At 67.2% G+C, this 48,818-nt stretch carries 41 protein-coding genes and 1 tRNA gene; 27 read left to right on the top strand and 15 right to left on the bottom strand.

Features of this window, described 5'->3' with window-relative positions; genetic code table 11:
- The 6 genes from add to AC04MI_RS05195 form a co-directional block, all read left to right on the top strand.
- On the top strand, nucleotides 1-781 hold a 781-nt coding region (add, locus tag AC04MI_RS05220; RefSeq protein ID WP_476497225.1), incomplete at its 5' end, for an adenosine deaminase.
- Between the two features lie 217 nt (nucleotides 782-998).
- Nucleotides 999-2,573, top strand: a complete 1,575-nt coding sequence (locus AC04MI_RS05215; protein WP_476497224.1) for a methyl-accepting chemotaxis protein — start codon at nucleotides 999-1,001, stop codon at nucleotides 2,571-2,573.
- A 179-nt stretch (nucleotides 2,574-2,752) separates the two neighbouring features.
- The gene (locus AC04MI_RS05210; protein ID WP_476497223.1) at nucleotides 2,753-3,853 is read left to right on the top strand and encodes a BMP family ABC transporter substrate-binding protein; all 1,101 of its coding nucleotides are present in this window, start codon (nucleotides 2,753-2,755) and stop codon (nucleotides 3,851-3,853) included.
- A gap of 112 nt (nucleotides 3,854-3,965) precedes the next feature.
- Nucleotides 3,966-5,264 carry a guanine deaminase gene (guaD, locus tag AC04MI_RS05205; protein WP_288852600.1) on the top strand — a complete coding sequence of 433 codons (1,299 nt, stop codon included), beginning with the start codon at nucleotides 3,966-3,968 and terminating at the stop codon, nucleotides 5,262-5,264.
- An 80-nt stretch (nucleotides 5,265-5,344) separates the two neighbouring features.
- Nucleotides 5,345-5,917: a dCTP deaminase gene (dcd, locus tag AC04MI_RS05200; protein WP_476497222.1), complete on the top strand. Its 573-nt coding sequence runs from the start codon at nucleotides 5,345-5,347 to the stop codon at nucleotides 5,915-5,917.
- 136 nt (nucleotides 5,918-6,053) lie between these two features.
- A complete protein-coding gene (locus AC04MI_RS05195; RefSeq protein ID WP_436078126.1) occupies nucleotides 6,054-6,530 on the top strand; it encodes a hypothetical protein in 477 nt (158 codons plus the stop codon).
- On the opposite strand, the gene AC04MI_RS05190 is transcribed toward AC04MI_RS05195, so the two are convergent.
- From AC04MI_RS05190 to pcp, 3 genes are all read right to left on the bottom strand, one after another.
- A complete protein-coding gene (locus AC04MI_RS05190) occupies nucleotides 6,482-8,182 on the bottom strand; it encodes a diguanylate cyclase (RefSeq protein WP_476497221.1) in 1,701 nt (566 codons plus the stop codon). The genes AC04MI_RS05195 and AC04MI_RS05190 overlap by 49 nt on opposite strands.
- The gene (locus AC04MI_RS05185; protein ID WP_436078124.1) at nucleotides 8,179-9,168 is read right to left on the bottom strand and encodes a delta(1)-pyrroline-2-carboxylate reductase family protein; all 990 of its coding nucleotides are present in this window, start codon (nucleotides 9,166-9,168) and stop codon (nucleotides 8,179-8,181) included. The genes AC04MI_RS05190 and AC04MI_RS05185 overlap by 4 nt, the downstream gene beginning before the upstream one ends.
- Before the next feature lie 121 nt (nucleotides 9,169-9,289).
- The gene (gene pcp, locus AC04MI_RS05180; RefSeq protein ID WP_436078123.1) at nucleotides 9,290-9,964 is read right to left on the bottom strand and encodes a pyroglutamyl-peptidase I; all 675 of its coding nucleotides are present in this window, start codon (nucleotides 9,962-9,964) and stop codon (nucleotides 9,290-9,292) included.
- Between the two features lie 112 nt (nucleotides 9,965-10,076).
- Between pcp and ypfJ the strand changes: the two genes are divergently transcribed.
- From ypfJ to AC04MI_RS05135, 9 genes are all read left to right on the top strand, one after another.
- On the top strand, nucleotides 10,077-10,961 hold the full coding sequence (gene ypfJ / locus AC04MI_RS05175; RefSeq protein ID WP_476497220.1) for a KPN_02809 family neutral zinc metallopeptidase: 885 nt from the start codon (nucleotides 10,077-10,079) through the stop codon (nucleotides 10,959-10,961).
- 34 nt (nucleotides 10,962-10,995) lie between these two features.
- Complete coding sequence (locus tag AC04MI_RS05170; protein WP_476497218.1) at nucleotides 10,996-13,185, top strand: cyclic nucleotide-binding domain-containing protein; 2,190 nt, start codon at nucleotides 10,996-10,998, stop codon at nucleotides 13,183-13,185.
- Nucleotides 13,186-13,309: 124 nt separating this feature from the next.
- Nucleotides 13,310-13,732, top strand: a complete 423-nt coding sequence (locus tag AC04MI_RS05165) for a group II truncated hemoglobin (RefSeq protein ID WP_476497217.1) — start codon at nucleotides 13,310-13,312, stop codon at nucleotides 13,730-13,732.
- A gap of 114 nt (nucleotides 13,733-13,846) precedes the next feature.
- Complete coding sequence (locus AC04MI_RS05160; protein WP_056060837.1) at nucleotides 13,847-14,440, top strand: LemA family protein; 594 nt, start codon at nucleotides 13,847-13,849, stop codon at nucleotides 14,438-14,440.
- Between the two features lie 19 nt (nucleotides 14,441-14,459).
- Complete coding sequence (locus AC04MI_RS05155) at nucleotides 14,460-15,551, top strand: M48 family metalloprotease (protein WP_436078122.1); 1,092 nt, start codon at nucleotides 14,460-14,462, stop codon at nucleotides 15,549-15,551.
- 41 nt (nucleotides 15,552-15,592) lie between these two features.
- Nucleotides 15,593-16,066: a RidA family protein gene (locus AC04MI_RS05150; protein ID WP_436078220.1), complete on the top strand. Its 474-nt coding sequence runs from the start codon at nucleotides 15,593-15,595 to the stop codon at nucleotides 16,064-16,066.
- A complete protein-coding gene (locus AC04MI_RS05145) occupies nucleotides 16,063-16,476 on the top strand; it encodes a GFA family protein (protein ID WP_476497215.1) in 414 nt (137 codons plus the stop codon). The genes AC04MI_RS05150 and AC04MI_RS05145 overlap by 4 nt, the downstream gene beginning before the upstream one ends.
- 11 nt (nucleotides 16,477-16,487) lie before the next feature.
- The gene (locus tag AC04MI_RS05140; RefSeq protein ID WP_436078121.1) at nucleotides 16,488-16,721 is read left to right on the top strand and encodes a DUF7661 family protein; all 234 of its coding nucleotides are present in this window, start codon (nucleotides 16,488-16,490) and stop codon (nucleotides 16,719-16,721) included.
- A gap of 174 nt (nucleotides 16,722-16,895) precedes the next feature.
- Nucleotides 16,896-18,908: a bifunctional 2',3'-cyclic-nucleotide 2'-phosphodiesterase/3'-nucleotidase gene (locus AC04MI_RS05135; RefSeq protein ID WP_436078219.1), complete on the top strand. Its 2,013-nt coding sequence runs from the start codon at nucleotides 16,896-16,898 to the stop codon at nucleotides 18,906-18,908.
- Nucleotides 18,909-19,047: 139 nt separating this feature from the next.
- Here the strand turns inward: AC04MI_RS05135 and AC04MI_RS05130 are convergent, their stop codons facing one another.
- Entirely contained in the window at nucleotides 19,048-19,794 is a 747-nt protein-coding gene (locus tag AC04MI_RS05130; RefSeq protein ID WP_476497227.1) for a Smr/MutS family protein, read from the bottom strand.
- Between the two features lie 185 nt (nucleotides 19,795-19,979).
- The gene (gene radC, locus AC04MI_RS05125) at nucleotides 19,980-20,693 is read right to left on the bottom strand and encodes a RadC family protein (RefSeq protein ID WP_476497213.1); all 714 of its coding nucleotides are present in this window, start codon (nucleotides 20,691-20,693) and stop codon (nucleotides 19,980-19,982) included.
- Between the two features lie 88 nt (nucleotides 20,694-20,781).
- On the opposite strand from radC, the gene AC04MI_RS05120 reads away from it, so the two are divergent.
- Both AC04MI_RS05120 and ispH read left to right on the top strand, forming a co-directional pair.
- Nucleotides 20,782-21,246, top strand: coding sequence for an FKBP-type peptidyl-prolyl cis-trans isomerase (locus AC04MI_RS05120; protein ID WP_056060856.1), 465 nt, complete (start codon nucleotides 20,782-20,784; stop codon nucleotides 21,244-21,246).
- On the top strand, nucleotides 21,246-22,241 hold the full coding sequence (ispH, locus tag AC04MI_RS05115; protein ID WP_056747430.1) for a 4-hydroxy-3-methylbut-2-enyl diphosphate reductase: 996 nt from the start codon (nucleotides 21,246-21,248) through the stop codon (nucleotides 22,239-22,241). The genes AC04MI_RS05120 and ispH overlap by 1 nt, the downstream gene beginning before the upstream one ends.
- 129 nt (nucleotides 22,242-22,370) lie before the next feature.
- On the opposite strand, the gene AC04MI_RS05110 is transcribed toward ispH, so the two are convergent.
- Nucleotides 22,371-23,099: a CBS domain-containing protein gene (locus AC04MI_RS05110; RefSeq protein ID WP_436078119.1), complete on the bottom strand. Its 729-nt coding sequence runs from the start codon at nucleotides 23,097-23,099 to the stop codon at nucleotides 22,371-22,373.
- A gap of 168 nt (nucleotides 23,100-23,267) precedes the next feature.
- On the opposite strand from AC04MI_RS05110, the gene AC04MI_RS05105 reads away from it, so the two are divergent.
- From AC04MI_RS05105 to mnmH, 5 genes are all read left to right on the top strand, one after another.
- On the top strand, nucleotides 23,268-24,206 hold the full coding sequence (locus tag AC04MI_RS05105) for a threonine/serine dehydratase (protein ID WP_436078118.1): 939 nt from the start codon (nucleotides 23,268-23,270) through the stop codon (nucleotides 24,204-24,206).
- Nucleotides 24,207-24,376: 170 nt separating this feature from the next.
- Entirely contained in the window at nucleotides 24,377-25,693 is a 1,317-nt protein-coding gene (gene serS, locus AC04MI_RS05100; protein WP_476497212.1) for a serine--tRNA ligase, read from the top strand.
- A 33-nt stretch (nucleotides 25,694-25,726) separates the two neighbouring features.
- A tRNA-Ser gene (locus AC04MI_RS05095) sits at nucleotides 25,727-25,816 on the top strand.
- A 251-nt stretch (nucleotides 25,817-26,067) separates the two neighbouring features.
- Nucleotides 26,068-27,120, top strand: coding sequence for a selenide, water dikinase SelD (selD, locus tag AC04MI_RS05090; RefSeq protein WP_260666636.1), 1,053 nt, complete (start codon nucleotides 26,068-26,070; stop codon nucleotides 27,118-27,120).
- Nucleotides 27,120-28,226 carry a tRNA 2-selenouridine(34) synthase MnmH gene (gene mnmH, locus AC04MI_RS05085; RefSeq protein WP_436078105.1) on the top strand — a complete coding sequence of 369 codons (1,107 nt, stop codon included), beginning with the start codon at nucleotides 27,120-27,122 and terminating at the stop codon, nucleotides 28,224-28,226. Before selD ends, mnmH begins: the two co-directional genes overlap by 1 nt.
- On the opposite strand, the gene AC04MI_RS05080 is transcribed toward mnmH, so the two are convergent.
- The 5 genes from AC04MI_RS05080 to AC04MI_RS05060 all read right to left on the bottom strand — a co-directional run bounded on the left by AC04MI_RS05080 (nucleotide 28,227) and on the right by AC04MI_RS05060 (nucleotide 34,616).
- Nucleotides 28,227-30,563, bottom strand: a complete 2,337-nt coding sequence (locus AC04MI_RS05080; protein ID WP_436078104.1) for a CHASE2 domain-containing protein — start codon at nucleotides 30,561-30,563, stop codon at nucleotides 28,227-28,229.
- A 103-nt stretch (nucleotides 30,564-30,666) separates the two neighbouring features.
- Nucleotides 30,667-32,406, bottom strand: coding sequence for a FecR domain-containing protein (locus AC04MI_RS05075; protein ID WP_476497226.1), 1,740 nt, complete (start codon nucleotides 32,404-32,406; stop codon nucleotides 30,667-30,669).
- 77 nt (nucleotides 32,407-32,483) lie between these two features.
- Nucleotides 32,484-33,182 (bottom strand): response regulator transcription factor, encoded by a 699-nt coding sequence (locus AC04MI_RS05070; RefSeq protein ID WP_056060880.1) that lies wholly within the window; start codon nucleotides 33,180-33,182, stop codon nucleotides 32,484-32,486.
- Between the two features lie 118 nt (nucleotides 33,183-33,300).
- A complete protein-coding gene (locus AC04MI_RS05065; RefSeq protein WP_436078218.1) occupies nucleotides 33,301-34,308 on the bottom strand; it encodes a formylglycine-generating enzyme family protein in 1,008 nt (335 codons plus the stop codon).
- A 47-nt stretch (nucleotides 34,309-34,355) separates the two neighbouring features.
- Nucleotides 34,356-34,616, bottom strand: coding sequence for a hypothetical protein (locus tag AC04MI_RS05060; protein ID WP_015013035.1), 261 nt, complete (start codon nucleotides 34,614-34,616; stop codon nucleotides 34,356-34,358).
- A gap of 179 nt (nucleotides 34,617-34,795) precedes the next feature.
- Between AC04MI_RS05060 and AC04MI_RS05055 the strand changes: the two genes are divergently transcribed.
- Both AC04MI_RS05055 and AC04MI_RS05050 read left to right on the top strand, forming a co-directional pair.
- The gene (locus tag AC04MI_RS05055) at nucleotides 34,796-36,805 is read left to right on the top strand and encodes a CHASE2 domain-containing protein (RefSeq protein WP_436078103.1); all 2,010 of its coding nucleotides are present in this window, start codon (nucleotides 34,796-34,798) and stop codon (nucleotides 36,803-36,805) included.
- 35 nt (nucleotides 36,806-36,840) lie between these two features.
- A complete protein-coding gene (locus AC04MI_RS05050; protein ID WP_436078102.1) occupies nucleotides 36,841-40,257 on the top strand; it encodes a FecR domain-containing protein in 3,417 nt (1,138 codons plus the stop codon).
- 202 nt (nucleotides 40,258-40,459) lie between these two features.
- Here AC04MI_RS05050 and AC04MI_RS05045 read toward each other — a convergent pair whose 3' ends face one another.
- Nucleotides 40,460-41,761: a tryptophan--tRNA ligase gene (locus AC04MI_RS05045; protein WP_436078101.1), complete on the bottom strand. Its 1,302-nt coding sequence runs from the start codon at nucleotides 41,759-41,761 to the stop codon at nucleotides 40,460-40,462.
- Between the two features lie 63 nt (nucleotides 41,762-41,824).
- Nucleotides 41,825-42,493, bottom strand: a complete 669-nt coding sequence (locus tag AC04MI_RS05040) for a site-2 protease family protein (protein ID WP_056060897.1) — start codon at nucleotides 42,491-42,493, stop codon at nucleotides 41,825-41,827.
- A 255-nt stretch (nucleotides 42,494-42,748) separates the two neighbouring features.
- Here AC04MI_RS05040 and AC04MI_RS05035 point away from each other — a divergent pair, with 255 nt between their 5' ends.
- A complete protein-coding gene (locus AC04MI_RS05035) occupies nucleotides 42,749-43,897 on the top strand; it encodes a methyl-accepting chemotaxis protein (RefSeq protein ID WP_436078100.1) in 1,149 nt (382 codons plus the stop codon).
- Nucleotides 43,898-44,012: 115 nt separating this feature from the next.
- Here AC04MI_RS05035 and AC04MI_RS05030 read toward each other — a convergent pair whose 3' ends face one another.
- Together AC04MI_RS05030 and AC04MI_RS05025 are read right to left on the bottom strand one after the other, a co-directional pair.
- On the bottom strand, nucleotides 44,013-44,648 hold the full coding sequence (locus AC04MI_RS05030; protein WP_056060901.1) for an L-threonylcarbamoyladenylate synthase: 636 nt from the start codon (nucleotides 44,646-44,648) through the stop codon (nucleotides 44,013-44,015).
- Between the two features lie 97 nt (nucleotides 44,649-44,745).
- Nucleotides 44,746-45,603, bottom strand: a complete 858-nt coding sequence (locus tag AC04MI_RS05025; RefSeq protein ID WP_056060904.1) for a 3',5'-nucleoside bisphosphate phosphatase — start codon at nucleotides 45,601-45,603, stop codon at nucleotides 44,746-44,748.
- Nucleotides 45,604-45,786: 183 nt separating this feature from the next.
- Between AC04MI_RS05025 and AC04MI_RS05020 the strand changes: the two genes are divergently transcribed.
- The gene (locus AC04MI_RS05020; protein WP_436078099.1) at nucleotides 45,787-47,571 is read left to right on the top strand and encodes a methyl-accepting chemotaxis protein; all 1,785 of its coding nucleotides are present in this window, start codon (nucleotides 45,787-45,789) and stop codon (nucleotides 47,569-47,571) included.
- 323 nt (nucleotides 47,572-47,894) lie between these two features.
- Nucleotides 47,895-48,818, top strand: a 924-nt coding sequence (locus AC04MI_RS05015) for a methyl-accepting chemotaxis protein (RefSeq protein WP_476497208.1), incomplete at its 3' end; no start/stop codon positions are given.

Genomic DNA, 48,818 nt, shown 5'->3' with positions numbered 1-48,818 from the left:
TTACCTGGGCCGTGCGGCGCGCGACAACGTGCTGCACGCCGAACTCTTCTTCGACCCGCAAACCCACACCGCACGCGGCGTGGCGATGGAGACCGTCATCAACGGTCTGCACCGTGCCTGCCAGGATGCCCGCGCCGAACTCGGAATCAGCGCCACGCTGATCCTGTGCTTCCTGCGCCACCTGAGCGAGGAGTCGGCGTTCGAAACGCTGGAGCAGGCCATGCCGCTGCTCGACAAGATCGTGGGTGTGGGGCTGGACTCCAGCGAGCTGGGCCACCCGCCCGAGAAGTTTGCCCGCGTGTTCGCCCGCTGCCGCGAGCTGGGCCTGCACCTGGTGGCCCATGCGGGGGAGGAGGGGCCTCCCGCCTACATCTGGAGTGCGCTGGATGTGCTCAAGGTCGAGCGCATCGACCATGGCGTGCAGGCGGTACACGACGCTACCCTGATGCAGCGCCTGGCGCAAGACCGCATTGCGCTCACGGTGTGCCCGCTGTCCAACCAGAAGCTGTGCGTCTTCCCCAACCTTGCGGACCACAACCTCGGCAAGCTGCTCGATGCAGGGCTGGCTGCCACCGTGAATTCGGACGACCCTGCCTACTTTGGCGGCTACATCAACGAGAACTTCACCCAGGTGTTTGCGGCCACGGGGCTCACGGCCAAACATGCTTACCAGTTGGCTTTCAACAGTTTTGAAGCCAGCTTTGCAGGCAATGCTGACAAGCGGGTGTGGGAGCACAAGCTCAAGGAAGCGTTCGAGCGGTGCGTGGAGCACGACTACTGAGCTTCGGGTAGCGCGCGCAGTGGGCTTGGGAAATGGCGCCAGAGGGACTGTCGCCAGTGCGGCAGGGGCCTGATCTGGGTAAACCCTTAAAATAGTAAGTATTCGTTCGAATTGCGTCCGGTCCAGGCCCAAGGGGTGATCCACCACCATGGCCCTTACCCTGCGCTCCCTTGCGGAGTGCACGGGTGCCGTGTTGCCCCCTTTTTTGGAGCTTTCCATGTTTCTCAGTCAAATCTCCATTGGCAAGCGCCTGACCCTGGTGCTTGGCCTCATCCTGGCGCTGTTTTTTGCCAGCAGCGTGGTGGCCGTGGTCAAGCTCAGCCAGCTGGGCAGGGAGATCGACGCCATGGTCAACGACAACATCAAGACCGAGCGCGCTGGCTCGGACTGGCTGCGCCACACCACATCGGGCGTGCAGCGCGCGGCAGCCATCGCCAAGAGCAGCGACGCGAGCCTGATCCCCTACTTTGCGCCCGCCACGGCCGCGTCGATCCGCGACACCAACGAGCTGCAGAAATTCATCGAGTCCAAGATGGACACGCCGGAGAAGAAGCAGCTTTTTGCCAAGGTGGGTGACCTACGCAAAGACTACCTGGCGGCCCGCGAGGAAGTGAGCAAGTTCAAGCAGGCGGGCGATGCCGAGAACGCCAACAAGGTTTTCACCGAGCGGTTTGAGCCCACCTCCCGCAGCTATCTGGCGGGTGTGYAGCAGATGGTGGATGGCCAGCGCGCCGAGCTCGATGCGGCCGGCAAGCGCAGCGAAGAGCTGCGTGCCCAGACCACGCTGCTGCTGCAGATCTGCACCGGCGTGTCGCTGCTGCTGGGCGCCTTGCTGGCCTGGCTGCTGACCACCAGCATCACGCGTCCGCTGCGCAAGGCCGAGGCCATTGCAGAGACCATCGCCAACATGGACCTGACGGGTGCCCCCCAGGCGAGCTACGCCAATGACGAAACCGGCCACCTGCTGCGCGCGCTGGATGCCATGCGCAGCGCGCTGCACCGTTCGCTGCAGCAAGTGCGGGGCGTGGTGGACAGCATCTCCACCGCCAGCACCCAGATCGCGATTGGCAACCAGGACCTGAGCGCGCGCACTGAGCAGACAGCCAGCAGCTTGCAGGAGACCGCCAGCTCGATGGAAGAGCTGACCAGCACCGTGCGCCAGAGCGCCGATTCGGCCGTGCAGGCCAACCAGCTGGCCGTGTCGGCGGCGCAGGTGGCCCAGCGCGGTGGCGATGTGGTGGCACAGGTGGTGACCACCATGGACGAGATCAACACCAGCAGCAAGAAGATTGCCGACATCATCGGCACCATCGACGGCATCGCGTTCCAGACCAACATCCTGGCCCTCAACGCCGCCGTGGAAGCCGCCCGTGCGGGCGAGCAGGGCCGTGGCTTTGCCGTGGTGGCCAGCGAAGTGCGCTCGCTGGCCCAGCGTTCGGCCCAGGCGGCCAAGGAAATCAAGACGCTGATCGGCGTGTCGGTGGAGAAGGTTGAGTCGGGTGCTGCCCTGGTGCAGAACGCCGGCACCACCATGGGCGAGATCGTGAGCTCCGTGCGCCGCGTGACCGACATCATTGGCGAGATCAGCGCAGCCGCATCGGAGCAGAGCCAGGGCATTGGCCAGGTGAATGTGGCGGTGACCCAGCTGGACCAGATGACCCAGCAGAATGCTGCCCTGGTGGAAGAGTCCACCGCTGCCGCGGAAAGCCTGAAGGACCAGGCTTCGCGCTTGGCCGAAGTCGTCGGTGCCTTCCGCCTGGGCGCGGGCCCGCAGGCGCTGCGGCTGAATTGAAATTGATGGCGGGGCTCTGTGCGCTGCTGCAGCGCACGCCCACACTTGAATCCTGTTTTTAACCCGGCAGTCTTTGCAACACCGCTCCATGTAGTTTTCGCACAGTCTGACCTTCCAGGTGGCACCGTCGTCCTGCGGTGCTTCCGTTCCATTCCATCAGGGCCATGTAGAGGAACACCATGTACAAAAACCTCGCTGCCACGCTCGTGGCCGCCTGTTTTTTCTCCCCCGTTTTTTCCCAGACCACGTCCGCCAAGGGCAGCGTCGCCGGCCCGGTCAAAGCCGGTTTTGTCTATGTCTCACCCATCACCGAGGCAGGCTGGACGCGCCAGCATGACGAAGGCCGCAAGGCCGTCGAGGCCGCGCTGGGCAATCAGGTGAAGACCACCTTTGTCGAGAACGTGGCCGAAGGTGCCGATGCCGAACGCGTGATCCGCGACCTGGCTGCCACCGGCCACCAGATCATCTTCACCCCCAGCTTYGGCTACATGGAGCCCACACTCAAGGTGGCGCAGGACTATCCGCACGTGAAGTTCGARTCSATCACCGGCTACAAGACCRCSCCCAATGTSGCCACCGCCAATGCGCGCTACTACGARGGSCGYTAYCTCGCGGGCATTGCKGCMGGCCGCATGASSAAGACSRRCRTGGCMGGSTWCGTGGCSGGSTTTCCSATCCCCGAAGTGCTGCAGGGCATCAACGCCTTCACGCTGGGCATGCGCTCGGTCAACCCCAAGGCCACTGTCAAGGTGGTGTGGCTCAACGTATGGTTCGACCCGCCCAAGGAGCGGGATGCCGCCATGGCACTGTTCAACCAGGACGTGGATGTGATTGCTTTCCATACTGGCTCCACTGCCGTGATGGCGGCTGCGCAAGAGCGCGGCAAGATGGCCGTGGCCTATCACTCGGACATGCGCAAGACGGGCCCGGACGCGCAGATCGTGGCCGTGACGCACCAGTGGGGCAGCTACTACACCGAGCGCGTGCGCGCCGTGCAAAACGGCACCTGGAAAAGTGCCAATGTGTGGGGCGACGTGCGCGAGGGCATGATCCGCGTCGGTGACTTTGGCACCCGGGTGCCGGCGGCCGTCCAGCAGGAGGTGCTGAATGCCCAAAAGGCCGTGGGCGCGGGCAAGCTCCAGCCCTTCCGTGCGGGCAAAGTGCCGGTGCGCGACAACGAAGGGCAGGAGCGCATTGCTGCTGGCCAGGCACTGCCGGATGCCCAGATATTGCAGATGAACTGGCTGGTGGAAGGCGTGGTGGGCAAGGTGTCCCGCTGATCCTGCAGGGCATATCGCCCATCGTTTTCACTGGTCGGCGCTCCCCGAACCCCATAGCCACTATGGGGTGCTGCATATACAAACGGCGCCCCCTGCCGCTAAGCTTGGCGCCATGCCTGTTTACCGTTCCGCTCTTTTGCGTTTTGCCGACGATGGCAGCGCCCTCTATGACGAAGATGGCCTGCTGGCCGTTGGCCATGACGCTCAGGGYTGCCAGCGTGTGCTGGCGGCAGGCGCTTGGCAGACTCTCGCGCCGCAATTTGCCGGGGAGCCTGTGGTGCATCTGCCGGGGCGCATCCTGGCGCCGGGGTTTGTGGACATGCACATCCACTTCCCGCAGACGGACGTGATCGGCTCGCCAGCCGATGGCCTGCTGCCCTGGCTGGAGAACTACACCTTTCCCCACGAATCCCGATTTGTAGACCCCGGCTACAGCGCACAGGTGGCCGAATTTTTTGTGGCCGAGCTGCTGCGCAACGGCGTGACCACAGCCCTGGCGTTTTCGACCTCGCACCCCGCGTCGGTGGATGCCCTGTTCACCGAGGCCCAGCGCCAGCGGATGCGCCTCATCACCGGCAAGGTGCTGCAGGACCGCCACTCGCCCGATGGCGTTCGCGACGACACCGAGCAGAGCCTCATCGACACTGAGGCGCTGATCCGGCGCTGGCACGGCGTGGACCGCCTGGGGTATGCCATCACCCCGCGTTTTGCGCCCACCAGCACGCATGAACAATTGCGCGGCGCGGGCGAGCTGGCTGCGCGCTACCCCGATGTGTGGATCCAGTCCCACGTGGCCGAGAACCGCGACGAGATCCGCTGGGCGCGCGAGCTGTTCCCCGCCGCGCGCAGCTACCTGGGCGTGTACGACGACTTTGGCCTGATGCGCGAACGTGCGGTGTATGCGCACTGCATCCACTTCGATGACGACGACCGCGCGCTGATGCGTGACACCGGCGCGGTGGCGGCGGTCAGCCCCACCAGCAACCTCTTTCTGGGCAGCGGGTTTTTCGACTACGCCGGTGCCGACCGCGTGGGGTTTGGTTATGGCCTGGCCAGCGATGTGGGCGGAGGCACCAGCTTCAGCCCGTTCCACACCATGCTGGCCGCGTACTACGTGGGGCGTGAGGGCCAGACCAAGCAGGGCCTGAGTCTGTCACCCCAGCAACTGTGGTGGCAACACACGGCGGGCGCGGCCAGGGCGCTGGGCCTGGCGGGTGTGGTCGGCAATCTGCAGCCGGGCTGCGAGGCCGATTTTGTGGTGCTGAACCCCGAAGCCACGCCGCTTTTGGCGCGCAAGACCCGCCAGGCGCGCAACCTCGATGAGCTTTTGTTTGCGCTGATCGTGCTCGGCGACGACCGTGTGGTGCAGCAAACGGTGATTTCTCAAGCAAAATACGGCTCTAGCGCTTGATATTCATGCGCTACCAGCTACGTATTTAATAGCGCCCGGCAGTCCACCACTGAGCGGGCCACAGCGCAGGGAGTTCTGCTATGAGCATCAAGAGCGACAAATGGATCCGSCGCATGGCGGCCGAGCACGGAATGATCGAGCCCTTTGAGCCTGGCCAGGTTCGCGAGGTCGAAGGCCGCAAGATCATCAGCTAYGGCACCWSSAGCTACGGCTACGACATCCGSTGYGCGCCYGAATTCAAGGTKTTCACCAACATCCACAGCACSGTGGTSGACCCGAAGAACTTCGAYGARAAGAGCTTYGTCGAYWTSSASGGYGACWRCTGCATCATCCCGCCCAACAGCTTCGCGCTGGCSCGCACGGTCGARTACTTCCGCATCCCGCGCAAYGTGCTCACCATCTGCCTGGGCAAGAGCACCTATGCSCGCTGCGGCATCATCGTCAACGTGACGCCSTTCGAGCCCGARTGGGAAGGCTAYGTGACGCTSGARTTCAGCAACACCACGCCGCTGCCAGCGCGCATCTACGCAGGCGAGGGCTGCGCACAAGTGCTGTTCTTCGAGAGCGACAAGGACGACGTGTGCGAGGTCAGCTACCGAGACCGGGGCGGCAAGTACCAGGGCCAGGTGGGCGTGACACTGCCCAAGGCCTGACCACGCGCACATGGCGGGCGGTGGCAGGGGTTGTGTCCTACACGCGCCATGCGCCTTGGCTGAAATGCAAGCATCGGTAAGTTTTCTAGCATCGGTGACACGCCTCCCGGGAGATGGAGGCTGATGGAGTTTCACCATGCTGATGTCCGCTGCCGCCTCAACCTTGTTCTTTGCGCCCATCCGCGCTCTGGCGCCAGCGCTGGCCGATCCCGCTCCAGCCCCTGCGCCTTCTGTCATCCCGCCGCCCCGGCGCCCAGACGCTGCGCCGCATTCCGCCGACGCCGACTGCCAGGCACACCACACCTACTGGCCCTGTGAGTTGCTCAATGCCTTTGTGCTGCGCATGGCAGCTCACGGCCACTGCGTGAACATGTCGATGATGCTGGGCCACCGGCCCTATGCCCTGGAGCGATTGGCGTTGGCGGCTGGCGCTCCGGACGCTGGTCTGCAAGAGCTGTCGGCCCAGCTGCAGCCGTATTTTGAGGCGCCCGTGCTGCAAGCCGAAAGCCCGGAGCCACGGCCCGCAACACCGGGGGACGGCACCACTGTGGGCTCGGGCAGCCCTCACGCCTCCACGCAGACCCTGTTGCGTCCTTGGCCCTTGGCCTCGTAGAGCGCTGCATCGCCCCGACGCAGCATGGCGGCGCCGTTGTCGTCTGCGCTGCGCATGGTTGCGACACCTGCGCTGACGGTGATGGTTCCCACGACCGGGTTCTGTTGCTCTGCCATGGCGGTGACCAGGGCCTGCGCAATGGACTGGGCGCCCCCCAGGTCGGTGTCGGGCAGCAACGCCACGAACTCTTCTCCCCCCAGACGCGCCACCACATCAGAGCCGCGCAGGCGGGACTCCAGCGTGCGTGCCAGGCGCCGCAGGACCTCGTCTCCGGCTTCATGCCCGTAGGTGTCATTCACCCGCTTGAAGTGGTCCACGTCCACGGTGATCAGGCTCAGCGGACGGCTGCTGCGCCGCGCCAGCGCCACCGCAAAGGCCATTTGTGTCTCGAAGCCGCGCCGGTTCAGCAACCCGGTGAGGGCGTCGGTGCGCGCCTGCAGGTCCAGCGCGCGGTTCGCGGCCTCCAGCTCCAGCGTACGCAGGCGCACTTTTTCTTCCATCGCCTCGCGGGCGGCCAGCAGGCGGTGCGTCATGCGGCCCAGAGACTGAGACAGCTGTTGTACTTCGCGGCTGCTTTGCATGGTCGGAATGTCGCTGCCGGGGCGCCCGGCCTCCACCGCGCTGGCCGCGTCGGCCAGTGCATACAGGTCCACGCTCAGGCGCCGGGCGGCCAGCCAGGCCAGGGCGGATGCCAGCAGCGCGGCCGTCAGGCCAATCACCAGTGCCAGTTGCACGGTGTTGTCTGCCTCCGCGAAAGCCAGCTCCACAGGCTGGCGTGCCACGATGCGCCAGCCCAGATCGCTGGCCGCGTTGCGCGGTTGCAGCTGCGTGGCAGCGGTCAGGTAGCGCTTGCCATCCCTCCACCGGACCACGGTGGTCTGCGTGCGGTCGCCATCACGGTTGTTGTTGACACGGATGTCCTCGGGCAGTTGCTGCCCGGCGGACCGCATCACCTCGGTCTGTCCGCCAGGCGCAAAAATCAACTGGCCTTCGCGGTCAAAGATGAACAGTTCCAGCGCGCTTTCATCGGATGACGCAGGGGTCAGACTCTCCAGTACCTCGCGTGTCCACTGCCAGCTGCCGTGGATTCCCAGCACGCCCACCGTGGTGGGACCGATGCGTATGGGCGCTGCAAAGTCCACAAACCGGTGTGGTTCACCAGTGGCGGTGGGGGGCAGCAGGGACTCCAGCAGCTTGGCGGGGTGGACGTCGCCCACATGCACCCCTTCGAGTCCGTGTTGAAACCAGGGCCGCTGGGCCACGCTCTGGCCCACCAGCAGGCCGCGTGTGGCATTGCGCACCACGCCTTGCGCATCGGCCACACCGATCCAGATGTTGGTGGGCTGCATGGCCTGGCTGCGGGCCAGCATGTGCTGGGCCTCGGCGGAGTCGAGCCCCTTGGACCACACCACTTCGGCACTGGCCATCACCTCGGCCTCCAGGCTGCGCTGCATGAGGCCCAGGGCCAGGAGCTTGCCTGCGTTTTCGGCGACCACCTGCAAGGAACTGCCTGCATCGCGCTGAATGCGGTGCTTGAGCAACTCGCCAAACCCCAGCGACAGCAGCACTGACAGGGTCACGACCAGCGTGCCAAACACCAGCGCGATCTGCATGCGCAGGCTGTGGTCTGAAAAACGTGTGATGAGCATCATGCGGAAGGGTCTGCCAAGTGTGCGGTCGCGGCCGGTGCCGGGCTGGCGCGGCGCAGGGCCAGCCGGGCTGCTGCCAAGTCCCAGCCGGCCCAGCCGCAACTCTTGAACAGCACCGGGCCCGAACGCCGCTCAGGGGCTGCGGCACCGAGGCTCCGGACCATCTCACCCAGCGTCGGCAGCGCCGCCACATCCAGGCCTGCCTGCAGCAGGTCACCTGCCTCATGGAGTGCATCGCTGGTGTCCACCACGATGCGTCCGTGCCGCGCCACATGCTGGCAAAGGGCAGGGGCCAGCTCTGCCATGGCGGGCGTGAAAGCGCCCACGGCCGCCAAAAATGCGTCGGGCCGGGGCGGGGCGCTCAGCACCAGCGCGCTGGCCGTGGTGCAGGTCGCTATCAGCGGGCAGTGGGGCACGGCGGCATCGGCATCGGCCACCACCCGCACGTGGACGCCCAGTCCGCGCACCTGCGCTGCCAGGGCCTGGGCGCTGGTGCTGCTGCGCGAGGCAATCCACACCTCGCGCACGCCCAGGCCGTGGATGAATGCCTCGGCATGTGCCAGGCCCTGCACTCCTGCGCCGACGATGAGCAAAGGGCCCTGCGGCACCTGCGCCAGATGCCGGGCGGCCAGCAGAGAGACCGCGGCGGTACGCCGTGCGGTGACAGTGGGCCCGTCCAGCACCAGCCGACGCTCGCCCGTGGCGATGTCAAACACCACCACATCGCCCTGGATCGACGGGCGTCCTGTGCCCGCGTTGCCCGGGGTGAAGGTGATGAGCTTGGTCATGGCCACCGATTGATCCGTGGCGGGCATCACAAACAAGCTGCCGCCTTGCGCCAGCGGCAGCACGGCGCGTTGCGGCACCACGACTGTGGGGTCTTTGAGCAAGGCCGCTATTTCATCAGCCAGATCGGACCAGGGCAACCGCGCAGCGGTGGCTGCTGCATCCAGCACGCCCGAGGGGGCTGAAGAGGGGGCAAAAAGCATAGGCGGACTGTACACAGCATGCCGCTCTCGTGGGAGCGGAGAAGCCCTCACCTGTGCAGTGCCCAAGGTCAGCCAGCGTGTGATGCGCGCGGGATCAGGTTCGCCGTGGCTGCCATGCCCATCAATGCGTGGCTCCTGCCCGCAGCGCGATGTCCTGCGGCGTCAGCACCGCAGCCCACAGGGCGGCATGGATGCCGCGCACCATGTCGCGCAGGGGCAGATGGGGCTCGCCCTGACCACTGAGCCAGGGCACATGCACAAAACCGCCCCGTGCGCCCTCTGGGCCTATGCCTTGTGCCAGCAGATGCATCAGGCCGTACAGCACATGATTGCAGACAAAGGTGCCAGCGGTTTGCGACACCTCGCAGGGCACGCCTGCGCGTTGCACGGCGCGCAGCATGGCCTTGATGGGCAGGCTGGCGAAGTAGGCGGCAGGTCCGCCGGGTTGCACCGGGGTGTCTATGGGCTGTGCGCCACCGTTGTCGGGAATGCGCGCATCGTTGATGTTGATGCCGATGCGCTCGATGGACAGCGCTGCCCGACCGCCTGCCAAGCCCAGGCACAGCGTGAGGGCGGGCCGGTGTTCTTGCAACAGCGACTGCAGCCGCTGCAACGACTGCCCGAACACCGTGGGCAATTGCGCGGCCACCACCTGGTGTCCTGCGATGCGCTGCCCGTGCAGCGCTTGCGCAATGAGCCAGCTGGGGTTGTGCGCGCCACCACCAAACGGATCAAAACCAGTCAGAAGAATGGTGGGCCCGGCATGGGGCGCGCTGTGGTGTGCGGCAGATGTCATGAAAGGCAGGCAAAAGCGGGGTGGAACACATCGTAAATCGTCCGCGCCAGGGCGGCCCCGCGCGTAACATGCAGGCTTGGYCGCCCCATCTGGAGGGCGCTGGAGAGACGCAATGAAATGGGAAGGCAATCGCGAGTCCGACAACGTGGAAGACCGCCGTGACGAGGGCGGCGGTGGTGGGTCGCCGGTGTTTGGTGGGCGCAGCATCGGCATTGGCACCATCGTGATCGCGCTGGTGGGGGGGTGGGTGCTGGGCATCAACCCCTTGACTATCCTGGGGCTGCTCAGCGGCGGCGGCCCAGCGCCCCAGGTGCAGACGCAACCCCATGCTCCGGCCCACCGCCCACCAGCCGATGACACCATGGCACGTTTTGTGTCCACGGTGCTTGCCGACACGGAGGACGTGTGGGGCGAGGTGTTCCGCCAGGGCGGCGGGCGCTACCAGGACCCGCGGCTGGTGTTGTTCCGGGGCGCTACGCCCACCGCATGTGGTACGGGACAGGCAGCCATGGGGCCGTTTTACTGCCCCGSYGACMAGAAGGTCTACATCGACCTGGGTTTCTACGAGACTCTCAAGACCCGGCTGGGTGCCCCGGGCGACTTTGCCCAGGCCTACGTSATTGCCCATGAGGTSGGCCACCACGTGCAGAACCAGCTGGGCATCAGCGCCAAGGTGGACCAGATGCGGGGCCGTGTGAGCAAGGTGGAATACAACGCGCTGTCGGTGCGGCTGGAGCTGCAGGCCGACTGCTTTGCGGGGGTGTGGGCCCACCACGCCCAGAAGTCCCGCCAGATCCTGGAGCAGGGCGACGTGGAAGAAGCCATGAACGCCGCCGCCAAGATTGGTGACGATGCGCTGCAGCGGGCCAATGGCGGCGCGGTGGTGCCCGAGAGCTTCACGCATGGCACSAGCGMSCAGCGGCAGCGCTGGTTCAACAGCGGCCTGCAAAGTGGCAGTGTCAAGACCTGCGACACCTTTGCGGCGCGCAGCCTGTAGGCGCGCAATGCCCAGGGATTATTAGACCTTCTCCATGCCGCCGACCGCACCCGTGACTGCCTCGCTGCATCGCCGTGCCGGGCCTTCGGCGGGGGCTGAGGTTGGGCCCTCGGCGCCGCAGCCCTCGGGCGCAGCGGCGGCGTGGTCTGCGGCAGCGGTCACCGTACCCCACGCCGTGGGGCTGGGGCTGCTGGCATTTGCGCCGCTGGCGGGCGAACATTCGCTGGCCGCGCTGGCTTTGTGGTCGGCTGCATTGCCCGGCCTGCTGCTGACCCTGGCGACACCCCGTGCCGGGGTGGTGTATGCACCGACCACGGTGGTGGCCCTGCTGTTTGCCGCCGTGCTGGCGACTGCCCACGGTGCGGCCCCCAGCCTGGGCCTGAGCGCGCGCCAGGTGCTGGCGGTCAGCGGTGCCACGGTGGCTTTGGCCTTTGTGTTCCAGTGGCTGCTGGGGGTGTTGCGGCTGGCGTCGGTGGCGCGGTTTCTTCCCATATCGGTCACCCACGGGTTTGCAGCCGGTGTGGGCTTGTCGATGGTGGTGGGACAGGTGCGCAATGGCTTTGGTGCGGGTGCCGATGCGCTGTGGGACGCACGCACCGGCTGGCACCTGCTGGCTGCGCTGGCCGTGGTGGGGCTGGCCTGGGGGCTGCGCCGGCGCTGGCCCCGCATGCCAGGGCTGCTGTCGGCCGTGGCCCTGGTGGCACTGGCCGTGGCGCTGGCGGGGGTATGGGGTGTGGGGCTGGGCAGTGTGTTTGTGCCGGCCGTGCGGCCCAGCGTGTTTGCCTGGCCCATGCTGCCCGACTGGACGGGCATTCCCTGGATGGCCCTGGCCCGGCAGCAGGGCTCCGCTCTGGTGGTGCTGGCGGTGCTGATGGCGCTGGTCAACAGCCTGGAGATTCTGGTATTCAACCAGGAGTTGGAGCTGGACCATGGCCTGCGTGGCAATGCCAACCTGGCGCTGCGCCGCGAGAGTTTGCTGGGTGCGCTGTGTGGGCTGATGGGCATGATTCCCRCATCCACCAGCGCATCGCGTTCGCGCATTGTGCTGGCGCAGGCGGGGGCCTCGCGCGATGCCCCGCGCTGGCACGCCGCCATCATGCTGGGGGTGGCGGTCACCGGGGCGTGGTGGCTGCACTGGGTGCCCATGGCCTGTCTTGCCGGGGGGCTGGTGCTGGCGGGGCTGATGCAGGTGCCGGGCCTCATGTGGTCGTTGGGCTATGCCCGCCGGTCCCGGGTGACCTGGGCGCAAAGCTGGCTGGTGGCGCTGGTGTTTGCCGTGATGGGGGGCGTGGGGGCGCTGGTGGCTGGCCTGGTCGTGGCCACGTTTGTGCTGCTGCACGACTCTGCCGCCACGGTGCTGCGCCATGTGCGTCTGGATGGCGAGCTGCGCTCGCGGCGCTTGCGCCGTGCCGGGTCGGACAGCTGGCTGACGCCGCGCATGAACCAGGTGGCGGTGTTTGAACTGCAAGGCGTGATGTCTTTTGGCGTGGCTGCCCACCTGGCCGAGCAGGTGCGCATGCTGCTGCTGCCGCGCCATCGCTGGGTCATTCTGGACGCGGGCCGCGTGCCCGCGTGGGACAGCACGGCAATGGCCCAACTGCGAGCGCTGGTGCGCGATCTGGACCAGCAGGGCATCGCCGCGGCCGTGGCAGCCCTGGACCCCATGGCCGCCGAGCATGCGGGGGAGCATGTGCGCGCCTTTGCCGACCTGGACCGGGCGCTGGAATGGGCCGAGGTGGGCATCCTGTCGCAGCGACCTATCGAGCAACGCCCCGCGCACCCCGAGCGCGATGTGTTGGGCGAGGTGGGCGAGGGCGTGCCCAAGGCCGCCGCCGAGGCCTTGCAGGCGCTGCTGGTGTCCCAGGCTGTCCCGCCCCATGGCGTAGTGTTCCATGCGGGGGATACGGACCATGACCTCCTCGTGGTCAAGTCCGGCCACATCACGCTGGTCACCCAGTGGCCGCCCGACAAAGGCTTGCGCCTGGCCACCGTCGGTCCGGGCATGGCGTTTGGCGAAATGGCCTTCCTCAATGGTGCGGCCCGCAGTGCCTGCGCGGGTGCGGAACGTGGCCCGGCGCATCTGGTGCGTTTGTCGCGCGCACATTTTGATGCCTGGGCAAGGCAGTACCCCGAGGCGGCCCTCACAGTGATGAACAACCTGGCCCAGATTGGCGCCCGGCGCTTGGCGGTGACCACGCGGCAGCTGCGGGCGGTGCTGGAGTAGCAGGGCAGGGCATCGGGTGTCGGAGTGCGGCTGTCCCAAGGTCCCACAAGGCGAATGAAGGGCCCTTGATTTCTATAATCAAAGGCTTCCCGACACCGCCTGGCAACCTCTCCTTGCCAACCCCATGGAATCCACCCCCTCGTCCTCTGCCGCAGATGCCCCCGTGGCCACCACCCCTTTTGAATGGATCGGCGGCGAAGAACGCGTGCGCRCCTTGACCGAGCGCTTCTATGACCTGATGGACCTGGAGCCCGGCTACACCGAGCTGCGTGCCGCCCATGGCAACGACCTCGGCCAGGCGCGGCAAAAGCTGTTCATGTTTTTGTGCGGATGGCTGGGTGGGCCGTCGTACTACACCGACCAGTTTGGCCACCCGCGCCTGCGCGCGCGCCACATGCCGTTTGCCATCGGCATCAAGGAGCGCGACCAATGGGTGGCCTGCATGGACCAGGCCATGGGCGAGACCGGCGTGCCCTCCGACCTGCGCGTGCGGCTGAAGGAAAGCTTCATGGGCACGGCGGACTGGATGCGCAACAAAGGGGTGTAGCCCGCCCGCGAGGTGGTGCCCGTTTGCGCCGTTGAATGGCGCCCTGGTATGTTTCCTGGGAGCCGCCTCCACAGGCTCTAAGATGCTCCCTCCAACAAATACAGGAGGTGGGGTATGTCGGCAACCGCATGGGTCGTGGTCGTTGTGCTGGTCGCGTTGGGCTTGTGGGCGGTGGCGGTCTATAACCGGCTGGTGCAGTTGCGCAACCGCATTGCCAATGCGTTTGGCCAGATCGACGTGCAGCTCAAGCGCCGTTATGACCTGATCCCCAACCTGGTAGAGGTGGCGCGTGGCTATCTGGCGCACGAGGCCGCCACGCTGGAAGCCGTGATCAAGGCCCGCAGCCAGGCGCAGGGCGCGGCTGCAGCGGTGCGTGCCGCACCGCAAAGCGCCAGCGCCATGGGCGCGCTGGCGGCGGCAGAGGGTGTACTCGGCGGCAGCTTGGGCCGCCTGATGGTGGTGGCCGAGAGTTACCCTGAACTCAAGGCCGACGCCTCCATGCAGTCGCTGTCCGAAGAGATCACCAGCACCGAAAACCGCCTGGGGTTTGCACGTCAGGCCTACAACGACCAGGCGCTGGAGTTCAACGACGCGGCGGCGCAGTTCCCGGACCTCATCGTCGCGCGCCTGCTGGGTTTTGCGCCCGCGCCCATGCTGGCATCCACGCAGTCCGATGAAGAGCGCGCCGCGCCCCGGGTGAAGTTCTGACCCTTCCGCTTCCATTCGCATGAAGTTCTGGGATCACCAGCACAACGCGCGCAGCGAGACGCGCCGCCTGCTGCTGGGTTTTGCCTTCGCTGTGGTCGTTCTGGTAGCGGCTGTGCACGCTGCCCTGGCGTTGGCCTGGTGGCTGATGGTGGCGGTGCTGCCCGTGCACTTGCCCTTTCCACAAGGTTTTCTGGCCGCCAATGTGGGTGTCTCGCTGATGCTGGTGCTGGGCGGCTGGTGGGTGGAGACGTCCAACTTGCGCGCAGGCGGTGTCAAGCTGGCGCAGCGTGTGGGCGCGCGCGAGTTGCGCCCGTCGCTGTCGCACGCCGAGCAGCGGCTGTCCAACATCGTGGACGAGCTGTGCATTGCCGCGCACATGCCGCGCCCGCAGATCATGGTCATGCCGCGCACCGATGCCATCAATGCGTTCGCTGCCGGGTGGGACGAGAGCGACGCCGTCATTGCCGTGACGCAGGGTGCCCTGGACTACCTCACCCGCGAAGAGATGCAGGGCATGGTGGCGCACGAGCTGAGCCATCTGCATGAGGGCGACACCCGCCTGAAGATGCGCCTGGCGGGCATGGTGTTCGGGCTGGAGCTGGTCTACAACTTTGGCGACACGATGCGCGAGCGTCGGGGCCTGGCCTGGTGGTTCGGGTCGGCCATCATGGTGGCGGGCTTTGCGGGCTGGCTCACCGGCCGCATGCTCAAGGCCGCCGTATCACGCCAGCGCGAATACCTAGCCGACGCACGCGCGGTGCAATGGACCCGCAGCCGCGATGGCCTGGGTGGCGTACTGCGCAAGGTCATGGCCCAGCGTCGTGACACCCTGGCCGGGTATGCCGAGAACCCCGTCCACACCGGCCTGGCCCACCCGGCCGTGCAACACATGCTGCTGGTGGATGTACCCGGCCGCAGCCGCATGGAGCGCTGGCTGGATACCCACCCCACGCTCGACGACCGCGTGCAGCGCGTGTATGGCCGCCGCATGCAGCCTTTGCCCGCCGTGCCCGTACATGCAGGGCATGAATCGGCGCGGCGTGACGAGGGTGGGGCGCCCGGCACCGTGTCGATCGCCTCGCTGGTAGACCCTTTTGCGCGCTTCATGTAGCCCGCTGCGAAGGCCGCAGTTTTTTCAGGAGACCCATGTCCATGTCACGCGACGCGAGATTTCAGGAACAAGCCCAGGCACTGCGCTACAGCTTTGAGGGCGAGATCAAGATTGGTGGCAACTATGTGCCGCTGGTGCGTGACGGCCACCACATCTACCTGAGCGGGCAGATCCCGCGCGTGGGCGACACGGTGGTGGTCACGGGCGCTGCCGGGGCGGTCGCCACGCTGGCCGATGCGCAAAAAGCAGCGAAGGTGTGTGTGATGCGGGCGCTGGCCCTGCTGCAGCGCTCGCTGGGTTCGCTCGATGCCGTGCAATCCATTTTGCGCATCACCGTGTACGTGCAGTCGGCGCCTGCCTTCACGCAGCAAAGCGAGGTGGCCGACGGTGCCTCCGAGGTGCTGTTTGCCGTGCTGGGCGAGGCTGGTGCCCACACCCGCACCTCGGTGGGTGTGCTACAGCTGCCCAAGAACGCGACGGTGGAGGTGGACTTGATCGCGTCGGTGGCGCCATGACGACGCCTGCTGCTGTGCACCGAGGCAGTTGCCTGTGCGGTGGCGTGCGTTACGAAACCACGGCGCCATTGCAGGGTGCATCGCACTGCCGCTGCTCGATGTGCCGCAAGGCGCATGGTGCGGCGTTTGGCAGCTATGGCAGCGTGTTGCGTGTGCACCATCGCTTCGTGTCTGGTCAAGGGCTGACGCGCACCTACCGGTCTTCGCCCCCGGTCACGCGCACGTTTTGCTCGGTGTGTGGCTCGCCCTTGCTGTGGCACAGCGAAGGCCCCTATAGCGAGTGGGTGGCCGTGCCGCTGGGTACCTTGGACACCGCCTACGAGACCCCGCCCCAAAAGCACATCCATGTGGCCTCCAAAGCCGCATGGGTAGTGATCTGTGATGGTTTTCGGCAAGAGGCCGAAGGATAGATCGGTACCCCATGGCAGCACCGTTGAACGCTCACCCCCGTTTTAATGTTTTCGGTCGCATCGTCGAAGTGCGCCGCGAAGGTGCGCTGTGGCAGGCCTACCGAGTGGGCGCAGATGGCAAGCGCTCGCAGTCGGGCTTTGTGATCCCCGACTTTGTCGAAGAGCATGAGCTGGCACAGTTTCTGGAAGACCTGTTCCACGAAAGCGCCTCGCCGCACAACGGCGACGTGTACCGTATCGATTGAGTCGCTGCAAGGCGCACTGACCGCAGCACGAGACACAAGTGTTGCGGCCACGTTGCCACGTCACACCGCTGTCAAACCTGGCCCAGACACTCGGTCCCTTGTTTCAATTCGGGACTGTTCATGTCTGAACGCACTCTGGGCTTTCTGATTTCTCCTTCGCATGTTTCACGCCGCATGGCTGCATGGGGCATGGTGGCGCTGGCCGCGTCGCTGGCTGCCTGCGGCGGCAGTAGCGACAACGCCAGCAGCAACGCGGGCGCCACGGCCACGCTGGCCGTGCTGGAGACCACCGACCTGCACTTCAACGTGCGCAGCTACGACTACTTCAAGCTGGCCGAAGACAAAAGCTACGGCTTTGAGCGCACGGCCACGCTGGTGCGCGCGGCCCGCAAGGAGTTTGCCAACACGCTGCTGGTGGACAACGGTGACACCATCCAGGGCACCGCACTGGCCGACTACGAGGCCAGCATCAGCCCTATCCCGTGCACGCAGCAGCTGTCCATGTACAAGGCCATGGGCGCGCTGGGCTTTGATGCGGGCACGCTGGGCAACCACGAGTTCAACTACGGCCTGCCCTTCCTGAACCAGGTGCTGGGCGGCGGGCTGGATGTGGACGGCGTGGACCCCTCCAAGAAGTGCGCAGGCTCTGGCTACCCCGCCGTGCTGGCCAACGTGTACAGCAATAAGACCAAGAAGCCGCTGGTGCAGCCCTACACGCTGCTGGAGCGCACGCTGGTGGCCAAGGGTACGGATGGCAAGGAGGTGAAGCTGCCGATCAAGATCGGCGTGATCGGCTTTACCACCCCCGGCATCATGAACTGGGACAAGCGCTACCTGGAAGGCAAGGTCTACACCGAAGGCGCCGTGGAATCCGCCAACAAGTACGTGCCCGAGCTGCGTGCCAAGGGGGCTGACATCGTGGTGGCCTTGTTGCACGGCGGGCTCGACAGTGCCGCCTACTCGGCCACCATGGAGAACCCGGGCCTGTACCTGTCGAAGGTGGCAGGTATCGACGCGATGGTGATGGGCCACCAGCATGGCGTGTTCCCCGACACGGCCGCCACGCCCAGCTTCAACCTGGCCGGCGTGGACCACAAGGCGGGCACCATCAACGGCGTGCCTGCCGTCATGGCCAGCTCCTGGGGCAAGGCCCTGGGTGTGGTGCAGCTGGCGCTGCAATGGGACGGCAGCAAGTGGGTGGTCAACAAGTCCGCCAGCAAGAGCGAGCTGCGCAACATCCAGAACAAGAATGCCGCAGGCGCCACGGTGACCGTGGACGCCGACCCCGCCATCGCCCCGCTGATCGAGACCCAGCACCAGGCCGCGATCCAGTACGTGAAGACGCCTATCGGCCAGACCGACTTCCGCATGAGCACGCTGTTTGCCGACGTGGGCGACCCGGGCGCGATCCAGATCGTGAACCAGGCACAGCAGGCCTACGTGGCGGCTTACATCAAGGCCAGCCTGCCGCAGTATGCGCAGCTGCCGGTGCTGTCCGTGAGTGCGCCGTTCAAGAGCGGCTTCCAGGGCGGGGCCGACTACACCGACGTGGCCGTGGGCCCGCTGGCCATCAACAACGCGGCCGACCTGTACCTGTACCCCAACACCGTCTACGCGGTGAAGGTCAACGGTGGCGACATCAAGAACTGGCTCGAAGCCGCTGCCAAGCGCTTCAACCAGATCGACCCCGCCAAGACCACCGAGCAGCAGCTCATCAGCACCTTCCCTGGGTACAACTTCGACATGTTCACTACGGCCGACATGCAGTACGAGATCGACGTGACCCAGCCCGTGGGCAGCCGCATCAAGAACCTGACGTATCTGGGCAAGCCCATCGATGTGGCGCAGGAGTTCGTGATCGCCACCAACAACTACCGCGCCACCAGCGGCAAGAGCTTCATCGACAAGCTCGACGGCTCGGGCACCATCTGGGCCTCGCCCGACGCCAACCGCGACGTGGTGATCGACTACATCCGCAAGAACCCGGCAGTGACCCGCGCGGCCAACGGCGCTGCCAAGAGCTGGCGCTTTGCCAAGGCCACGGTGGCGGGTCCGGTGGTGTTCAGCTCGGGCGCCAATGCCCTCAGCGTGGCGCAGGCGGCCGGGTTGGGCAACGTGTCGCTGCTGGCGGCCGATGATGGCTCGGGCAAGGGCACGTCAAAGTACGGCGTGGACCTGTCCAAGTAGTCGTCCCCCTCCTGTTACGGAGGCCGTGGCGGTGCATGCGTTCGCAGCGCCGCTACGGAGCAGCCTGCTGTAGGGCGCTGAAATGCTCTGCTTTTGATAGCTGCAAGCGCATATGAATGTAGCGCTTGCAGCTATTTTTTCATGAGTTTTTGCGTAGAACGGGTTGCAGCAGCACCACGAGCGCCCCTGCGCCCCCATCCATGGGCCGCGCCTGTACGAAGGCCAGCACCTCGTTCTTCTGCACCAGCCAGCGTTGCACGCGGCCTTTGAGCACGGGGCTTTTGCCGGGCGAGCCCAACCCCTTGCCATGCACCACGCGCACGCAGCGCAGGCCCGTCTTGTGGGCATGACGGATGAAGTCGCCCAGCGCTTCGCGCGCCTCGTCCACGCGCAGGCCATGCAGGTCCAGCTGGCGCTGGATGCTCCAGTGGCCAGAGCGCAGGCGGCGCGTCACTTCCACACCAATGCCTGGGCGGCGAAAGCTCAACTGGTCGTCGGTGTCGAGCAGGGTGCTCACGTCGAAGTCATCGCTGATGGATTCAAGCAGCACCCGTTCCTCGTCCAGCCAGTGCTGCACCGGCAGCGGCGGCGGCTGGTGGCGGCGCAGACGCGCCACATTCGGGTTGCGCAGTGGGGTGACGGGGCCCACGCTGCGGCTGAAGAGGTGGCGCTCGGCCTCGGCCCGGGCGGCGGCTTCGCGCCGGGCTTTGTCTTCGGCCTCGCGGCGCTCTTGGTCTTCGCGCAGGCGGCGGGCCACGGTGGCCAGGTCCTGCWGTTGGGTGATGCGTTCGCCCGCGCGGCGCGGGGCCGGGGGGGCGCGGCGGCGGGGTGGTGCTGGGTTGTCTGCGGCCGCGGGCGCGGCGGGGGCGTGGCGTAGCGGGCGCATCGCCGCCTTGGCAGCCGCTTTTTTGTCGACCAGCCCTGCGCGCCGGGTGGACCGGGGCGCGGTGGGGGCCGGTGCGGGAGCGGTGGTTTCCATAGGCGCCGCTTTACCTGGAGCAGCGTACGCAGCACGTGCCAGCGCCGCTTGCAGGGCCGTGGGTAGCGGGGGTGGCGCGGGGGCTGGGGCGGTCACATCAGGCCCTTTTCTGCCATCGACAGCGCCTGGCCCGGCGCCACGATCACATGGTCGAGCACGCGCACGTCCACCAGGGCCAGTGTGGTCTTCAGGGTCTGGGTCAGCGCCTCGTCGGCGCGGCTGGGTTGCACGCTGCCGCTSGGRTGGTTGTGSGCCAGCACCACRGCSGCCGCCTGGTGGTGCAGSGCGCGCAKSACCACYTCGCGCGGGTACACACTGGTCTGCGTGAGCGTGCCGCGAAACAGCTCCTCCAGGGCCAACAGGCGGTTTTGCGCATCGACAAACAGCACCGCAAACACCTCGTGTCCCTTGGCGGCCAGGTGCAGTTGCAAATAGTGCTTGACGGTATCGGGCGAGTCGAACACCTCGCGTTCGCGCAACTGCTGGGCCAGGGCGCGGCGGGCCAGCTCCAGCACCGCCACCAGCTCGGCGCGTTTGGCGGGGCCCAGGCCCTTGATGCGTTCCAGGTCGGCCGCGCTGGTGTGCAACAGCCCGGCAATGCCGCCAAAGCCGCCGGTGACGGCGCCCGTCTCTGGGTCGATGCCGGGCGGGTCCAGCAGCTCCTGCGCCATCTGCAGCACGCCCTTGCCCACGATGCCGGTGCGCAGCAGGATGGCCAGCAGCTCGGCATCGGCCAGGGCGGCGGGGCCTCGTGCCAGCAGTTTTTCGCGGGGCTGGGCGTCGGCGGGCAGGTCTTTGATGGCCATGGAAGAGGAGGTGGGACGCGCCAGCAGCGGTGGCTGCGGTAGGGGTTTGCCCGGTTTTCTACAATCGCGGCAGTTTATCGGGACTCTCATGACCTCTATTTCCACCTCCCTTCCCACTGTTCAGCCGGGCTCCTTCCTCACGCTGCACTACCGCCTGGCCGGCCCGGCGGGGGATGTGATCAACACTTTTACCGACAAACCCGCCACCCTGTCGCTGGGCACGGGCGAGCTGTCGCCCGCCATGGAACAGCGCCTGCTAGGCCTGGCCGAGGGCACGCGCACCACCTTCGAGCTGCCTGCGGGTGAGGCCTTTGGCGAGCGCAACCCCGACATGCAACAGTGGGTGGCGCGCAAGCTGATGAACGAACTGGGCGACCCCGACGAGAAATACAACGTGGGCGATGTGGTGCAGTTCCCCACGCCCGACGGCCAGGGTAGCTACGCGGGGGCCGTGATGCAGGTGCGTGACGACGGCGCCGTGCTGTTCGACTTCAACCACCCGCTGGCGGGCCAGCCCGTGACCTTTGAAGTGCAGCTGATCGGGATCCTGTGATGCTGGCGCCGAAAGAAATCCTGCTGGCCGAGCCGCGTGGCTTTTGCGCCGGTGTGGACCGCGCCATCGAGATCGTGGAGCGCGCCATTCAGAAGTTTGGCGCCCCCATCTATGTGCGCCACGAAATCGTGCACAACACTTACGTGGTGAACGACCTCAAGGCCAAGGGCGCGATCTTCATCGAAGAGCTGTCGGACGTGCCCCCGGGGGCCACGCTGGTCTTCAGCGCCCACGGCGTGAGCAAGGCGGTGCAGCAAGAGGCCGAGGCGCGTGGCTTCAGCATTTTTGACGCCACCTGCCCGCTGGTGACCAAGGTACACGTTGAAGTGGCTAAGCTCGCCAAAGAGGGCTACGAGTTCATCATGATCGGCCACAAGGGCCACCCCGAGGTGGAGGGCACCATGGGCCAGCTGGACCACGGCATCCACCTGGTGGAAGACGTGGAAGACGTGGCGCGCGTGCAGCCTGCGCAGACCGAAAAGCTGGCCGTGGTCACACAGACCACGCTCTCGGTGGACGATGCGGCCGAAATCTCTGCCGCCGTTCGCGCGCGCTTCCCCAGTGTGCGCGAGCCCAAACAGCAGGACATCTGCTACGCCACGCAGAACCGGCAGGACGCCGTCAAGGTGCTGAGCCCGCAGGTTGACGTGGTGATCGTGGTGGGCAGCCCCACCAGCTCCAACAGCAACCGCCTGCGCGAGCTGGCCGCCAAGCTGGGCACCACCGCCTACATGGTGGACAGTGCGGACGAGCTGCAGGGCGAGTGGTTCAAGGGCCGTTCGCGCGTGGGGCTCACTGCGGGTGCCTCCGCGCCTGAAATCCTGGTGCAGCAGGTCATCGACCGCATCAAGGCGCTGGGCGCTGTGTCGGTCCGCACCATGGCGGGCATCGAGGAAACCATCAAGTTCCCGCTGCCCAAGGGGCTCAAGATCGACGCGGCCACGGGGCTGGAGATTCGTGAGCGCACGCCAGAGACAGGTCCATCGGCCCACTGACGGTGGCGTGAAGGGCCGCCGGTGATCGTGCAAGGGCGCCAACAGGCGCCCTTTTTATTCACTCCTGAATTGATAGCGGCTGGCGCATATTCTTCTAGCGCCAGCGGCCATTTTTATTCAAATATTTCCTTACAAGGGCACGGCGGGCCCGCTCCACAGGTCCAGTGGTGGGTCGGCTGCCACGGCGCGCAGGATGTCGGTGCGCGAGATAAAGCCCGACAGCACGCCCGCCTCGTCCGTCACCGGCAGGCCGGGCAGGCCCGTGTCCAGCAGCACGGCAGCCACGCGGCGCAGCTCGGTGTCAGGGGACACCGTGGGCACGGGGCTCACCATCACCTCGGCCACCGGGCGGCGGGCCAGGTCGATGGCCTGCTTGACGGCGCCGGGCTCGGGCAGCAGGTCCAGTGGCGCCATGTCGGCCCTCAGCAGCAGTCCGATCACACGGCCCAGCACATCGACGACGGGCGCCTGCGCCACTTTGTGCTCGGCCAGGGTCTGCCAGGCATCGTTCACACGCACGTCCGGCGCCACACTCACGCCGCCGGTGGTCATCACATCGCCCACCTTGGTCAACGGCTGGCGGGTGCTGGCCTGGGGGCCTTGCTCGGTCTGTGCGTAGGCGCTCACCGCGTCGTGCATGCGCAGGTTGACGATGGCCGCAGGCGCAGCAGCGTTGGTGTCGGCCGCAGTGGGGCGGGGCGGGGCCGTGAAGACGGGCCCTGGCTGGCCATCTTGTGCGTCCATGGCCCGCGTGCGCAGGGCCTGCGGGCGCTGCACGCTGCGCACCGCAGAAATACGTGCCAGGTTTTCGGGGCCGCCCCGGTACATCTGGCCTGACGGGCCGAACACAAAGAACATGGTTTTTCTCCTGCGCGCAGGCCGGCCAGCGCGGTGGGGTGGGGATTGCTCTGCCCATGTTATCGGCAGTTGCGCGGCGCGCGTGCAGTCAGCGTTGTGTCTGCATGTTGCGGGCAGCCCCTACACTGCCCCCTTCTTTTGACACCATCTGCCATTCGGAGCCCCTGCATGATCGACCGCGCCGCCATTGCCGCTGCCCGCCGCCAACTGGCCACCCAGCCCGACTTTCTGCGCACCACGCCGCTGATGCGCCTGTCCGGCAAGTCCTTGGGCGTGGACTGTGCAGAGGTCTGGCTCAAGCTGGAGCATTTGCAGGTGGGCGGCAGCTTCAAGGCGCGGGGCATGTTGTACCGCCTGCTGGCCAACCCGGTGCCCGAGAGCGGCGTGATCATTGCCTCCGGCGGCAACGCCGGCATTGCCGTGGCGGCGGCCGCCCAGGCCCTGGGGGTGCGCTGCGAGGTCTTTGTGCCCGAGGTCTCGCCCGAGGCCAAACGTGCCCGCCTGCGCGCGCTGGGGGCCGAGGTGGTCGTCACTGGCGCCGCATATTCCGAAGCCTTTGAAGCCTGCGTGGCCCGTCAGAAGGCCACGGGTGCGCTGCAGGCCCATGCCTACGACCAGCCCGAAGTGGTAGCGGGTGCGGGCACGCTGGCGCTGGAGATGGAAGAGCAGGGTGGCCGTCTGCCCGACACGGTGCTGGTCAGCGTGGGTGGTGGCGGCCTCATTGGCGGTGTGGCCGCGTGGGTGGAAAGCCGCGCCCATGTGGTCGCACTGGAGCCCGAACGCGCGCCTACGCTGCACGCCGCGCGGGCTGCGGGCCAGCCGGTGGATGTGGATGTGGGCGGCGTGGCCGCTGACTCGCTGGGCGCGAAGCGCATCGGCGCCATTGGCTGGGAGGTGAGCCAGCGCCATGTGCACGATGCACTGCTGCTGTCCGATGACGCCATCCGCGCGGCCCAGCTGTGGCTGTGGAAGGAGTTGAAACTGGCTGTGGAACCCGCCGCCGCGTTGGGCCTGGCCGCACTGCAAACCGGCGCCTACAAGCCCCAGCCACAAGAAACGGTAGCCCTGATTCTCTGCGGCGCCAACTTTGATCCGGCAAATCTATAGCCCCCTGGGCCGCTGCGCGTCTYCCCCCTCAAGGGGGACGCCCCCAGCGCGGTGGGGCGGCCCTTGCGCGGGGGCACTGATCTAGTGCGTGCCAGTTGCCAGGGCTCTGCACGACAGCTGTGCCGTTGCTCTGAACTTGGCTTTTCTGCCAGCCCTCTAAAATCGACCCCATGCTTGACATTCTTCTCCTCCGCAAAGACCTCGACACCGCCATCGCGCGGCTGGAAACCCGCAAAAAGCCCCAGGCCTTCCTGGATGTCTCCGCTTTCCAGGCCCTGGAGTCCGAGCGCAAGACGCTGCAGACCCGAACCGAAGAGCTGCAGGCCCAGCGCAACCAGCTGTCCAAGCAGGTCGGCATGCTGATGAGCCGGGGTGACAAGGACGGCGCCGAAGCCGTCAAGGCCCAGGTGGCCGCAGGCAAGGTGGAGCTGGAGCAATCCGCCGCGCGCCTGGATCAGATCCAATCCGAACTGTTGGCCATGTTGGTGGCCGTGCCCAACTTGCCGCACGAGTCCGTGCCGGTGGGCAGCGACGAAGCTGGCAATGTGGAAGTGCGCCGCTGGGGCGCGCCTGCCAATTTCGATTTCGAGGTGAAAGATCATGTCGATGTCGGCACCCCGCTGGGCCTCGATTTCGACATGGGCGTCAAGCTGTCGGGTTCGCGCTTCACCGTGATGAAGGGCCCCATCGCCCGCCTGCACCGCGCATTGAGCCAGTTCATGCTGGACGTGCAGACGCAAGAGCACGGCTACACCGAGTGCTACGTGCCCTAYRYCGTSAACGCCGMCWCGCTCAAGGGCACMGGCCAGYTGCCCAAGTTCGAAGGCGACCTGTTCGCTGCCAAGAAGGGCGGCCAAGAKGGCGAGCCCGYGCCCGACMAYGCGGCCCTCTACCTCATYCCCACCAGCGAAGTGCCGCTSACCAACTTYGTGCGCGACGWGGTGGTGGCCGAGKCCGATCTGCCSATCAAGCTCACGGCCCACACGCCATGCTTCCGCTCTGAAGCGGGCAGCTACGGCCGTGACACGCGCGGCATGATCCGCCAGCACCAGTTCGACAAGGTCGAGATGGTGCAGATCGTGCACCCCGACAAGAGCTACGAAGCGCTGGAGGAAATGACCCGCCACGCAGAAGCCGTGCTGCAAAAGCTGGGCCTGCCCTACCGCGTGATGAGCCTGTGCACCGGCGACATGGGCTTTGGCGCCGCCAAGACCTACGACCTGGAAGTGTGGCTGCCCGCGCAGAACACCTACCGCGAGATCAGCTCGGTGAGCAACTGCGAAGCCTTCCAGGCGCGCCGCCTGCAAGCCCGCTTCAAGAATGCCCAAGGCAAGAACGAGCTGCTGCACACTCTGAACGGCTCGGGTCTGGCCGTGGGCCGCACGCTGGTGGCAGTGCTCGAAAACTACCAGCAGGCCGACGGCAGCGTGACGGTGCCTGAGGTGCTGCGCCCTTACCTGGGCGGCACCGCTGTGCTCAAGCCCTGAAAATCTGGCTATAATCGAAAGCTTCGACACATAGGAGAGGTGGCAGAGTGGTCGAATGTACCTGACTCGAAATCAGGCGTAGTGGCAACACTACCGTGGGTTCGAATCCCACCCTCTCCGCCAGCATCAAGGCCCTGTAGCTATCTAATCAATAGCACGGGGCCTTTTTCTTTGGGTCCGTTAGAACAATTCAGGCAGCTCGCTGGCCCGCTTCGCATGCTTCAGGTGAAGCGGCTCGCAGATTCGCCATGGTGTTCGTATCGCTGTGCGGGCGTAGGAGGGGTAAGGTATTCGTTGCAATGCATGGCCGCGTTCCGCGCAGCGCCAGAATACGGGTAGCGCGCCCCGCGCCTGATGCCACGAAAGAACCTCGCATGCTTCCTGAGACCCTGACGACATCCCCCATCCGCCTGACCCAGTACAGCCACGGCGCAGGCTGTGGCTGCAAGATCAGCCCCAAGGTGCTGGACGTGATCCTGGCGGGCAGTGGGGCGCAGCACCTGGACCCCCGGCTCTGGGTGGGCAACACCTCGCGGGACGATGCGGCGGTGTATGCCCTGGATGCCGAGCGCGGCGTGGTATCCACCACCGATTTCTTCATGCCCATCGTGGATGACCCGTACGACTTCGGGCGCATTGCTGCCACCAATGCGATCAGCGACATCTACGCAATGGGTGCCGATCCGCTGATGGCCATTGCCATCCTGGGGTGGCCGGTGAATGTGCTGTCGCCCGAGGTGGCGCGTGAGGTGGTGCGCGGGGGGCGTGCGGTGTGCGACGCAGCAGGCATTCCCCTGGCAGGCGGTCACTCCATCGATGCGCCGGAGCCCATTTTCGGTCTGGCGGTGACGGGCATCGTCGAAAAGCGCCATCTCAAACGCAACGACACGGCCACGGCGGGTTGCCGCCTGTATCTGACCAAGCCCCTTGGGATCGGCATTCTGACCACCGCAGAGAAAAAGGCCAAGTTGCGCGCCCAGGATGTGGGGGTGGCGCGCGACCTGATGTGCACGCTCAACCGGCCAGGGAGCCGATTCGGCCGGCTGGCAGGCGTGGCAGCCATGACGGATGTGACCGGCTTCGGCCTGTTGGGGCATCTGGTCGAAATGGCGGAGGGCAGTGGCTTGAGCGCTGTGATTGACTACGCGGCAGTGCCCCGCCTGGAGGGAGTGGACTACTACATGGACCAGGGCTGTGTGCCAGGAGGCACGCTGCGCAACTTTGACAGCTACGGCGCGAAGATTGCGCCCCTGACCGAGGTGCAAAAGCACCTGCTGTGCGACCCTCAGACCAGCGGGGGGCTGCTGGTGGCCGTGAGTCCGGAGGGCGAGGCCGAGTTCCTGCAGGCGGCTGCGGAACTGGGCCTGGCGCTGCAGCCCATCGGCCAGCTCACCCCGCGACAGGCCTTTGCCGTCGAGTTGCGCTGATGCCCGACAACCTGACGGACTACCGGCACATCTTCCTGAACGATGTGCCCATGATGGATGTGCGCGCGCCGGTGGAGTTTGGGCAGGGCGCGTTTCCTGGGGTTGCCAACCTTCCCCTGATGGACGATGGCGAGCGCCAGCAGGTGGGCACCTGCTACAAGCACAAGGGCCAGGAGGCCGCGATTGCGCTGGGGCACCAGCTGGTGTCTGGCAGCATCAAGCGCCAGCGCGTTAAGGCGTGGGCGCAGTTTGCGCAGGCGCACCCACAGGGCGTGCTGTATTGCTTTCGTGGCGGGCTGCGCTCGCAGATCGTGCAGCAATGGTTGCTGAACGAAGCGGGCATGGACTACCCCCGGGTGGTGGGGGGCTACAAGGCCATGCGGGGTTTCCTCATCGGCACCACGCAGGCTGCGGCGGCGGAGTGTGGGTTTGTGGTGCTCAGTGGCCTGACCGGCACCGGCAAGACCGAGGTGATTGCGCAACTGGCCAACGGCTTGGACCTGGAAGGCCATGCCAACCACCGTGGCTCCAGTTTTGGCCAGCGCGTGAGCGGCCAGCCGACGCAGATCGATTTTGAGAACCGGCTRGCCATCGACGTGCTGAAGAAGCGAGCACGGGGCCATGCGACTTTTGTGCTGGAGGACGAGGGTCGCCATGTGGGCAGCTGCTCAGTGCCCCTGGAGCTGCGGCAGCGGCTGGAGCAGGTGCCCGTCGTCTGCCTGGAGGACGCTTTCGATGCCCGTGTAGAGCGCATCTTGCGCGACTATGTGTGGCAGCAGTGCGCAGATTTTGTGGCCGTCCATGGCGAGGTGGCGGGTACCGACCTGTTTGCAGCGCGGTTGCTCGATAGCTTGGGCAAACTTGCCAAGCGCCTTGGGGGCGACCGCTACCAGGCGCTTCGTGGGTCAATGCAGGCAGCGCTGGTACAGCAACGCAGTCAGGGTGACTTGTCGCTGCACCGCGGCTGGATTGCTGCACTCATGCGCGACTATTACGACCCGATGTATGCCTACCAGCGGCAAAGCCGGGCTGATCGCATCGTTTTCCAGGGCGACCACCGGGCGGTGCTCGATTTTCTGCAGTCGCAGTCAGCCCCTCGGCGCTAGCTATTGCTCGTCGTCGTCCGGCGGCGCATCCAACCGCTGCGGCAGCACCAGCCGGAACTCGGCCCCCCGCCCTACGTCGCTGTCCACCTCCAGCGCCCCGCCGTGGCGCAGCACGACGGTCTGCACCAGTGCCAGGCCCAGGCCGACCCCTGCGATGGCCGGGTGGCTGTGGTCGTGCAACCGCTGGTAGGGCGTGAACAGACGGCCTTGCTGCTCGGGGGCAATGCCCGGGCCCTGGTCCCGTACCGACACCACCCAGTTCGTACCTCGCGCCACGATGGCGCACTGCACCGTGCCGCCATCGGGGCTGAACTTGATGGCGTTGTGGATCACGTTGGTCAGCGCGCGGGACAGCAGGGCGCGGTCGCCCAGGCAGGGCGCAGTGTCTGTGGTGGACACCGTGCGCACGTCCACGTTGCGGTCACGGGCCAGGGTCCAGAGGTCGTCGGTGGTTTCGGATAGCAGGGCGGCCAGGTCCAGCGGCGCCATGCGGTATTCCTGCGTCTGCGCGCTGGCCAGTTGCACAAAACTTTCGGCCATGCCCAGCGAAGCCTGTGCATAACGTTCGATGCGCTCCAGCAACTCGTGGTCCGACAGGCGGCCGGGGTAGGCACGCTGCATCTCCAGCAGCGTCAGGATGGACGCGTTGGGCGCGCGGATGTCGTGCGAGATGAAGTGCATCGCCTGGTCGCGTTGCTGCAGCGCACGGCGCATCTCGGTCAGGTCCACCAGGGTCAGCAGCCAGCCTGCATTGGCCAGGTTGGTGAAAGGCTTGCACTGCACCAGTAGGCTGCGGCCCCGGGCGTCTGTGCCCTCGGTCTGTTCTGGCAAGGCAGCATGGTGCAAGGCTGCCTGGGTAATGATCGGCTCTTGAGTCCCTGTCTGCATCAGGTCGGCCAGCAGGTCCACCACGGACAGGCCCTGCAAGGAGGGCTGGGCGGGCCCACCCAGGTGTTGGCGGGCCGCCTGGTTGGCCAGCAGGATTTCACCGTCGGGGGCGCAGACGATGGTGGGTGAGGGCAACTGCTGCAGGCTTTCGCTCACGAACTGGTGCAGGTCACGCAGCTGGCGGGATGCGCGCTCCACGGCGTTGATGCGGCGCTCCAGAAAGTCGGCGGAGTCTCCGGGCCGTCTGCGCAACCGCATCGCCAGGCCCTGGCGCTGCAGGTTCTCCATCTCCAGCCGCAGAAAGTGCGCAGCCGCGCTCAGGCGCCGCCAGCTCCACAGCGGGTAGGCCAGCGCCAGGCCCAGCAAGGCGGCGGCCGGAGCGAACTGCAGACCTGCCCACCAGGGCAGGGCCATGCTCAGCAGCAAGGTGGCCAGGGCCAGCCCGGCGCTGGTCAGCAAGGCGGCCAGGGGGCCGATGAGCAGCAAGGCCACCAGCGCACAGGCCACAGGCACCAGGTTGAAGGCGATGTTCAAGGCCTGCGGTGCGCGCACGATGTGTTCGCCGGCCAGGCGGGCATCCAGCACATGGGCAACCACCTCCACGCCCGGCATCAGGCGCGACTGCTGGCTGACGGGCGTGGCAAACATGTCACCCAGCCCCGAGGCTGCAGCGCCGACCAGCACGTACTTGTCCTCCAGTGCTCCGGCTGGCACCTGGCCACGCAGCACATCAATGTAGGAGTAGGTGGTGAAGGGCGATGGCCCGGCGGCGTAGGCGATGAGCGTGGGGTCATTGCGTTGCCAGGGGCTGGTATCCGATGCGCTGGCGGGCGAGGGCGCGCAGGCGGCCACAGATTGACGGTCTGCCACGCACTGCAGCGCCGTGCTGAAGTGGTGCCAGGGGGCTGCCACTGGGCCTTCCTGCAGGTACAGGCTGCGCACCACGCCATCGCTGTCGGGCGCCACATGCACATGGCCCAGGCCGGCGGCAGCCTCGGCAAAGGCGGGCCAGGGCAGGTCGGTCTGGTTGCTGACCGGGCCATAGCCGCGTCGCAGCACGGGCAGCACCACACGGGCGCTGCGCCGGATGGCGTCGGTGAGCAGCAGGTCGTCCTCGGGATAATCCAGGTCGGCTTCGTTGAACAGCACGTCCATGCCGATGGCACGGGGGTTCTGGGTGGTCAAGCGCGAGATCAGCTCGGCATGCAGCGCCCGGCGCCAGGGCCAGCGGCCGATGGCGGCAATGCTGGCGTCGTCGATGGCCACGATCACGATGTCGGGGTGTGCGGGCCGCGAAACCAGTCGCATGCCTGCATCCTGCACCAGGTGGTTGACGCGGCTCAGGCTATCCGCGGTGCTGAGCCAGGCCACCAGCGCCATCAGCGCGCAGGCCAGCAGCGCCCATTCCAGGCGGCGTCGGCGGCGGCGCAGGTGGGCGATGGTCAGCATGAAAGGGGTGGTGGGATGCGGGGCGTCTGCTCAGCGCATGCCAGGGCCGCTGCACGCGCTGGTGCGACCCGCACGGCTGGGCTGGACGGGCTCCATGCCCCGCTCAAGGGCGCCCCACGGGCGTGCCGCTGCTGGTGGACACCGGCAAACCCGCACCGGTGCGGATGCCAGTGCCCACGCGGATCTTGCGCGGGGGAGAGAAATCGCTCTCCAGCCCGCTGGCATCCAGCACCTGGATGCGCACCAGGTACTCGCCGRCGGCGAGGTTGCTGGCCGTCCAGGTCGGGGCGTCGAGCACGGTGTCCTCTGCGACCTTGGCAAAGGCCAGGTCGGTGGCCTCGGTGCGCTGCAGCCGGAAGCGCTGGCCCGCCTGGGCAGGCCAGTGCAGGCGCACCGTCGGGTCTCCGTCCTCCGCCTGCAGGGCTTGCAGGGACAAGGCGGTCGGCCGGTCGGCCACCGTGAAAGGCTGTGGCGGTGCAAACGGCCCCTGGTCTGCCTGCCCGTCGGACAGTGCCAGTAGGCTGGCGATGCGCCAGAAGTAGCTGCCTGCGGGCAGCGCCCCCAGCGGCAGGCGGCATTCGGTCAGGCGCTGCTCGTCGCGCAGGGGCTGGGTGAACTGGGCGTCGGCGGCCACCTGCAGGCGGTACCAGCGCACGCCGGGGACTTCCGTGCAGCGCAGCTCGGCCGCGCCACTGGGTACGACGGCGCCGGGCGCAGGGTGCTGGTACAGCGGTGCGACCGGGCGTGTCTTGACGGTGAACGGCTGCACGGCGGGCAGGCCCGCGATGCCGGCATCGTCCAGTGCCCGAACGGCCAGGTAGTAGCGCCCATCGTCCAGCGCCTTCCAGCGCAGGCGGCCGTCGGGGAAGCTGCCATGGCGCAGCACCTGGGTGAACGCCGGGTCCTGCGCCACCTGCGCCACATACCGGGTGGCCCCGGAGGCCATGGGCAGGTCGATGGCCAGCAGTCCCGCATCGCCCAGTGTGGTGGGCATGCCGGAGGTATCGGGGGCGGGCAGCAAAGGGCGGGGGGCGCCCACCGTGCCATCCGTGGCCACTGCCAGACCCTGGCCCGGAGCCAGCAGCGCGGTCGGCGCCTTGAGTGCAGCGCCGGGCTCGCTGTCAGTGTCGCGCCGCGATTGCACCGCGACCGAGCCATGCTCTACCGACGCCGTGGTCTGGCCCGAATCGGCCAACGCTACGCTGAACTGCGTGCCCCGCACGCTGGTCACCGCCAGCGGTGTGCGGATCTCCATGCGGCGCAGGGGCTCGGCGCTGGGGGGCACGGTCGACTCCACGCCGCCCTTGTGCATCTCCAGCACTGACTGCACGCTGCCAGCGCGCCCCCGCCGACGCAGCTGGCGCAGCTCCAGTTCGGACTGCGCCTGCACCCGCACCACGGTGCCATCGGCCAGCTGCACTGCCACGAACGACTCGGGGCCCACCTTCAGCTCGGTGCCTTCTTCCAGCTTGCTGCCGGTCGCAATGGGGGCGGGCGTGCCGCTGCCCCGCGCCTGCGCCGTGACCTCGCCCTGCACAAACTGTACGGTGGCCGATTCGCTGGGCTGCAGTCGCACGGGGATGAAGATCAACGAGCCCGGCTGCAGACGCTTGGGGTCGGCCACCTTGTTTCGAGCTTGCAGCAACGGCCACTGGCGCGGGTTGGCGAGGTAGCTGCGGGCCAGTCCTTCCAGGGTGTCGCCCTCTTTCACGGCGTGGGCAATTTCATCGCCTTGTTGGGGGGCTGCCGGGGCAGCGACCGGCTGGGCCGAGAAGGCCGTGCTCGCCGCCAGGCACAACAGGGCTGCAGCAAGCGAGTGCATGCGAAACGGCAGGGGGGTCATCAAGTCATGTCTCCTTCATGGGGCACGGTACGGGCAGGCGTGCTGGTGGCAGAGCCCGCCGGACTCTGTCGCGGCCTTCAGCCTTTGTGCTGGGCTTCGACGGCTTCAAAACGGTAGCCCACGCCATACACCGCTGTCACGATGAAACCGTTGGCGGGGCGCAGGTCGAGCAGGGTGCGCAGGCGCGAGATGTGGGTGTCCAGCGAGCGCGACATCACATCGGCCACCTGGCCCCAGACGACTTCCTTGAGGTGGTCGCGCGACAGCAGCCGCCCCATGTTCTGGAACAGGAACAAGGCGAGGTCGTATTCGCGGTTCTTCAGCTCCACCGCCACTCCGTCCATTTCGATGGACCGGGTTTCGGGCAGGAAGCGGTAGCGGCCAAACTCCATCACGCCGCCGGTGTTGTCGGGGTAGGCGCGGCGCAGCAGGGCAGCCACGCGGGCATTGAGTTCGCCGATGCGCACGGGCTTGACCATGAAGTCATCCGCCCCACTGCCCAGGCCTTCCACAATATCGCGCTCCTCCTGGCGGTGCGTGACGAACAGGATGGGCACGCGAGCCGCCACGTTCTGGCGCACCCAGCGCACCACTTCGGGCCCGGTGGTGTCGGGCAGGTGCCAGTCCACGATCAGCAGATCAAAGGTTTCGCGGCGCAGCGTGCGCATCAGCTCCGCACCCGTCAGGTGGGTATGGCACACATGGCCCATCGCCTCCGTGGCCTGCTTGATCAGATCCAGCTGAAGCGCATCGTCGTCCAAAGCGGCTATGCGCATGGTTCTCCCCATCCAAAATCGAACTGCGGATTATTGGCCACAACTACCACGGCGCGGGCTCGCGCCGAGCGGAGCGAGAGGGGATTTGACATTTGTTAACCCTCCCGGCCTGTGGTGGTCACTGCGCGGGGGGCTCTGCCGCTATCTCACGCACCAGTCGCATGCCGACCAGCGTGTAGCGCGTCTCCGGGCTGTTCCAGTTGCGGTAGCCGCAGCGCGCATAGAGCCCCCAGGTGTGCCACGAGCCGCCCCGGCGCACACGCACACTGCCCTCGGCCGGACCTGTGGGGTCATTGCGTGGAGACTCTGCGTAATAGGTGTCGCCATGCCAATCGCCCGTCCACTCCCAGGCGTTGCCCAGCATGTCGTACAGCCCGAAGGCATTGGGGGCAAAGCGGCCCACCGGCGCGGTAAACGCGTATCCGTCATTGCCTGCCAGCGCGTGCTGACGCCAGCGTGACCACTGAGGGGCTGCGGCCTGGTCGAAGGTATTGCCCGCTGAGACCAGCTCTTGCGGGTTGTCACCATGCGGGTACAGGCTGCGGCTGCCCGCGCGGCAGGCGTATTCCCACTCCGCCTCGGTGGGCAGCCGGTAGCGGTGGCCCTCAGTGCGGCTGAGCCACTGGGCCATGGCCTGCGCGTCGTTCCAAGTCACGTTCACCACCGGATGATCCGGCCCTTGCGCAAAGCCGGGGTTGCGCCACGAGTAGCGCGGGTCGCGCCCCTCGAACGCATCGCCGCGCCGCGTGGTGGCCGGGTCGTGGGCGGGGTTGTAGCCATAACCCCCGGTGCCGTCGGCCTCAGACTCTGGCCGGTAGCCGGACGCCTCAAGGAAGCGCTGGAACTGCCCCACCGTGACCTCGTGCTGGCCGAGGTAGAAATCACGGGTGATCTGCACCTCGTGGGCTGGCGATTCATCTGCCAGGTCGGTCAGGCGCTTGCGCTCCAGCAGCGGGAAGTTCTTTTCCAGCGTTTCGACGGGGGGCACGCCCCCCATCCAGAAGGTGCCCGCAGGCACACGGACAAAGGCCATGCCCAGGCTGTTGACCCAGGGCGATGTGACGGTGCTTGCCTGGGTGGACGGTGTGTGCTGGCAGCCCGCCAGCAGTGCGGACAGAGCCAGCAAGGCCGCACCGCTCGCCCAGCGGCGGCACGCTGGTGGGGCGGCTGGCCTCAAGGCTTGTCCTGCAACTCGCTCACGCATTCAAACACCAGACGCGAGCCATCGTTGCGCAACAGTTTGGCGTGCAAGGCCATGCGCTGGCATTCGCGGCTGGCCGCCGCATACGCCTGGGAAGTGTCGGGCCCGTAGACCGGCACGCTGAAGGTGCGGTCGCGGCCCGAGGCCATGGGGCCCGATGGGCCGTAGGGGTTGGTGGCATTGCAGCCCGCCAGTAGGGCCAGCACGGACACGGAGGCACATAGCAGTTTCATGGAAGTCTCCCAAACCGATCAAAAGACCAGTTTACGCACATGCCCGGTGGCTGCCCATAGGTGTTGTGCGGGGCGGCCATGGCGCGAGTCATGCGTGTAAGCCCCCACTGTGCACGCGCAGGCACAGCCACTACAGTGGGTGCTGCGTGCACGGCCGCATGCAGCGGTGGAGGGGCGGAATGGCAAGTGCAAGTACGCGAGCACCGGTTACACAAGACGCCTGGCGGGCCTGGGCGTTGCGGGTACTGCTCGCGCTGGGCTTGCTGGCGCTGCTGCCCGCCTTGCCGGTGTGGACGCCGCTACAGCGGCTGGAGCATGACCTGCTGGCCAGCTGGACCGCTGCGCCGCCGCCCGACGTAGGCGTGCTGGTGGTCGGACTGGACGAGCCCAGCCTGGCGGCGCTGAACCTGACCCCACCCCTGCCGCGCCGCCTGCACGCACAACTGGTGGAGGCCTTGTCTGCGGCGGGCGCCTTGGCGCTGGGCATCGACATGCTGTTTGCCGCGCCACAGTCCTCTGAGGACGATGCCGCGCTTGCTGCGGCCCTGCAAGGGCGCATGCCGGTGGTGCTGGCGGCAGCCGATGTGGCGGTGAACACCTCGCAGGTAGCCCAGTACCGGCAGACCGTGCCCTCGGTCTTCCCCATGGCACGCCAGGGCAGTGTGGCCGTGCAGCCAGACGATGACGGTGTGCTGCGCCTTGCGCCCACCCAGGGCGATGCCCTGTGGAAGGAGCTGGCACGCAGCGGCGGGCGCAGTTTTCAGCCCCCACCGCCGGGTGCACTGCTGCGCTACTACGCCCCAGAAGTCCCGCTGCCCTATGCCCACTACACCCAGGCGCTGGAGGCCGGCCGGGCGCTGCCGCCTGCAGCCGTTCAGGGGCGCCTGGTGCTGCTGGGGCAGAACACGCCGGTGGACGGGGTCGATCAGTTCGCCACGCCCCTGCGTGCACTGGGCGCGGGCACGCAGTCCGGCGTGCTGGTGCACGCTACGGCCCTGGTCAACGGCTTGGCGGGGGACTGGGTGGTGTCCGCCCACCCGGCAGGCCCTTGGCTGCAGGCCGCTCTGGCCGTGGGCTGTGTGGCCGCTTTGACCCGGCGCTGGCGCGGTGCGCGGGCGGTGCTGCTCAGTGCGGCGCTTGCAGTGCTTGCCCTGCTGGGTGGGCTGGGGGCCTACCTGGCAGGGGTGTGGTGGACGGCGCTGCCCACGCTGGCGGGCCTGGCACTGCATTTGAACGTGGGCGCGGCCGACAGCTACTGGCGCGAACACCGCCGCCGCGAACAGCTGCGCGCGGACTTTGCCCGCTACGTGCCCGGCGCCGTGGTCGATGCCCTGGTGGCCGACGGAGCCCAGCCGCAACTGCATGGCGAGCGCCGCGTGCTGACGCTGCTGTTCTCTGACCTGGCAGGCTTCACCGCCGCCAGCGAGCACCTTCCGCCCGAGGCCGTGGCCCGGGCGCTGAATGCCTACTTCTCCCGCATGACCCACACGGTGCACCAGCACGGCGGCACGCTGGACAAGTTCATCGGCGACGCTGTCATGGCCTTCTGGAACGCGCCTTTGCCGGACGCCCGGCACGCAGACCGTGCCCTGGCCTGCGCGCTGGCCATGCAGGCCGACATGGTGGACCTGCGGGCCCAATGGCAGGGCACACCGTTTGCCCAGGTGCAACTGCGCATTGGCTTGCACACGGGTGAGGCGGCGGTAGGGCACCTCGGGTCGCATGAGCGCTTTACCTACACCGCCGTGGGCGACGCCGTGAACACCGCCGCGCGGCTGGAGGGCGCCAACAAGGCCTTTGGCACAGGCATCCTGCTATCGGGCGCCACACACGATGCGCTGCAGGCAGTGCCAGCGGGTGCTGCCCCAGAGGTCCCGCTGATGTGGCTGGACACCGTGGTGCTGGCTGGGCGCAGCACTGGTGTGGACGTGTACACGCCGTGTGACGACCCCGCGCTGGCCTCCATCAGCCACACGCTGCGGGACCACCTTCACGCTGCGCGTTGGGCGCAGGCTCTGCAATGCTGTGCCGATGCGTGCGCGCACGCGCCCGCACATGCCCCGCAGTGGCACGGACAGGCGCTACGCTGGCATGCCCGGGTGCATGCCCAGGCAGACACTGCGCTGGCGGACGGCCCTGTAGCGGGCGCCACAGCCGTATTCACCGCGCAGGCGCTGGACAAGACCTGAGTCCCCGGCGCAAGACTCCCCCAGAGAGGCCCACCATGCCCATCCCTCTTGTGTCATCCCCGTCACGCCTGGCGTGGCTTACGCCGGTGGGTGTCGCCCTGTCGGCCTGGAGTGCTGCCAGTGCCAGCGCGCAATGTGCCGGTGTACCTCTGGCGCCTGACGCAGTGGCTGCGCAAATTGTGGCGCTCAGCGGCCAAGGCGAAACGCGCCCCCCCGGCACGGAGCCCTGGCTGCCTGCCACGCTCGCCCAGCCGTTGGGCCCGGGGGCAGACATGCGCACACTGGCGTTGTCATCCGCCGCATTGCTGCTGGCAGACCGCACGCAGATCCGCATGTCGGCCAACGCGCAATTGCGGCTGTGCGAGGCCCAGCCAGCGCGCACCCTGCTGGAACTGGCTGCGGGCCGGCTGTGGGCGCGCACCAAGAAGGCCCCGGCCAACCTGCTCCTGCAAACGCCTGCGGCGCTGGCCGTAGTGCGGGGTACCGACTGGGACGTGGAGGTGGACGGAGCGGGGCGGACCACGCTCACCGTGCTGTCCGGCGCTGTGGAGTTGCGCAACGACCTGGGCAGCGTGCAACTGGGGCCCGCCGAGCAGGGCGTGGCCGAGCCCGGCCAGGCGCCTGTCAAGCGCCTGCTGGTCAACCCCCGCGAGCGGGTGCAGTGGGTGGCCGCCTACCCGGGCGACCTGACGCGTTGGACCGAGTTCCAGCCCGTTCAGACGGCACCACCCGCTCTGGCAGAGGTTCGCGCCGCATTACAGGCGGGGCAATGGGCCCGGGCGCGTGCCCTGCTGCGGGCCCTGTCGGCGCAGGGCGATGGCGGGGCGGTGGTCGAGCTGGCCCTGGCGGACCTGGAGGTGCTGGACGGCCAGCCTGACGCCGCGCAGCAGCGCCTGGCCTTGGCCTGGCGGCGCACGCAAGACCCCCGTACCGCTGCGGGCCGCGCCGCCCTGCTGATGGCGCTGGACCGCCTGCCAGAAGCGCGCACCTGGATGGATACCACGCGGGCCGCGTCGCCCGGCTTTGCGCCATTGCTGCAGGCCGACGCCGACTGGCACCGGCTGCAAGGGCAGGGCGACGCCGCCCTGGTCTTGTACCAGCAGGCAGTGACCCACGCGGAGGGCGATGCGCAGCGGGCCGCCGCCCTGGCAGGGCTGGGCCGCGCATTGCAAGAGCGCGGAGACCTGCGCGCGGCCCGCAGTGCACTGGCGCAGGCCGTGGCCCTGTCGCCAGACCAAGCGGCCTACTGGGGCGAAGCCGCCACGGCGGCCATCGAAGGCCTGCGCCTTGCCGAAGCGCGCACCGCTCTGGATGCCGCCCTGGCGCAGTCGGGCGACGACTATGTGGCCCTGGCAGCCGCCGGGTTGCTGGCCCTGCGGCAGGGCGATGCCGAGGCTGCCCGCACCGCGCTGCTCAAGGCCTTGGTGATTGAGCCGCGATACGCCCGCGCACAGGTGTGGCTGGCGGTGGCCGAATACACGCTGGGCGAGCGCGCCGCAGCGCTGGATGCGCTGGGCCGAGCACGCCTGGCTGACGCGCGCGACCCGCTGCCCTGGCAGGTGGAGGCCATGCTGCGCAACGACAGCGGCGAGCCCGTGGCGGCCATGGCTGCAGCGCGCGAGGCACTCACCCGGCTGCCCTACCTGAAGTCGCTCAACCCGCTGGCCTCGGACAGCCAGGGCTCGGCCAACCTGGGCAAGGCGCTGGGCGACTTCGGCATGGAGCACTGGGCACGGGCCTACGCCAGCGCGTCGTACTACCCGCTGTGGGCGGGCAGCCACTTCTTTCTGGCCGACCGGTACGAGAGCGACTTCAGCCGCCGCTCCGAGCTGTTCCAGGGCTACCTCACCGACCCCACCGTGTTTGGCGCCAGCGACAAGCGCGCGCAGCTCCTGCTGTCTGCAGGCAGTGAATGGTCGATGGGCACGAGCGCTGAACGCAACCCGCTGCGCCACAACGCCACGGCCGATGTGGGCTACCGCGGCTTTGCCGCCAGCAGCGTGCCTGTGGCCTGGCTGGTGCGCGCCAACGACGTGCAGATGTGGCCCCGCGAAGGCCCTGCCGCCACGCAGTACCGCCTGTCATCGCCCGGGGTGGATCTGGCGCTGGGTGTGCGGCCCAACGAGAGCCTGTCGCTGTTCGCGCTGCACGGCGACACCACCTTGCGCTATCGCTTTCCGCAAGGCCTGGACTTCGGCAACGGCATCACCTTTACCGGCGGCGCGGAGACGCGCACCCGCCGCACCGACCTGGGCGCTGCGTGGCGCTGGTCGGCCGACAGCCAGACCTGGTTCAAGGTGCACAGCGGGCGCCAGACCTCCGGCCTGGTGCTGGACGATGCGCGCTGGGGTCCCCAGGACTACCGCTATGCCAGTGACGAGCAGGGCCTGTTCCTGCGCCACACCGTGCTGTGGGGCGCGCACCGCCTGAGTGTGGGCTGGGAGCGCGTGGACCGGGACACCGTCAGCGCCATCTCAGACCCCGGCATCACCACGCCGCGCACCAACACCGAGCGTTACCACATGCCCTGGGTGGCGGGCGAATGGCGCAGCGGTGTCTGGACCTGGATGGCCGAGGCGTACTGGCCCCGGTTCACCACCCGGCAGCGCGACCGTTATGCCGACACAGCGACGGGACAAGACCTGCTGCCCGTGCAGGACGACGGCGCGGCGCACCGCCACCGGCTGCTGCCGCGCCTGGGCGCCAGCCTGCGCCTGGGCCCGGGCCGCGCCCTGCACTGGGCCTGGCAGGAGAGCGTGCGGGCGCCCGGCACGCACACCCTGTCGCCCGTCGCCACGGGTGCCATTGCCGTGGACAACCAGTACCTGCTGGCGGGCAGCTACGCCCGCAAGCATGCGGTGCAACTGGACTGGGAGGCCAGCGCCACCACCTTCTGGGGCGCCAGCCTGTCGGGGCAGCGCATCAGCAACCTTGTGGCCGCCAACGGTCGCCTGTTTGCGCAGAACACGGGGGCGCTGTTCGACAACGTGGCCACCATCGCCCCCGTGGTGCTCAATGCCCAGACCACGCTCAACACCTATGAGGAAACGCCTGTCTTCGGGCAGGGGCAGCTGGCGCAGGCCACAGTGTCCGTCAACCATTTGCTGGGTCCGCGCTGGAGCGTGCTGGGCAGCTACATCCACACCACATCGCGCAACACCGGGGCGGGTCTGGAGGGGCGTTGGCTGCCCGGCTTTGCCCGCCACGTGGTACTGGGCCAGACCACATGGCGCCATGAGGCGCGCAGCTTTTCGCTGCTGCGCCTGACTTGGCGCGGTATGCGCTACATCGACGAGGCCAACACTGTGCAACGCGCCCCGGGCTGGAGCCTGGCCCTGGCCCATGGCTGGGAGTCGCAGGACCGGCGCTGGAGCTTTACCGGCACGGTGCAGACCGGGCTGCGCACCGGGGAGCGGCCCACGCTGTGGGCCCTGGTGCGGTACCGGGACTGAAGGGGCGCCCAGTGTGCAGAGGGCGCCTTTACCGGGTGATGGAAGGGTGTTTGAGGCCTTTTTGGCCGGCAGCGCTAGTACGATATGCCCAAGTAGCTATCAAAAATGTAGCGAATAGGCGTTGAAAGGCGTACAAAAAAGAGCCCGCAGCCTTGCGGCTCGGGCTGTGTGTCTTGCACGCTGCGCTCGGTGGCGCGCCGGCTTATGCAGCGGCGGCCTCGGCCAGCGCCTGCAGGGCGGCCGTCACTTCGGCAGCTTCCACGCCGTCCACGGGGGCCAAACGCGGGGCCAGGGTCTGCAGGGCTGCGCTGTCCTTCTGCAACTGGGCAATCGCCTGGCCGGCCTCCTTGGGTGCGTCAAATCCCGTGCTCTGCAGCAGCAGGCGGCCGTCGGCGGCCACGAGCTTGAAGTAGAACTTGCCGTCGGCCTCGCGGTACTGCTTGAAAGCGGGCAGTGCGGCCTTGGCGGCCTTGGCCGGTTTGGCGGCTGTGCTGGCCTGCACCAGGCTGCGCAGGCCCACGGCGCTGCGCAGTTCGCGGATGAAGGGCGTGGCCAGCGCGCGGGCGCGCTCGGCACCGGCCAGCAGGGTCTGTTCGATGCGCGCAGGGTTGTGGATGAGTTCTTCGTACTGCGCGCGCATGGGGGCGATCACTTGGTCCACGCGCTCCAGCAGCAGGTGCTTGGCGTCGCCCCAGGCAATGCCGTCGGCATAGGCCTTGCGCAGGGCCTCGGTCTCTTCGAGCGTGGCAAAGGCCTGGTAGATCTGGAACAGGGCCGAGCCTTCGACCTCTTTGGCCTCGCCGGGCGCCCGCGAGTCGGTCAGGATGCCGCCGATGAGCTTTTGCAGCTGCGCGCGCGAGCTGAACAGCGGGATGGTGTTGTCATAGCTCTTGCTCATCTTGCGGCCGTCCAGCCCGGGCAGTGTGGCCACGTGGTCGTCGATGGCTGCCTCGGGCAGCACGAAGTGCTCGCCGTACAGGTGGTTGAAGCTGGCCGCCATGTCGCGGGCCATCTCGATGTGCTGGATCTGGTCGCGGCCCACCGGCACCTTGTGGGCCTTGAACATCAGAATGTCCGCGCCCATCAGTACCGGGTACATGAACAGGCCTGCGGTGACACCGTCGTCATGCTCGCGCCCGGCGGCGGTGTTCTTGTCCACGCTGGCCTTGTAGGCGTGGGCACGGTTCAGCACGCCCTTGCCGGTCACGCAGGTCAGCAGCCAGGTCAGCTCGGGAATCTCGGGGATGTCGGACTGGCGGTAGAAGGTGACCTTTTCAGGGTTGAGCCCTGCGGCCAGCCAGCTGGCCGCGATCTCCAGCGTGGAGCGCTGGATGCGCACCGGGTCTTCGCATTTGATGAGCGCGTGGTAGTCGGCCAGAAAATAAAAGCTCTGCACGCCGGGCGTGAGGCTGGCCGCCACCGACGGGCGGATGGAGCCGACGAAGTTGCCCAGGTGGGGGGTGCCGGTGGTGGTGATGCCGGTGAGAAAACGGGTGGTGCTCATGGGAAACAAAAACTCAGCAGATCAAATGAACAGGAAGTGGCGGGCTCACAGGCTGTGCTGCGCTCAGCGCAGCAAGGCCGTCAACGGGGTGAGCAACAGGTTGATGGCGGTGTAGCCCACGGCCATCAGGGGGCGCAGCCACAGCGTGCCCACCACCCCGGCGATCACCAGGCCCATCACGATAAAAAAGCCCCAGGGCTCGATGCGCGACACCATATGGGCCTGTTTCCAGGGCAGCAGGCCCACCAGAATGCGCCCGCCGTCGAGCGGCGGCAGCGGAAACAGGTTGAAGGCCCACATCACCAGGTTGACCATGACCCCGGCGCGTGCCATTTCCAGGAAGAAGCGCTCCTCAATCCCCGTGCCCACCAGCACCACGAGCAGCACGGCCCAGGCGATGGCCTGGATGAAGTTGGACGCGGGCCCCGCCAGGGCCACCCACACCATGTGCTTCTTGGGGTTGCGCAGATTGCCGAAGTTGACCGGCACCGGCTTGGCGTAGCCAAACAGGAAGGCGCCCGAGGTCGCAAAGTACAGCAGCAGCGGCATCAGGATGGTGCCGACCGGGTCGATGTGCTTGAAGGGGTTGAGCGTGATGCGCCCCATCATGTACGCGGTGTTGTCGCCAAAGTGGCGCGCCGCGTAGCCATGGGCCGCCTCGTGCACGGTGATGGCAAACAGCACCGGCAGGGCGTAGATCAGAACGGTTTGGATGAGATTGGAGGTGTCCACGCCGGGATTGTCTCAGACGCCCCGCTGCCCCCGGCGTTGCCAGGGTGACCCGGCGGGTGTTCAGGCGCCCGGCGGCAACCGCGTATTGTGGGTTGTACGTATGCTGACGGGTCTCCAGGCGGGGTGTTCGTTGCTAGCATCAACCTCTTGCCCGCAGCCCGTGCCAGTTTGTGCGAGTTCGTGCCCTTTGGCGCGCAGCGCTGCGCGGCGGCCCCTCCCACAACGACATACAACAGGCCTGGAGACATTGAAGCCATGTGGAACAACTTGAAGATCGGAACGCGCCTGTTGCTGGCGTTTGGCGGCCTCGCACTCGTCGTGCTGCTGCTGATGGTGATGGCACTGTCCGGCATCGGCGGCGCCGAGCAGGCGCTGCAGGGCGCCACGCCCCCCGCCCAGGCGGCGCTGGCGCAGCTGCAAAGTGCGCGCATCTGGGTGATCGGTTGCAGTGTGGTGGTGTTTGTGCTGGCTTTGGTGGCCACGCTCAGCCTGCGCGCCAGCATCGTGGCGCCGCTCAACCAGGCCATCCTGATTGCCGAAACCGTGGCTTCGGGGGACCTGAGCCAGGAGTTCAACTCCGACCTGGAGGGCGACTTTGGACGCCTGCTGGGCGCGCTGGGCACCATGGAGGACACGCTGACCGACCTGGTGTCCCGCATCAAGCAAAGCACCGATTCGATCACGGCCTCTGCGGCAGACATTGACCATGGCAACACCGACCTGTCGCGCAGGGCGGAAGACCAGGTGTCGTCCCTGACCGAGACGGCAGCCAGCATGGAGCAGCTGACAGCCACCGTGCGCCAGAACGCCGAGCGCGCCCATTCGGCCAGCGGCCTGGCCGTGCAGGCGTCGGCGATTGCCGAGCAGGGCGGGTCGGTGGTGGGCGAGGTGGTGCAGACCATGCAGGCCATCAGTGGCAGCTCGCGCAAGATCGTGGACATCATCCAGGTGATCGAGGGAATCGCCTTCCAGACCAATATCCTGGCACTCAATGCTGCCGTGGAGGCCGCGCGCGCGGGCGAACAGGGCCGGGGTTTTGCCGTGGTGGCCAGCGAGGTGCGCAACCTGGCCCAGCGCAGCGCGGTGGCGGCGCGCGAGATCAAGGCACTGATCAGCGCGTCGGTCGAACAGGTCGAAAGCGGCGCCGGTCAGGTGGGCAAGGCGGGCAAGACCATGGAAGAGATCGTCGGCGCTGTGGGCCAGGTGAGCGCGCTGCTGGGCGAAATCTCCACCGCCCTGCGCGAGCAGAGCGAAGCCATCAGCCATGTCAACGTGGCCGTGTCGCACATGGACGGCAGCACGCAGGAGACGGCCTCGCTGGTGCAGCATGCGGTGAGCACGGCGTCGGCATTGTCGGCACAAGCCCGCGACCTGGAGCAGGCGGTGGGGGCGTTCAAGCTCTGACGAATTCCTGAGCCGCAGCGCGGCTCTCTCCTCCAAGGCGCGCGTTAGCGGCGGCTGAGCGAAGCCCGCTGCACCGCAGCGAATGTATTGGGGGTGGCGCCGCTTCGGCGGGCTCTTACAGCCCCAGCGCCTGCAGGCTGCCCCGGCCTTCGCGCACCACCACCGGGTCGCCGCCGGTGCCCATGGGGGTCAGGTCCACCACCGTGGTGGGCTCCAGGGGGCAGGCCCCGGCATCGACGATGGCATCCACCAGCTTTTCGTAGCGCTCGCGAATTTCTTGCGGGTCGTTCAGGGGCTCGGTCTCACCCGCAGGGATCAACGTGGTGGCCAGCAGCGGGGCGCCGTGCAGCTCCAGCAGCAGCTGCAGGCCTTTGCGGTCGGGCACCCGCAGCCCAATGGTCTTGCGCGAGGGGTGGCTCACGCGGCGGGGCACTTCCTTGGTGGCTTCGAGGATGAAGGTGTACGGGCCCGGCGTGCCCAGCTTGAGCAGGCGGTACTGCCGGTTGTCCACCCGTGCGTAGTTGGCCAGCTCCGACAGGTCGCGGCACAGCAGCGTGAGGTGGTGCTTTTCGTCCACCTGGCGGATGCGGCGCAGGCGGTCCACTGCGTCCTTGTCGTCCAGGTGGCAGACCAGCGCATAGCTCGAATCCGTGGGCACGGCCACGATGCCGCCCTTTTGCAGCAGCAGTGCGGCTTGCTTGAGCAGCCGGGGCTGCGGGTTGTCGGGATGGGCTTCGAAATACTGGGCCATGGGGCAGGTTCTCAGTGATGCGTGGCGCTGCGCGTGGGTGCCTTGCCTGGTGGCAGGTCGTCCAGCGGGCGGCTGGCGCGGCTGCGGCAGCGCGGGGTCAGCGCAAAATTCGGTCGGACAGCAGTTCCCACACGGGGGTCAATGCGCCGGGCAGCAGGGGCAGCGTGCCCAAGTCGGTGTGAGACTCGTCGGGGCTGTGGAAGTCGCTACCACGCGATGCGGCCAGGCCAAACTCCTGCGCCATGTCGGCGTAGGTCACGTACTCGGCTGCGCTGTGGCTGCCCGTGACGACCTCTACCGCCCGGCCACCGTGCTGCTTGAATTCGGAGAACAGCGCGAATTCTTCATTGGCACTGAACTTGTAGCGCGCCGGGTGGGCGATCACCGCCATGCCCCCCGCCTGTGTGATCCAGCGCACGGCATCCCCCAGGCTGGCCCACCGGTGGGGCACATAGCCCGGTTTGCCTTCGGTCAGGAATTTGCGAAACACCTCGGAGGTGTCTTTGCACACGCCGGTTTCCACCAGAAAACGCGCGAAATGGGTGCGCGAGATGAGTGCCGGGTTGCCCACAAACTGCAGCGCCCCTTCGTAGGCGCCCTTGATACCCACCTGGGCCAGCTGGGCCGCCATCTCCTGCGCCCGTTCGCCGCGCCCGCCGCGTGTGGCGGCCAGGCCCTGGGCCAGCTGGGTGTCGTCAGGGTCAAAGCCCAGACCCACGATGTGGACGGTGGTGTCGGCAAAGGTGACCGAAATCTCGGTGCCGGTGAGGTAGGCCATGCCTTGGGCGCGGGCGGCAGCGGCCGCACGGTGCTGGCCGCCGATCTCGTCATGGTCCGTCAACGCCCACAGCTCCACCCCGTTGGCCTTGGCCCGCGCGGCCAGGTCTTCGGGCGTCAGGGTTCCGTCGGAGACGACGGAATGGCAGTGCAGGTCGGCGTTGAGTATGGAGGTCACCGATTCATTTTAGGGCTTGTACTGATAACGCGCCCCACGGAATCCATTAACACTTGTTACATGCACATTTCGCCTGGCTGGCGGGTGTTCAGCCGGGTCGAATGCCGGCAGTGTGGTGGTTTTCCTTGGGCAAGATACAACAACGCGGAACCTCGGGGTTTTTGCAGAGCATCAGGAGCAACCATGAAATTCAATGACCTGCGCGTCGCCCACAAGATGTGGAGCGTGATTCTTGGTCTGCTGGCGCTGATGCTGGTGGCCGCCGTCTGGACCCAGTGGTATGGGCGGCAGGTCACTGCTGCGACCGAAGAGTCCGTCAACAAATACGAGTCCGCCATCACCACGGCGGTCAGCTGGCGTGGCCTGGCGGAAGTGGCGGTCACCATGTCGATGGCCGGGTTTGTGACCACCGACCAGGCGCTCAAGGCAGATTTTGATACCCGGGTGGCTGCGCTCACCGCACGCATCACCCCGGTGCAGGAAAAGATCAACAAGGCGGCGGTGTCCCCCGAGGACAAGGCGGCATTGGCCGCGGTGGCGGCTGCGCGTGCCGATGTCCGGGGCCAGACCGACAAGCTCAAGGAGCTGACCGATGCAGGCGATGCCGCCGCCAAGCAGGCCTATGTGGACAAGGTTTACCGGCCCAAGGTGTTGGCTTATCTGGAGTCGATCGACAAGTTCGTGGCCGTGCAGGAGCGCCAACGTGACGATGCGGTGCAGGCCGCACGTGCCACGCGCGGCAACCTGGTGCTGATCGGGGCTGCCGCAGCCATCGCGGTGGTGGCCCTGGGCATGCTGCTGGCGGCCCTGCTGGTGCGCTCCATCACGCGGCCGCTGGATCGGGCCGTGGTGCTGGCCGAAGCCATTTCGGCCGGGGACCTCACCCAAGACATTCAAGATGACCGCAAGGATGAGTTGGGCGTGCTCACCCGGGCGCTGTCGGCCATGTCGTCACGGCTGCGTGGTGTGGTGAGCGAAGTGCGCCAGGGAGTGGACTCGGTCTCGTCGGCGTCGGTGGAGATTGCCAACGGCAACCACGACCTGTCGGCGCGCACCGAGCAGACGGCCTCCAACCTGGAAGAGACGGCAGCCAGCATGGAACAGCTCACGGCCACCGTGAGCCAGTCGGCCGACACGGCCCGCCAGGCCAATCAGCTCGCCGGCACGGCAGCCCAGGCTGCAGCGCGGGGCGGCGAAGTGGTGGGCCAGGTGGTCACCAGCATGCAGCAGATCACCGACAGCAGCCGCAAGATCAGCGACATCATCGGCACCATCGACGGCATCGCGTTCCAGACCAACATCCTGGCGCTGAACGCTGCGGTGGAAGCCGCCCGAGCAGGCGAGCAGGGCCGTGGGTTTGCGGTGGTAGCCAGCGAAGTGCGCAGCCTGGCGCAGCGCAGCGCCGAGGCGGCCAAAGAGATCAAGACCCTGATCAGCGCCAGCGTGGAGAACGTGGAATCGGGCTCGGCCCAGGTGGCGCAGGCAGGGCAAAGCATGCAAGAGATCGTTGCCAGCGTACAGCGGGTGAGCGACCTCATCGGCGAGATCACGGCCTCCTCGACAGAACAGCGCGACGGCATCGCGCAGGTCAACCAGGCCGTCACACACCTCGATCAGATGACGCAACAGAACGCGGCGCTGGTGGAGGAGTCCACGGCCGCAGCCGCCTCGATGCGTGACCAGGCACAGCACCTGGCGCAGGTGGTGTCGGTATTCAACGTGGGAGCGGTGGCCACCCGGGCGCCGGCAGCGGCACCCCGTGCTGCAGCACCGGCGCCTGCGCCACGGCCCGCCGTGGCTAAGGCCCCACTGGGCAACAAGCCTGCCACCGCCAGTAAGGCGGCCGCCAGCGCGCCCAAGGCCCCGTCGCGGCTGGCGCCGCCAGTTACACCCGCAGTCACACAGTCGGCAGCCCCTGCACCCAAGGCTGCGGCCAAGGGCGGGGACGACGACTGGGAAAGCTTCTGATCCCTGGCCCTCGCGTGCCCTGAAGGCTCAGGGGCGTAGGCCTGTCAGGGCCCGCAATACTGGGACCAGAGGCTTGGGTGTAGCGGGCTGGGACTTTTGTACCGGTCTGGCCCCATCCGGCCATGGGTTCTAGCGCCTGTTCGATCTGTCTTCGTTCGCGCATTCCTGGCGGGTTTTGGATGCGGGTTTTTCCCGGTGGGGCATGAGTCCGCCGGTGCCTTGGGCTGGCGTAGGCTATGGCCTGTTGTTGATGTAATCGAATGTGTCTTGCACGCTATGCGCAGACCATGGAGACATCACCGATCCACGAGGAAAAACCAACCATGCAATTTGACAATATCCGCGTCTCCCGCAAGCTGTGGGGCGCCTTTCTGGGGCTCATGATTGCCATGTTGCTGCTGTCTGCGTTTGCGCAGAACCGGGGCAACTCTTCGATGTCAGCGGCCATGGACGCCGTGGTCGAGATCGAGGCCCGCATCTCGGCTGCTGTGCGCTGGCGGGGCGCCACCGAAACGGCTGTCACCATGGTCATGGGCGGCGCGGTGACCACTGATTCGGTGCTGGCCGAGCAATACGGCGCCAAGGTCAAGGAGATTATTGGCAACATCAACAAGGTGCAGGAAGGCATCGTGGCCTCGGCCACCGCGCCCGAGGAGAAAATCTCGCTCGACAAGGTGCTGGAGGCGCGCAAGGCCGTGCTGGCGGCCACCGCCAAGACCTGGGAGCTCAAGGGCGCAGGCGATGCCGTCGCCACCCAACGCTATGCGGACGACGAGTTTGCCCCCCTGGTCACCAAGTACCTCAAGGCGCAGGATGAGTTTGTGGCCACGCTCGAAAAGCGCCGCGACGTGATCCGTGCCGAAGCCACCCAGCGCCGCATCGAATACGCCATCACCGGCATCATCAGCTCCATGGTGCTGATGGCGGCGGGCCTGTTCCTGGCCTGGAAGCTGGTGCGCTCCATCACCCTGCCGCTGAACGAAGCGGTCGAGACCATCGATGCCATTGCAGCAGGCGATCTGACGCGCGAGCTGCAATCCACCCGCAAGGACGAGTTTGGCCACATGCTGCGTTCGCTGTCGGCCATGTCGGCACGGCTGCGCGGTGTGGTGAGCGAAGTGCGCCAGGGGGTGGACTCGGTCTCGTCGGCGTCGGTGGAGATTGCCAACGGCAACCACGACCTGTCGGCGCGCACCGAGCAGACGGCCTCCAACCTGGAAGAGACGGCAGCCAGCATGGAACAGCTC

This window comes from Acidovorax sp. LjRoot204, from assembly GCF_056175785.1.
The sequence above is the reverse complement of the archived record's forward strand: the minus strand, read 5'-3'. Positions and strand labels throughout refer to the sequence as shown.

What these genes read in the sequence shown, in the direction of transcription:
- AC04MI_RS05195 (WP_436078126.1), top strand. Translation starts at nt 6,054, where the DNA reads ATGCTGATGTCCGCTGCCGCCTCAACCTTGTTCTTTGCGCCCATCCGC.
- AC04MI_RS05190 (WP_476497221.1), bottom strand. Translation starts at nt 8,182, where the DNA reads ATGATGCTCATCACACGTTTTTCAGACCACAGCCTGCGCATGCAGATC.
- AC04MI_RS05185 (WP_436078124.1), bottom strand. Translation starts at nt 9,168, where the DNA reads ATGCTTTTTGCCCCCTCTTCAGCCCCCTCGGGCGTGCTGGATGCAGCA.
- pcp (WP_436078123.1), bottom strand. Translation starts at nt 9,964, where the DNA reads ATGACATCTGCCGCACACCACAGCGCGCCCCATGCCGGGCCCACCATT.
- AC04MI_RS05160 (WP_056060837.1), top strand. Translation starts at nt 13,847, where the DNA reads ATGTCGGCAACCGCATGGGTCGTGGTCGTTGTGCTGGTCGCGTTGGGC.
- AC04MI_RS05155 (WP_436078122.1), top strand. Translation starts at nt 14,460, where the DNA reads ATGAAGTTCTGGGATCACCAGCACAACGCGCGCAGCGAGACGCGCCGC.
- AC04MI_RS05150 (WP_436078220.1), top strand. Translation starts at nt 15,593, where the DNA reads ATGTCACGCGACGCGAGATTTCAGGAACAAGCCCAGGCACTGCGCTAC.
- AC04MI_RS05145 (WP_476497215.1), top strand. Translation starts at nt 16,063, where the DNA reads ATGACGACGCCTGCTGCTGTGCACCGAGGCAGTTGCCTGTGCGGTGGC.
- AC04MI_RS05140 (WP_436078121.1), top strand. Translation starts at nt 16,488, where the DNA reads ATGGCAGCACCGTTGAACGCTCACCCCCGTTTTAATGTTTTCGGTCGC.
- AC04MI_RS05135 (WP_436078219.1), top strand. Translation starts at nt 16,896, where the DNA reads ATGGCTGCATGGGGCATGGTGGCGCTGGCCGCGTCGCTGGCTGCCTGC.
- AC04MI_RS05120 (WP_056060856.1), top strand. Translation starts at nt 20,782, where the DNA reads ATGACCTCTATTTCCACCTCCCTTCCCACTGTTCAGCCGGGCTCCTTC.
- ispH (WP_056747430.1), top strand. Translation starts at nt 21,246, where the DNA reads ATGCTGGCGCCGAAAGAAATCCTGCTGGCCGAGCCGCGTGGCTTTTGC.
- AC04MI_RS05110 (WP_436078119.1), bottom strand. Translation starts at nt 23,099, where the DNA reads ATGTTCTTTGTGTTCGGCCCGTCAGGCCAGATGTACCGGGGCGGCCCC.
- AC04MI_RS05105 (WP_436078118.1), top strand. Translation starts at nt 23,268, where the DNA reads ATGATCGACCGCGCCGCCATTGCCGCTGCCCGCCGCCAACTGGCCACC.
- selD (WP_260666636.1), top strand. Translation starts at nt 26,068, where the DNA reads ATGCTTCCTGAGACCCTGACGACATCCCCCATCCGCCTGACCCAGTAC.
- AC04MI_RS05080 (WP_436078104.1), bottom strand. Translation starts at nt 30,563, where the DNA reads ATGCTGACCATCGCCCACCTGCGCCGCCGCCGACGCCGCCTGGAATGG.
- AC04MI_RS05070 (WP_056060880.1), bottom strand. Translation starts at nt 33,182, where the DNA reads ATGCGCATAGCCGCTTTGGACGACGATGCGCTTCAGCTGGATCTGATC.
- AC04MI_RS05060 (WP_015013035.1), bottom strand. Translation starts at nt 34,616, where the DNA reads ATGAAACTGCTATGTGCCTCCGTGTCCGTGCTGGCCCTACTGGCGGGC.
- AC04MI_RS05055 (WP_436078103.1), top strand. Translation starts at nt 34,796, where the DNA reads ATGGCAAGTGCAAGTACGCGAGCACCGGTTACACAAGACGCCTGGCGG.
- AC04MI_RS05050 (WP_436078102.1), top strand. Translation starts at nt 36,841, where the DNA reads ATGCCCATCCCTCTTGTGTCATCCCCGTCACGCCTGGCGTGGCTTACG.
- AC04MI_RS05045 (WP_436078101.1), bottom strand. Translation starts at nt 41,761, where the DNA reads ATGAGCACCACCCGTTTTCTCACCGGCATCACCACCACCGGCACCCCC.
- AC04MI_RS05035 (WP_436078100.1), top strand. Translation starts at nt 42,749, where the DNA reads ATGTGGAACAACTTGAAGATCGGAACGCGCCTGTTGCTGGCGTTTGGC.
- AC04MI_RS05030 (WP_056060901.1), bottom strand. Translation starts at nt 44,648, where the DNA reads ATGGCCCAGTATTTCGAAGCCCATCCCGACAACCCGCAGCCCCGGCTG.
- AC04MI_RS05020 (WP_436078099.1), top strand. Translation starts at nt 45,787, where the DNA reads ATGAAATTCAATGACCTGCGCGTCGCCCACAAGATGTGGAGCGTGATT.